Origin of the sequence: Pseudonocardia humida, assembly GCF_023898865.1 — a bacterium.
Classification (GTDB): domain Bacteria; phylum Actinomycetota; class Actinomycetes; order Mycobacteriales; family Pseudonocardiaceae; genus Pseudonocardia; species Pseudonocardia humida.
On the sequence record NZ_JAGSOV010000020.1, the window covers coordinates 1 to 55,433 of the forward strand.

General features: G+C 75.1%; 56 protein-coding genes (1 of these 56 running past the window's edge). 18 read left to right on the top strand and 38 right to left on the bottom strand.

Going from position 1 to position 55,433, the window contains the following annotated elements; translation table 11 throughout:
- Positions 1-71 precede the first annotated feature (71 nt).
- Together rlmB and cysS are read right to left on the bottom strand one after the other, a co-directional pair.
- Positions 72-1,064, bottom strand: a complete 993-nt coding sequence (gene rlmB / locus KDL28_RS09080) for a 23S rRNA (guanosine(2251)-2'-O)-methyltransferase RlmB (RefSeq protein WP_252436961.1) — start codon at positions 1,062-1,064, stop codon at positions 72-74.
- Positions 1,065-1,067: 3 nt separating this feature from the next.
- The gene (cysS, locus tag KDL28_RS09085) at positions 1,068-2,462 is read right to left on the bottom strand and encodes a cysteine--tRNA ligase (protein ID WP_252436962.1); all 1,395 of its coding nucleotides are present in this window, start codon (positions 2,460-2,462) and stop codon (positions 1,068-1,070) included.
- Between the two features lie 96 nt (positions 2,463-2,558).
- On the opposite strand from cysS, the gene KDL28_RS09090 reads away from it, so the two are divergent.
- Positions 2,559-3,005: a VOC family protein gene (locus KDL28_RS09090; RefSeq protein WP_252436963.1), complete on the top strand. Its 447-nt coding sequence runs from the start codon at positions 2,559-2,561 to the stop codon at positions 3,003-3,005.
- A 228-nt stretch (positions 3,006-3,233) separates the two neighbouring features.
- Here the strand turns inward: KDL28_RS09090 and ispF are convergent, their stop codons facing one another.
- Genes ispF through KDL28_RS09105 form a run of 3 tightly spaced genes read right to left on the bottom strand, consistent with a single transcriptional unit; the run spans position 3,234 to position 4,966 of the window.
- On the bottom strand, positions 3,234-3,698 hold the full coding sequence (gene ispF / locus KDL28_RS09095; RefSeq protein ID WP_252436964.1) for a 2-C-methyl-D-erythritol 2,4-cyclodiphosphate synthase: 465 nt from the start codon (positions 3,696-3,698) through the stop codon (positions 3,234-3,236).
- 36 nt (positions 3,699-3,734) lie between these two features.
- Positions 3,735-4,418: an IspD/TarI family cytidylyltransferase gene (locus KDL28_RS09100; protein ID WP_252436966.1), complete on the bottom strand. Its 684-nt coding sequence runs from the start codon at positions 4,416-4,418 to the stop codon at positions 3,735-3,737.
- A 56-nt stretch (positions 4,419-4,474) separates the two neighbouring features.
- The gene (locus KDL28_RS09105; protein WP_075953662.1) at positions 4,475-4,966 is read right to left on the bottom strand and encodes a CarD family transcriptional regulator; all 492 of its coding nucleotides are present in this window, start codon (positions 4,964-4,966) and stop codon (positions 4,475-4,477) included.
- Positions 4,967-5,218: 252 nt separating this feature from the next.
- On the opposite strand from KDL28_RS09105, the gene KDL28_RS09110 reads away from it, so the two are divergent.
- Together KDL28_RS09110 and radA are read left to right on the top strand one after the other, a co-directional pair.
- Positions 5,219-6,007: a copper chaperone PCu(A)C domain-containing protein gene (locus tag KDL28_RS09110; protein WP_252436967.1), complete on the top strand. Its 789-nt coding sequence runs from the start codon at positions 5,219-5,221 to the stop codon at positions 6,005-6,007.
- The gene (radA, locus tag KDL28_RS09115; RefSeq protein WP_252436968.1) at positions 6,004-7,365 is read left to right on the top strand and encodes a DNA repair protein RadA; all 1,362 of its coding nucleotides are present in this window, start codon (positions 6,004-6,006) and stop codon (positions 7,363-7,365) included. Before KDL28_RS09110 ends, radA begins: the two co-directional genes overlap by 4 nt.
- A 24-nt stretch (positions 7,366-7,389) precedes the next feature.
- On the opposite strand, the gene KDL28_RS09120 is transcribed toward radA, so the two are convergent.
- Entirely contained in the window at positions 7,390-8,292 is a 903-nt protein-coding gene (locus KDL28_RS09120; RefSeq protein WP_252436969.1) for a hypothetical protein, read from the bottom strand.
- A gap of 162 nt (positions 8,293-8,454) precedes the next feature.
- On the opposite strand from KDL28_RS09120, the gene KDL28_RS09125 reads away from it, so the two are divergent.
- On the top strand, positions 8,455-9,321 hold the full coding sequence (locus KDL28_RS09125) for an iron-sulfur binding domain-containing protein (RefSeq protein WP_372496926.1): 867 nt from the start codon (positions 8,455-8,457) through the stop codon (positions 9,319-9,321).
- Here KDL28_RS09125 and KDL28_RS09130 read toward each other — a convergent pair.
- Entirely contained in the window at positions 9,310-10,005 is a 696-nt protein-coding gene (locus KDL28_RS09130; protein ID WP_252436971.1) for an L-2-amino-thiazoline-4-carboxylic acid hydrolase, read from the bottom strand. The two genes, KDL28_RS09125 and KDL28_RS09130, sit on opposite strands and share 12 nt — an antisense overlap.
- A 184-nt stretch (positions 10,006-10,189) precedes the next feature.
- Between KDL28_RS09130 and KDL28_RS09135 the strand changes: the two genes are divergently transcribed.
- The 3 genes from KDL28_RS09135 (at position 10,190) to KDL28_RS09145 (ending at position 11,942) form a co-directional block, all read left to right on the top strand.
- Positions 10,190-10,648, top strand: coding sequence for a 2'-5' RNA ligase family protein (locus tag KDL28_RS09135; protein WP_252436972.1), 459 nt, complete (start codon positions 10,190-10,192; stop codon positions 10,646-10,648).
- Between the two features lie 146 nt (positions 10,649-10,794).
- On the top strand, positions 10,795-11,103 hold the full coding sequence (locus KDL28_RS09140) for an antibiotic biosynthesis monooxygenase family protein (protein ID WP_252436973.1): 309 nt from the start codon (positions 10,795-10,797) through the stop codon (positions 11,101-11,103).
- An 86-nt stretch (positions 11,104-11,189) separates the two neighbouring features.
- The gene (locus KDL28_RS09145; protein WP_252436974.1) at positions 11,190-11,942 is read left to right on the top strand and encodes an SIR2 family NAD-dependent protein deacylase; all 753 of its coding nucleotides are present in this window, start codon (positions 11,190-11,192) and stop codon (positions 11,940-11,942) included.
- 99 nt (positions 11,943-12,041) lie between these two features.
- On the opposite strand, the gene KDL28_RS09150 is transcribed toward KDL28_RS09145, so the two are convergent.
- The gene (locus KDL28_RS09150; RefSeq protein WP_252436975.1) at positions 12,042-12,602 is read right to left on the bottom strand and encodes a GNAT family N-acetyltransferase; all 561 of its coding nucleotides are present in this window, start codon (positions 12,600-12,602) and stop codon (positions 12,042-12,044) included.
- A 129-nt stretch (positions 12,603-12,731) separates the two neighbouring features.
- On the opposite strand from KDL28_RS09150, the gene KDL28_RS09155 reads away from it, so the two are divergent.
- Positions 12,732-13,322: a sigma-54-dependent transcriptional regulator family protein gene (locus tag KDL28_RS09155; RefSeq protein WP_252436976.1), complete on the top strand. Its 591-nt coding sequence runs from the start codon at positions 12,732-12,734 to the stop codon at positions 13,320-13,322.
- 13 nt (positions 13,323-13,335) lie between these two features.
- Here the strand turns inward: KDL28_RS09155 and KDL28_RS09160 are convergent, their stop codons facing one another.
- Complete coding sequence (locus KDL28_RS09160) at positions 13,336-14,211, bottom strand: alpha/beta fold hydrolase (protein WP_252436977.1); 876 nt, start codon at positions 14,209-14,211, stop codon at positions 13,336-13,338.
- Positions 14,212-14,275: 64 nt separating this feature from the next.
- Between KDL28_RS09160 and KDL28_RS09165 the strand changes: the two genes are divergently transcribed.
- Positions 14,276-14,971 carry a helix-turn-helix transcriptional regulator gene (locus KDL28_RS09165; RefSeq protein ID WP_252436978.1) on the top strand — a complete coding sequence of 232 codons (696 nt, stop codon included), beginning with the start codon at positions 14,276-14,278 and terminating at the stop codon, positions 14,969-14,971.
- Positions 14,972-14,983: 12 nt separating this feature from the next.
- Here KDL28_RS09165 and KDL28_RS09170 read toward each other — a convergent pair whose 3' ends face one another.
- Positions 14,984-15,667, bottom strand: a complete 684-nt coding sequence (locus KDL28_RS09170; protein WP_252436979.1) for an alpha/beta fold hydrolase — start codon at positions 15,665-15,667, stop codon at positions 14,984-14,986.
- Positions 15,668-15,714: 47 nt separating this feature from the next.
- Between KDL28_RS09170 and KDL28_RS09175 the strand changes: the two genes are divergently transcribed.
- The gene (locus KDL28_RS09175; protein ID WP_252436980.1) at positions 15,715-16,404 is read left to right on the top strand and encodes a winged helix-turn-helix transcriptional regulator; all 690 of its coding nucleotides are present in this window, start codon (positions 15,715-15,717) and stop codon (positions 16,402-16,404) included.
- Positions 16,405-16,420: 16 nt separating this feature from the next.
- On the opposite strand, the gene KDL28_RS09180 is transcribed toward KDL28_RS09175, so the two are convergent.
- The 5 genes from KDL28_RS09180 to lysS form a co-directional block, all read right to left on the bottom strand.
- Positions 16,421-17,422, bottom strand: a complete 1,002-nt coding sequence (locus tag KDL28_RS09180; RefSeq protein WP_252436981.1) for a YihY/virulence factor BrkB family protein — start codon at positions 17,420-17,422, stop codon at positions 16,421-16,423.
- A gap of 230 nt (positions 17,423-17,652) precedes the next feature.
- Positions 17,653-20,187, bottom strand: a complete 2,535-nt coding sequence (locus tag KDL28_RS09185) for an ATP-dependent Clp protease ATP-binding subunit (RefSeq protein ID WP_252436982.1) — start codon at positions 20,185-20,187, stop codon at positions 17,653-17,655.
- A 227-nt stretch (positions 20,188-20,414) separates the two neighbouring features.
- On the bottom strand, positions 20,415-21,221 hold the full coding sequence (locus KDL28_RS09190) for a siderophore-interacting protein (RefSeq protein WP_252436983.1): 807 nt from the start codon (positions 21,219-21,221) through the stop codon (positions 20,415-20,417).
- A 1,088-nt stretch (positions 21,222-22,309) separates the two neighbouring features.
- Positions 22,310-22,657 (bottom strand): histone-like nucleoid-structuring protein Lsr2, encoded by a 348-nt coding sequence (locus KDL28_RS09195; RefSeq protein ID WP_252436984.1) that lies wholly within the window; start codon positions 22,655-22,657, stop codon positions 22,310-22,312.
- Between the two features lie 111 nt (positions 22,658-22,768).
- Positions 22,769-24,223: a lysine--tRNA ligase gene (gene lysS, locus KDL28_RS09200; protein WP_252437146.1), complete on the bottom strand. Its 1,455-nt coding sequence runs from the start codon at positions 24,221-24,223 to the stop codon at positions 22,769-22,771.
- A gap of 114 nt (positions 24,224-24,337) precedes the next feature.
- Here lysS and KDL28_RS09205 point away from each other — a divergent pair, with 114 nt between their 5' ends.
- Entirely contained in the window at positions 24,338-25,096 is a 759-nt protein-coding gene (locus tag KDL28_RS09205) for a class I SAM-dependent methyltransferase (RefSeq protein ID WP_252436985.1), read from the top strand.
- On the opposite strand, the gene KDL28_RS09210 is transcribed toward KDL28_RS09205, so the two are convergent.
- The 6 genes from KDL28_RS09210 to KDL28_RS09235 all read right to left on the bottom strand — a co-directional run bounded on the left by KDL28_RS09210 (position 25,012) and on the right by KDL28_RS09235 (position 31,400).
- Positions 25,012-25,872, bottom strand: a complete 861-nt coding sequence (locus KDL28_RS09210) for a type III pantothenate kinase (protein ID WP_252436986.1) — start codon at positions 25,870-25,872, stop codon at positions 25,012-25,014. The genes KDL28_RS09205 and KDL28_RS09210 overlap by 85 nt on opposite strands.
- A gap of 7 nt (positions 25,873-25,879) precedes the next feature.
- A complete protein-coding gene (gene panC / locus KDL28_RS09215) occupies positions 25,880-26,773 on the bottom strand; it encodes a pantoate--beta-alanine ligase (RefSeq protein ID WP_372496927.1) in 894 nt (297 codons plus the stop codon).
- Positions 26,770-27,672, bottom strand: coding sequence for a Rossmann-like and DUF2520 domain-containing protein (locus KDL28_RS09220; protein ID WP_252436987.1), 903 nt, complete (start codon positions 27,670-27,672; stop codon positions 26,770-26,772). The genes panC and KDL28_RS09220 overlap by 4 nt, the downstream gene beginning before the upstream one ends.
- Positions 27,673-27,773: 101 nt before the next feature.
- Positions 27,774-28,940 (bottom strand): PrsW family intramembrane metalloprotease, encoded by a 1,167-nt coding sequence (locus KDL28_RS09225; RefSeq protein WP_252436988.1) that lies wholly within the window; start codon positions 28,938-28,940, stop codon positions 27,774-27,776.
- 223 nt (positions 28,941-29,163) lie between these two features.
- On the bottom strand, positions 29,164-30,582 hold the full coding sequence (locus tag KDL28_RS09230) for a PrsW family intramembrane metalloprotease (RefSeq protein WP_252436989.1): 1,419 nt from the start codon (positions 30,580-30,582) through the stop codon (positions 29,164-29,166).
- A 77-nt stretch (positions 30,583-30,659) separates the two neighbouring features.
- On the bottom strand, positions 30,660-31,400 hold the full coding sequence (locus KDL28_RS09235) for a TetR/AcrR family transcriptional regulator (protein ID WP_252436990.1): 741 nt from the start codon (positions 31,398-31,400) through the stop codon (positions 30,660-30,662).
- Positions 31,401-31,726: 326 nt separating this feature from the next.
- On the opposite strand from KDL28_RS09235, the gene KDL28_RS09240 reads away from it, so the two are divergent.
- On the top strand, positions 31,727-33,001 hold the full coding sequence (locus tag KDL28_RS09240; protein WP_252436991.1) for a serine hydrolase domain-containing protein: 1,275 nt from the start codon (positions 31,727-31,729) through the stop codon (positions 32,999-33,001).
- 23 nt (positions 33,002-33,024) lie between these two features.
- Here the strand turns inward: KDL28_RS09240 and KDL28_RS09245 are convergent, their stop codons facing one another.
- The 6 genes from KDL28_RS09245 to ftsH are packed head-to-tail and all read right to left on the bottom strand — an operon-like array spanning position 33,025 to position 38,241.
- On the bottom strand, positions 33,025-33,501 hold the full coding sequence (locus KDL28_RS09245; RefSeq protein WP_252436992.1) for a DUF3180 domain-containing protein: 477 nt from the start codon (positions 33,499-33,501) through the stop codon (positions 33,025-33,027).
- Positions 33,498-33,995, bottom strand: coding sequence for a 2-amino-4-hydroxy-6-hydroxymethyldihydropteridine diphosphokinase (folK, locus tag KDL28_RS09250; protein ID WP_252436993.1), 498 nt, complete (start codon positions 33,993-33,995; stop codon positions 33,498-33,500). The genes KDL28_RS09245 and folK overlap by 4 nt, the downstream gene beginning before the upstream one ends.
- The gene (gene folB / locus KDL28_RS09255; RefSeq protein WP_252436994.1) at positions 33,992-34,387 is read right to left on the bottom strand and encodes a dihydroneopterin aldolase; all 396 of its coding nucleotides are present in this window, start codon (positions 34,385-34,387) and stop codon (positions 33,992-33,994) included. Before folB ends, folK begins: the two co-directional genes overlap by 4 nt.
- Positions 34,384-35,286 (bottom strand): dihydropteroate synthase, encoded by a 903-nt coding sequence (gene folP, locus KDL28_RS09260; RefSeq protein WP_252436995.1) that lies wholly within the window; start codon positions 35,284-35,286, stop codon positions 34,384-34,386. Before folP ends, folB begins: the two co-directional genes overlap by 4 nt.
- Before the next feature lie 4 nt (positions 35,287-35,290).
- Positions 35,291-35,863, bottom strand: coding sequence for a GTP cyclohydrolase I FolE (folE, locus tag KDL28_RS09265; RefSeq protein ID WP_252436996.1), 573 nt, complete (start codon positions 35,861-35,863; stop codon positions 35,291-35,293).
- A 47-nt stretch (positions 35,864-35,910) separates the two neighbouring features.
- Positions 35,911-38,241: an ATP-dependent zinc metalloprotease FtsH gene (ftsH, locus tag KDL28_RS09270; RefSeq protein WP_252436997.1), complete on the bottom strand. Its 2,331-nt coding sequence runs from the start codon at positions 38,239-38,241 to the stop codon at positions 35,911-35,913.
- Between the two features lie 337 nt (positions 38,242-38,578).
- Between ftsH and KDL28_RS09275 the strand changes: the two genes are divergently transcribed.
- Positions 38,579-39,607 carry a serine protease gene (locus KDL28_RS09275; protein ID WP_252436998.1) on the top strand — a complete coding sequence of 343 codons (1,029 nt, stop codon included), beginning with the start codon at positions 38,579-38,581 and terminating at the stop codon, positions 39,605-39,607.
- Between the two features lie 103 nt (positions 39,608-39,710).
- On the opposite strand, the gene hpt is transcribed toward KDL28_RS09275, so the two are convergent.
- The 5 genes from hpt to dacB all read right to left on the bottom strand — a co-directional run bounded on the left by hpt (position 39,711) and on the right by dacB (position 45,850).
- On the bottom strand, positions 39,711-40,262 hold the full coding sequence (hpt, locus tag KDL28_RS09280) for a hypoxanthine phosphoribosyltransferase (RefSeq protein ID WP_252436999.1): 552 nt from the start codon (positions 40,260-40,262) through the stop codon (positions 39,711-39,713).
- Entirely contained in the window at positions 40,249-41,286 is a 1,038-nt protein-coding gene (tilS, locus tag KDL28_RS09285; protein ID WP_252437000.1) for a tRNA lysidine(34) synthetase TilS, read from the bottom strand. The genes hpt and tilS overlap by 14 nt, the downstream gene beginning before the upstream one ends.
- Before the next feature lie 28 nt (positions 41,287-41,314).
- Entirely contained in the window at positions 41,315-42,400 is a 1,086-nt protein-coding gene (locus KDL28_RS09290) for an Rv3626c family coenzyme F420 biosynthesis-associated protein (RefSeq protein ID WP_308215972.1), read from the bottom strand.
- A 102-nt stretch (positions 42,401-42,502) separates the two neighbouring features.
- Complete coding sequence (locus KDL28_RS09295; protein WP_252437001.1) at positions 42,503-43,165, bottom strand: hypothetical protein; 663 nt, start codon at positions 43,163-43,165, stop codon at positions 42,503-42,505.
- A 1,332-nt stretch (positions 43,166-44,497) separates the two neighbouring features.
- Complete coding sequence (gene dacB / locus KDL28_RS09300; RefSeq protein ID WP_252437002.1) at positions 44,498-45,850, bottom strand: D-alanyl-D-alanine carboxypeptidase/D-alanyl-D-alanine endopeptidase; 1,353 nt, start codon at positions 45,848-45,850, stop codon at positions 44,498-44,500.
- A gap of 246 nt (positions 45,851-46,096) precedes the next feature.
- Between dacB and KDL28_RS09305 the strand changes: the two genes are divergently transcribed.
- Positions 46,097-46,600, top strand: coding sequence for an inorganic diphosphatase (locus tag KDL28_RS09305; protein WP_252437003.1), 504 nt, complete (start codon positions 46,097-46,099; stop codon positions 46,598-46,600).
- Positions 46,601-46,628: 28 nt separating this feature from the next.
- Here the strand turns inward: KDL28_RS09305 and KDL28_RS09310 are convergent, their stop codons facing one another.
- The 4 genes from KDL28_RS09310 to KDL28_RS09325 all read right to left on the bottom strand — a co-directional run bounded on the left by KDL28_RS09310 (position 46,629) and on the right by KDL28_RS09325 (position 50,755).
- A complete protein-coding gene (locus KDL28_RS09310; protein WP_252437004.1) occupies positions 46,629-48,392 on the bottom strand; it encodes an MDR family MFS transporter in 1,764 nt (587 codons plus the stop codon).
- An 11-nt stretch (positions 48,393-48,403) separates the two neighbouring features.
- Entirely contained in the window at positions 48,404-48,901 is a 498-nt protein-coding gene (locus tag KDL28_RS09315; RefSeq protein WP_252437005.1) for a MarR family winged helix-turn-helix transcriptional regulator, read from the bottom strand.
- 135 nt (positions 48,902-49,036) lie between these two features.
- Positions 49,037-50,251: an acetyl-CoA C-acetyltransferase gene (locus tag KDL28_RS09320; protein WP_252437006.1), complete on the bottom strand. Its 1,215-nt coding sequence runs from the start codon at positions 50,249-50,251 to the stop codon at positions 49,037-49,039.
- A 48-nt stretch (positions 50,252-50,299) separates the two neighbouring features.
- The gene (locus KDL28_RS09325) at positions 50,300-50,755 is read right to left on the bottom strand and encodes a MaoC family dehydratase (protein ID WP_252437007.1); all 456 of its coding nucleotides are present in this window, start codon (positions 50,753-50,755) and stop codon (positions 50,300-50,302) included.
- A gap of 167 nt (positions 50,756-50,922) precedes the next feature.
- Here KDL28_RS09325 and KDL28_RS09330 point away from each other — a divergent pair, with 167 nt between their 5' ends.
- Positions 50,923-51,882, top strand: a complete 960-nt coding sequence (locus KDL28_RS09330; protein ID WP_252437008.1) for an ATP-binding protein — start codon at positions 50,923-50,925, stop codon at positions 51,880-51,882.
- A 19-nt stretch (positions 51,883-51,901) separates the two neighbouring features.
- Here KDL28_RS09330 and KDL28_RS09335 read toward each other — a convergent pair whose 3' ends face one another.
- Positions 51,902-52,924: an NADP-dependent oxidoreductase gene (locus tag KDL28_RS09335; RefSeq protein WP_252437009.1), complete on the bottom strand. Its 1,023-nt coding sequence runs from the start codon at positions 52,922-52,924 to the stop codon at positions 51,902-51,904.
- A 101-nt stretch (positions 52,925-53,025) separates the two neighbouring features.
- Between KDL28_RS09335 and KDL28_RS09340 the strand changes: the two genes are divergently transcribed.
- From KDL28_RS09340 to KDL28_RS09350, 3 genes are read left to right on the top strand one after another with little or no spacing between them, the layout of a single operon-like run.
- Positions 53,026-53,802 carry a transglutaminase-like domain-containing protein gene (locus tag KDL28_RS09340; RefSeq protein ID WP_252437010.1) on the top strand — a complete coding sequence of 259 codons (777 nt, stop codon included), beginning with the start codon at positions 53,026-53,028 and terminating at the stop codon, positions 53,800-53,802.
- A 59-nt stretch (positions 53,803-53,861) separates the two neighbouring features.
- Complete coding sequence (locus tag KDL28_RS09345; protein ID WP_252437011.1) at positions 53,862-54,551, top strand: alpha/beta hydrolase; 690 nt, start codon at positions 53,862-53,864, stop codon at positions 54,549-54,551.
- Positions 54,551-54,859 carry a lysophospholipase gene (locus KDL28_RS09350; protein WP_252437012.1) on the top strand — a complete coding sequence of 103 codons (309 nt, stop codon included), beginning with the start codon at positions 54,551-54,553 and terminating at the stop codon, positions 54,857-54,859. Before KDL28_RS09345 ends, KDL28_RS09350 begins: the two co-directional genes overlap by 1 nt.
- A gap of 41 nt (positions 54,860-54,900) precedes the next feature.
- Here the strand turns inward: KDL28_RS09350 and KDL28_RS09355 are convergent, their stop codons facing one another.
- Positions 54,901-55,433: the 3' portion of an aldose 1-epimerase family protein gene (locus tag KDL28_RS09355; protein ID WP_252437149.1), read on the bottom strand. 361 nt of this gene lie beyond the right edge of the window; the window shows 533 of its 894 coding nt (coding positions 362-894); the start codon falls outside the window, past its right edge; the stop codon is at positions 54,901-54,903.

Genomic DNA, 55,433 nt, shown 5'->3' on the forward strand with positions numbered 1-55,433 from the left:
GCCCCCGCCCCTGGCGCGGGGGGCGGCCCCCCCCCCCCCCCCCCCCCCCCCCCCCCCCCCCCACCCCCGGGTCAGCGGCGGCGGCGGGCGACCTCGGCCAGGACGACGCCGGCGGCGACCGAGGCGTTGAGCGACTCGACCGGGCCGGACATCGGGATCGAGACCGTGACGTCGCAGGTCTGGCGGACCAGCCGGGACAGGCCCTTGCCCTCCGAGCCGATCACCAGCACCAGCGGGTCGGCGGCGAGGTCGAAGTGGTCGAGGCTGACCGAGCCCTCGGCGTCGAGGCCCGCGACCATGTAGCCGGCGGTGGCGTACTCGCGCAGCGTGCGGGTGAGGTTGGTGGCGCGGGCCACCGGCACCCGGGCCGCCGTGCCCGCCGACGTGCGCCACGCGACCGCCGTCATCCCGGCGGCGCGCCGCTGCGGGACCACCACGCCGTGCCCGCCGAACGCCCCGACCGAGCGCACGATCGCACCCAGGTTGCGCGGGTCGGTGACACCGTCGAGCGCGACGATCAGCCCCGGCGAGCCGGACTCGGAGGCGATCTCCAGCAGCTCGTCGGGGTGGGCGTACTCGTAGGGCGGCACCTGCAGCGCCACGCCCTGGTGCAGCGCGCCGCCGGCGATCCGGTCGAGCTCGCCGCGCTGCAGCTCCAGGATCGAGATGCCGGACCCGGCGGCCAGGGACACCGCCTCGGCCACCCGCTCGTCGGACGTGCTGCCCACCACGACCTGCAGCGCCGTGGCCGGGACACCGGCGCGCAGGCACTCCAGCACCGGGTTGCGCCCGAGCACGGTCTCCGGGGTGTCGCCGTCGCCGGGGCGGCGGCGGTTGCCCGCGAGACCGGCCGCGCCGCGCCGGCCGCCCGCGCTGTTCTTGGCGGCCGCCTTGGCCGCCGACTTCGCCTTGCGCGCCGCCGGGTGGGCGGGGCGCATCTCCTTGGGCGGGGTCGGGCCCTTGCCCTCCAGGCCGCGGCGGCGCTGGCCGCCGGAGCCGGTGACGGCGCCCTTCTTCGTGCCGTCCTTGCGGATCGCACCCCGGCGCCGGGAGTTGCCGGCCATCGCTTACACGCCCTTCAAGGTCCAGGTGGAGCCGTCCGGGTTGTCCTCGACGATCACCCCGGCGGCGGTCAAACGGTCGCGCACCTCGTCGGCGGTGGCGAAGTCGCGGGCCTTGCGCGCGGCGGCCCGCTGCTCGAGCAGGTCGTCGACCAGCGCGGACAGCGCACCGGCCGCGGCGTCCTGGCCGCTGTCGGCGGAGACCCACTGCGGGTCGAGCGGGTCGAGCCCGAGCACCCCGGTCATCGCCCGCACCCGCTCGGCCGCGGCCACCGCGGCCGGGTGGTCGCCCGCGTCGAGGGCGCTGTTGGCCTCGCGGACGGCCGCGTGCACGGCGGCCAGCGCGGCCGGCGTGCCCAGGTCGTCGTCGAGGGCCTCGGCGAAGCGCGCGTCGATCACCTTCGCTACCTCCGGCGCCCCGGCCCGCTCACGCACGCGGTGCACCAGGGACTCGATGCGCCGGTACGCGGCCACCGACTCCTCCAGCGCCGCGTCGGTGTACTCGATGGCCGACCGGTAGTGCGGCGCGACCAGGTAGTACCGCAGCTCGACGCCGCGCACCCGCTTGAGCACAGCGGGCACCGACAGGGTGTTGCCCAGCGACTTGGACATCTTGTCGCCGCCGAGGGTGACCCAGTTGTTGTGCAGCCAGTACCGGGCGAACCCGTCGCCTGCCGAGCGCGACTGCGCCCGCTCGTTCTCGTGGTGCGGGAACACCAGGTCGAGCCCGCCGCCGTGGATGTCGAACTCGGCACCCAGGTAGAAGGTGGCCATCGCCGAGCACTCCAGGTGCCAGCCGGGACGGCCCGGGCCCCACGGCGTCGGCCAGGACGGCTCGCCGGGCTTGCCGCCCTTCCACAGGGTGAAGTCGAGCGGGTCGCGCTTGCCGCCCGCCTCGGTCTCGCCCTGGTTGAGCTCGTCGGGGCGCTGGTGGGACAGCTCGCCGTACTCCGGGTAGGAGCGCACGGCGAAGTAGACGTCGCCACCGGCCGCGTAGGCGTGCCCGCCGTCGATCAGGCGCTGCATCAGCTCGACCATCTGCGGCACGTGCCCCGTGGCCCGCGGCTCGATGGAGGCCGGCAGGCAGCCCAGCGCGTCGTAGGCCCACTGGAAGGCGCGCTCGTGCGTCGCCCCCCACTCCCACCACGGCCGACCCGACTCGTAGGCCTTCAGCAGGATCTTGTCGTCGATGTCGGTGACGTTGCGGACGAGCCGGACGTCGAGACCGCGGTAGCTGAGCCAGCGGCGCAGCACGTCGTAGTTCAGGCCGGAGCGGACGTGCCCGATGTGCGGGTGGCCCTGCACGGTGGCGCCACAGACGTAGATCGACGCAACCCCGGCCCGCACCGGGACGAAGTCCCGCTGCTCCCTGGTGGCGGTGTCGAACAATCTGAGGCTCACCCTCCCAGGGTACGGACACCGTGGCGGGGACGACCGGCCAGGTCAGTTCCGTTTCGTCCACGACGGCGGGGACCGACCGCGACGATGATCGCGGTCATGAGCCAGTCATCTGCTGCCGCCGACCTGGTGGCCCTGTACCCGCGGTTGGTCGTCGAGGGCGCGGACGCCGCGTTGGAGTTCTACGCCGCAGCCTTCAACGGCGAGGTGGTCGAGCGCTACACCGGCGCCGACGGTCGAGTGGTCCACTCGATGGTGGTGGCCGGACCCGTCCGGTTCGCCGTCAAGGACGCCGGCGACGGCGACCCGGCCCCCGGCGACGGCGGCATGCCGGTGATCATGAGCCTGGACGTGTCGGACGCCGACGCCGTGGCGGCCCGGATGCGCGCGGGCGGTGCCACCACGATCTTCGAGCTGGCCGACCACGGCTACGGCGACTACGGCGGCCGGCTGCGCGACCCGTTCGGCCACCAGTGGATGCTCAGCCAGCGGATCGAGGACCTGAGCGCGGAGCAGACCCAGGCCCGCCTCGACGCGATGTCGTGACGCCCCGGACCGTCGGTCCTAGCACACCTCGCAGCCCTGAACGTGTTCTCGCAGCGCGCCGGCACGCTGCGACGACACACCCGACGCTGCGCGACACAACTGCGTCTGCGAGGACCCGCCGGGGCCACCGTGCCCCCTCGGGCAGGCGACGAGCGGGCCGCGCGATCGGCGAGCGGACGCGACGAGCGCCGTGGCCCCGCCGGATGGGGCGGGGGCGGACCGCAGGTTTCAGCGGGGCAGCAGGAGGGCGGTGGCGACGGCGGCGAGGCCTTCGCCGCGGCCGGTGAGGCCGAGGCCGTCGGTGGTGGTGCCGGAGACCGCGACCGGTCCCCCGGCCGCCGCCGAGAGCACCTCCTGGGCCTCGGCGCGGCGGGGGCCGATCCGCGGCCGGTTCCCGATGACCTGGACCGCGGCGTTGCCCAGCACCCAGTCCCGCGCCACCAGCAGCTCGCGGACCTCCGTGAGCAACGCCACGCCGCCGGCGTCCGTCCACTCGGGACGGCCGGTGCCGAACACGGCGCCGAGGTCGCCCAGGCCAGCGGCGGAGAGCATGGCGTCGCAGAGGGCGTGCGCGGCCACGTCGCCGTCGGAGTGCCCGGCGCAGCCGTCGGCGTCGTCCCAGCGCAGCCCGGCCAGCCAGCACGCCCGCCCCGGTTCGATCGGGTGCACGTCCGTGCCGATCCCGACGCGCATCCGCTCCCCCTCCGCCGACAACGAGCGTGGCGGACGCTAATGCACGAGCAGCTCGGCCAGCCGCAGGTCCCACGCCGTCAGCACGGGGAAGGCCGCCGGGTCGCCCGGGACGTGGCGCACGTGGCCCCGCGCGGCCAGCCGCAGGATCGTGGCGAACGGGTCCTCGGCGGGGTCGAGCAGCGCCGTGCGGACCACCTGCGGGGTCTGCAGCACCCGCAGGTCGGCGCGGTCGGGGGTGGCGGTGACGATGCCGGCGGGGTCGACGAGCTTGACGGTGTCGGTGAGGGGCAGCACCGGCACGACGGCGGCGCAGCCGGTGGCCGCTTCGGCCAGTACGGCGGCGACGAGGGCGGGCGGGGCCAACGGGCGAGCCGCGTCGTGCAGGATCGTCACCGGATCGTCGTGAGGAATGTCGCGGAGACCGTCACCCGGGGAGGGGGTCGTTCGTTGACCGACGTGTGCCTCCCCACTCCGCGCGCGACCGGCCGCCACCGGCACGGTCTCGCGCACGTCGACCGGGAGGCCCGCGCACGCGCGTTCGATCGCGTCGCGCCGTCCGGCGGGGGCGACCACGATCACCCGATCGGATCTCTCCGTTGTGGACAGCCCGGCGAGCAGGGCGCGCACCGATCGGGCGATCATCGGCACCCCGCCGACCGGGGTCAGCGCGTCCACCGCGCCGGGAACACCAGAGGCCACGACCACCGCATCGACGTTCATGCGGGGATCGTGGCCCGTGGTGGAGTGCTGCGTTGCGGGGTGGTGCGGTGCCGCGCTCAGGCGGTGGCGGTGGCCAGCACCTCGTCGAGCAGGACCTCGGCCCGCTCTTCGTCGGTGCCCTCGGCCAGTGCCAGCTCGCTGACCAGGATCTGGCGCGCCTTGGCGAGCATGCGCTTCTCGCCCGCGGACAGGCCGCGGTCCTTCTCCCTGCGCCAGAGGTCGCGGACGACCTCGGCGACCTTGTTGACGTCCCCCGACGCCAACTTCTCCAGGTTCGCCTTGTACCGGCGAGACCAGTTCGTCGGCTCTTCGGTGTGCGGGGCGCGGAGCACCTCGAACACCCTGTCCAGACCTTCTTGGCCCACCACATCGCGAACGCCGACGACCTCGGCGTTCTCGGCGGGAACACGCACCGTGAGATCACCCTGCGCGACCTTGAGGACGAGGTACTTGCGCTCCTCGCCCTTGATCGTCCGAGTCTCGATGGCCTCGATGAGAGCGGCACCGTGGTGCGGGTAGACGACGGTCTCTCCGACCTTGAAAACCATGTGTCCTCTGCCCCTTTCGCTGCATCCAGGTTAACACGCCCGAACCGGCCCCTCTCGCCCGGTACCACCCGTCGTCGCAGGTCACGGGGTTGACAACACGGACGAAACGTGCCTGCGGCGGGCCTTTCGGCGGCATCTCCGGCTCCCCATTAGGCTCCACGCTGGTCCGGTCCCGCCGGCATCGCGGACGGCCCGCAGCCCCGTGGTGCCCGCGGTGCGCTGGACGCGTCGATTCAGGAGGGACCTGACCCCGTGAGCCGCAAGCCGCACGTTCGCCCGACCGGAGCAGCCGCCGTCGCCGCCGCCGTGATCGGGGCCATCACCCTCGCCGGGTGCGGTGCCGGTCAGATCACCCAGACCGCAGGCCAGGTCGCGGCGGTCGGCGGCGCGAGCGCCGACGTCGGCCAGATCGCGGTCCGCGACGTCAGCATCGCGTTCGCCGAGGACGGCGAGGGCGCCACCCGCTACCCGCCCGGCGGCGCGGCGCCGCTGCAGATGAGCATCGTCAACTTCGGCTCCGGCCCCGACCGGCTGGTGTCCGCGTCGAGCCCGGTCGCGGCCTCGGTCCAGGTCAGCGGCGAGACCGAGATCGAGGCCGGCCAGGTCCTCGTGGTCGAGGGCGAACTGCCGGCCCCCGCTCCGTCGGCACCGGCGCCGACCCCCACCGGCACGGCCGCGCCGGGTGCCACCACCGCCCCGGGCGCGCCCGGCGCCGCCGCGACACCCACGCCGATCCCCGGCCTGCCCAGCCGCACCGTGGCCCCCACCGGTGAGCCGAACGCCGTCGGCGCCGACCAGCCGACCCTGAGCGCCCAGCCCACCGCGGGCGGCTTCGACCCGGCCGGGCCGGGACAGGGCACCGTCGAGGACCCGAACGCGGTCGACGAGGGCACCCGGGTCGTGCTCACCGGGCTGCGCGAGGAGGTGCGCGCCGGCCTGACCTACCCGCTGGTGCTGCGCTTCGAGCGGGCCGGTGAGGTCCGCATCGACGTGCCGGTGGCCAACACGACCGCCACGCGCGAGGCCGAGCACGGGGAGTGACCCCCCGCACCCGGACGGTCCGCGCGGGCTACCGCTGCGCGGAGTGCGGCCACCGGACCGGCCAGTGGGTCGGGAGGTGCCCGGCCTGCCAGGCATGGGGCTCGCTGGAGGAGTCCGCGCCGGAGGCCCCCGCGCCGCGCGGGCGGGTGGTCGCGGCGGGGGCGCCGAGCGCGCCCGCCCGGCGCATCTCCGACGTCGAACTCGACTCGGCGCGCGCCCGGCCGACCGGGGTGTCCGAGCTCGACCGCGTGCTCGGTGGCGGCCTGGTCCCCGGCGCGGTCGTGCTGCTGGCCGGGGAGCCCGGCGTCGGCAAGTCGACGCTGCTGCTGGAGGTCGCGGCGCGGGCGCCGGGCCGGGTGCTCTACGTCACCGGCGAGGAGTCGGCCGGGCAGGTGCGGCTGCGGGCCGAGCGCACGAACGCCCTGCGCGACGAGCTGTACCTGGCCGCCGAGTCCGACCTGGGGTCGATCGTCGGGCACATCGACGCGCTGCGCCCCGACCTGCTGATCGTCGACTCGATCCAGACGATGTCCACCGCCACCGCGGACGGCGCGCCCGGCGGGGTCACCCAGACCCGGGCCGTCACCGTCGCGCTCACCGGGCTGGCCAAGGAGCGCGGGCTGCCGGTGGTGCTCGTCGGCCACGTCACCAAGGACGGCGGCATCGCCGGGCCGCGGGTGCTGGAGCACCTGGTCGACGTGGTGCTCTCGTTCGAGGGCGACAAGCACTCCACGCTGCGGATGGTGCGCGGGGTGAAGAACCGGTTCGGCCCGGCCGACGAGGTCGGCTGCTTCGAGCTGCGCGACTCCGGGATCGTCGGCATGCCCGACCCGTCGGGGCTGTTCCTCGACCGCTTCGACGGGCCGCCCGTGCCCGGCACCGCCGTCACGGTGGTGCTCGACGGCCGCCGCCCGCTGCCCGCCGAGCTGCAGGCCCTGGTGACCGGCAAGGACATCCCGAGCCCGCGGCGGGCGGTCAGCGGGCTGGACAACGCCCGCGTCGCGATGCTGCTCGCGGTGCTGGAGAAGCGCGCCGGGGTGCGCCTGCACGACGCCGAGGTCTACGCGGCGACGGTGGGCGGGATGCGGGTCGTCGAGCCCGCCGCCGACCTGGCACTGGCGCTGGCGATCACCTCGGCCAAGCGCGACGTCGCGCTGCCCGCCGACGTCGTGGTGCTGGGCGAGATCGGGCTGGCCGGTGAGGTGCGCCGGGTGGCGGGCGTGGACCGCCGCCTCGCCGAGGCGTTCCGGCTGGGCTTCACCCACGCGCTGGTGCCGCCGGACAGCGGCACCGGCCCGGCCGGCATGAAGATCACCGAGGTGCGCGACATCGGCGCCGTCCTCGACGCCGTGCGCTAGCGCGGACCTCGCCCACGGGTCGCCTCAGGGCGTGCGGACCACCGGGACCGGGGGGCTGATGACGTCGTCGACCCGGGTCATCACGTTGTAGGTGCCGACCGGGACCCCGGTCCGCGTGCCCTGGCAGCCCGGGGCGGACGTGCGCCCGACCCAGGTGACCGCGAACACCGCGGGCTGGCCGGGGACCAGCGTGCGCAGGTCGACACCGGCCGCGCGGGAGCAGTCGTTGCTGGACCACAGCCGGGCGCCGTCGACGCCCCACACCACGATCTCCTGGCGGGCGGCGTCCAGGTCGCGCAGGCAGGGGTGGGCCGAGACGTTGGTGACGACCAGCCGCAGCACGGGGTTCTCGGTGATCCGGTGGACCTGCGGGTCGACCTCGGTGGTCACCGCCAGCGCCGCGTCGGGGCAGGGCGCGGGGCCGGTGGAGGGCAGCGCGACCGGGGTGGACGTCGGGCCCGTGCGGCGCGGGTTGTCGTCGGGGAGCAGCTGCTCGGTGGACGCGGGCTCGATGGACCGCCCGCCGCGACCGGACGGGCCGAAGCCGTAGCGTTCGGTGGTCGTCGGGGCCTGCGCGACCGCCGGGGCCCGGGGCTGGGTGGTGGCGTTCGGGGTGACCGGCGGTGGGGCGGGAGCGGGTGGGAGCGGGGCGACGACCGCCGGGGCGGACGGCGTCGTCGGCAGCGCGGGGGCCGCTGCGGGGTTCGGCGAGGCCCCGCCCGACTCCGGGGCGGCCTGCTCGGTGGGCTGCCCGTCCGACTGGGTGGCCACGGCGAGGGCCGCCTCCAGCGGCGCCGACCGGGCCGGGGTCAGCAGCGCGGCGATCAACCAACTGACCACCACGACGGTGCCGAGCGTCGAGGCGATGGCCACGCACCGCCTGCGCCAGTAGACGCCCGCGGGGAGCGGCCCGACTGGCTCCCACATGTCACTGAGGGTACCGGGCCGATTACCACAGGGTTCGCACCGGTGTCCCGGACGGCCCGGGTGCGGCGCGGCGAACCACCCTCGGGACGGACCCCCGGACGATCATCACCCGACCCGCCCGAGGTACGACGGCGTGTCGCTGCTGTGGCACCATCTGGCGCCGTGCCGCTGCCCGACCTCCTGCTCGACTGGTACCCGCGGCACGCCCGCGACTTCCCGTGGCGCCGCGAGGGCACAACCGCGTGGGGCGTGCTGGTCAGCGAGTTCATGCTCCAGCAGACGCCGGTGGCGCGCGTCGAGCCGATCTGGACCGAGTGGATGGCCCGCTGGCCCACCCCCTCCGCGCTGGCCGCCGCACCCCGGGCCGACGTGCTGCGCGCCTGGGGCAAGCTCGGCTACCCGCGCCGCGCCCTGCGCCTGCACGAGGCGGCCGCGGTGATCGCCGAGCGGCACGGCGACGTCGTGCCGTCCGACGTGGACGCCCTGGAGGCGCTGCCCGGCGTCGGCTCGTACACGGCGCGCGCCGTCGCCGCGTTCGGCTACGGCCTGCGGTGCCCGGTCGTCGACACCAACGTCCGGCGGGTGGTGGCCAGGGCCGTGCACGGCGCGGGCGACGCCGGGCCCGCCCGCGTCCGCGCCGACCTCGCCGACGTCGACGCGCTGCTGCCGGCCGCCGACGCCGACGCCGCGGTCGTCTCGATCGGGTTGATGGAGCTCGGCGCCGTGGTCTGCACGGCCCGCGCGCCCCGCTGCGGGATCTGCCCCGTCCGCGAGGAGTGCGCCTGGGTGGCCGCGGGGTCGCCGCAGTACACCGGGCCGCGGCGGCCCGTGCAGGCCTTCGCCGGCACCGACCGCCAGGTGCGCGGCCGGCTGCTCGACGTGCTGCGCGGCGCGCACGCGCCGGTCGAGCGGGCCGCGCTGGACGCCGCGTGGTCCGACGCCGCCCAGCGCGACCGCTGCCTCGACTCGCTGCTCGTCGACGGGCTCGCCGAGCAGCTCGACGACGGCCGCTTCGCGCTACCCGTCTGACCGCTCCCCGGCCCGACCCGTGCGCCGGAAGTGGAACGGGCAGTGCGTCCCGCCCAGCCCGATCGTGGTGGCGCGGGTGAAGGCGAACCCGTGGCGCTCCGGGTCGATGGCCCGGATCCAGCTGGTGTCGAAGGCGCACAGCACCGGGGTCAGCCCCGGTTCCCCGAGCCGGGTGAGGTGCTCGTGGTAGCCGCAGCGGTGCACGTCGGCGTGGAAGCGGCCGTCGTCGTCGTGCGGGTGCGCGAAGCGGAACTCGGCGCCGAAGTCCGTGCTCTCCCGCTCCCGGGCGACCGCGACCATCGCGGCGAACGGGTCGGGCGCGGCGTCCAGCATCGCTCGCGTGCCCGCGGTGACGGCACCGGCGAGCGGTTCGACGAACGCGCTGGTCAGCCAGTCGAGGAGGGTGTCGGCGGGGTGGTCCTCGCGCAGCACCCGGTGTGCGGCGACGACGGCGGCGACGTAGCGCAGGTTGGAGCGGGCGGCGTCGTCGGGCAGCTCGGTCGGGGCCGCGACCAGCTCGGCGTAGCCGGCCCGGATCCGCTCGACCACCGCCCGTCGCACGGGCGCCGGGGTGCCGCCCGCGGCCAGGTCGTGGTCGAGGCGGTCGAAGAAGAGCGCGACGACGGCGCGGCTGTCGCGGTCGTGGTCGCGCGCGGTCGGGTCGCTGATAGCGGGGTCGCTCACGGTGGAGTCCTTCCGGTCGGGACGACCGGGCGGACCGGAGCGCTCGTCGGAGCGCGCCACTGGCCGCCCGGACGTCCGGGTTGACCAGCGCGCTCCACCCCCTACCGGCGCTGAGATGTGTGCGCGGGCAGTGAATACGATCCGCCCGGCGCCGTCAACCGGCGCCGCGACCGGCGGGGGGCTGATGGCGCAGGGCGTGCGGTTCCGGCTCGACGACGCGGCGGTCGCCGCGATCGACGCCCTTCGGGACCGGGTGGGCGGGCTCGGGATCGCCGTTCCCGGCGATCAGCCGACGGTGACCGTCGCCGCCGCCGGGTCGGTGCCCGCGCCGGCCCGCGCGGCCCTCGACGCCGAGCTGCGCCTGCTCGCGCTGCCCTCGATATGGCTCGCCACCCTCGGCACGGTGGCCGGTCGACCCGACGAGCTGGTGCTCGCGGCCGTGGTCGACGCCGAACTGCTGGCCGTGCACGCCGCCGTGCACGACGCGCTGGCCGGGCGGGTCCGCGGCCCGGTCGCGGCGTACCTGCCGGGCACCTGGCTGCCGCACTGCGTGCTGGCCGTCGAACGGCCGGCGGAGGCCTTCGCCGCGCTGCACCCCGTCACGCCCGTCCGCGCCCGGGTGACCGGCGTCGAGATCAGCTGACGCCCCGCCGGGTTCAGGAAGGCCACCTTCATGGCGCCCGGGGTTCAGGAAGGTGGCCTTCCTGAACTTCGGGAGCCGCGGGGTGGCTCGGGGGCGAGCCGTCGGGCGTCCACGCGGCGCGCCGCACCCGCACTACCCTGGGGCCCATGGCCGTCGTGAAGATCAATGCAATCGAGGTGCCCGAGGGCGCGGGTCCGGAGCTGGAGAAGCGGTTCGCCAACCGGCTGCACGCGGTCGACGGCCAGCCCGGGTTCCTGTCGTTCGAGCTGCTGCGCCCGGTCAAGGGCGAGGACCGGTACTTCGTCGTCACCCACTGGGACACCGAGGAGTCGTTCCAGGCGTGGCTGCAGGGGCCGGCGATGACCGCGCACTCCGGCGAGCGCGCCCGCCCGGTCGCGTCGGGGTCGTCGCTGCTGGAGTTCGAGGTCGTCCAGCAGTCCGTGGCGTCGTCCTGAGCGCGGCGGCCCCGGCCGCCGACCTCGACCGGGCCGCCGAGCTCCTGGCCGGCGCCGACGCGCTGCTCGTCTGCGCGGGCGCCGGCATGGGCGTCGACTCCGGGCTGCCCGACTTCCGCGGCCCGGAGGGCTTCTGGCGGGCCTACCCGCCGTACCGGGCCCTCGGGCTGCGGTTCACCGAGATCGCCGACCCCTCCCACTTCACCACCGACCCCGAGCTGGCCTGGGGCTTCTACGGCCACCGGCTGGGCCTGTACCGGACGACCGCGCCGCACCCCGGGTTCGGGGTGCTGGCCCGCTGGGCCCGGCGGCGCCCGACGCGGGTGTTCACGTCCAACGTCGACGGGCAGTTCCAGCGGGCCGGGCTGCCCGGCGTGGCCGAGTGCCACGGGTCGATCCACTTCCTGCAGTGCCTGGTCGACTGCGGACAGCCCGTCTGGTCGGCCGACGACGTCGTCGTCGCCGTCGACCCGGCGACCATGCGGGCGACGCCGCCCCTGCCCGCCTGCCCCGCGTGCGGCGCGCTCGCCCGCCCCAACATCCTGATGTTCGGCGACACCGAGTGGGTCGCCGACCGGTCCGCCGAGCAGGTCGGCGAGCACACGGCGTGGCTGCGCGGGCTCCGGAACGCCGGTGCGCGGCTCGCCGTCGTCGAGATCGGGGCGGGGACGGCGGTCCCCACCGTCCGCCGCGAGGCCGAGGTGGCCAGCGCGGCGTCCGGGGCGCTGGTCCGGATCAACCCGGCCGAGCCCGGGGTGCGCCACGGCCGTGGCGTCGGCCTCGCCGCCCCCGCCGCCGCCACCCTCCAGGCCCTCGACGAACGCCTCACCTGGCACTGATCCCGCGCCCCACCCCGTCCCGTCCCGTCCCGTCCCGTCCCGTCCCGTGTCAGGAAAGCCACCATCAGGACACCAGACGTCCTGATGGTGGCTTTCCTGTCATCGGGGGGACGGGGATCGGGGGGACGGGGTGGCCACGGTGGCCGGGTCGGGCCAGTGGCAGCGCAGGATCGGGGCCGAGTCCTCGGCCGGGGTGGTCGAGATCGTCCGCTCGACCTCGACGGCCCCGGCCCGCCGGTAGAAGCCGCGGGCGTTCTCGTTCCGCTCCATCACCCACAACCACATCCCGGCGCCCGGCCGCTCCCGCAGCGTCCACTCCGCGGCCCGCCGCAGCAGCGCCAGCCCGAGCCCGCGGCCGCGCTGGTCGACGCGGACGTGCAGGTTGTCGACGTAGGCGCCCCAGGTGGGGTCGCCGTCGCCGAACAGGCAGGCGAACCCGAGCAGGCCGCTGCCGTCGACGGCCACCCAGACGCGCTGGTCGGGGCGCGGGTCGGCGAACCGCCCGCGCCAGACACCGCGGCGCTCGCCGTCGAGGTCGCCGTCGAGGTAGGAGTCGAGCATCATGCCGCGGTAGGTGCGCCGCCAGCTGTCGGCGTGCAGCGCGGCGATCGCGTCGGCGTCGGCCGCGGTCGCCACCCGGATGTCCTCACCGGTCGTCATCCGACCAGCCTCGTCGATCACCGGCCGCGGGAGAAGTCGCGGATGGTGGCGGTCGGTTACCTGTCCGTCGGGACGTGCCGGGGCCCGTCGCGCTTGCCCGGCCCGCGATGCGCCACCGATCCTCGACGGGTGGAGGTTCTGGACGCCGGGGTGGGGGTGGGGTGCGAGCCCGCGCCCGACCCGCTGGCGACGGCTATCCCGCTGCTGCGCGACACCCTGGTCCGGATCGCCGACGAGGCGCGGCACACGATGGTCGTCACCGACGCCGACGGGCGGGTCCTGTGGCGCGACGCCCGCCGCGACCCCGGCCGGCGCACCCGGCACCGCTGGACGTCCTCCGCGTGCCCCGTGCACGACCCGGACGCCGGCGCGGTGATCGGGGCCGTGGACGTGACCGGCCCGGTGCGGTCGCTGCACCCGACGACCCCCGCGCTGGTGGCCGCGGCCGCGATGCTCACCGAGAGCCTGCTGGTCGCGCAGCAGGCGGTCCGCGACGAGCTGCTGCTGGCCCGCCACCTGCCGCTGCTCGACCGGACGCGCGGCGAGCCCGCCGCGCTGCTGGCGCTGAGCGGCCGGGTGCTGCTGTGCAACCCGGAGGGCTGGCTCCCGGAGCGGGTGGCGGTCGACGACGGCGGTCGGGTCGCCGTCGTCGGCGGCGAGGCGGTGCTCGACCCGATCCTGGGCGGCTGGTTGCTGCGCCTGCGCCGCCGCCCCGCCTAGCGGTCCGTCGGGCTCAGCCCGTGAGGTGGGAGAGCGTGCGGTCCCAGGTGGGCACGACCAGCAGGTGCCCCAGGCCGTCGTGCTCCTCGAGGCGGGCGGCCGGCAGCCGGGAGGCCCACCAGCGGCCGTGCTCGGGACCGATGGCGTCGGCGGCGCCGTAGGCCAGCAGCACCGGCGCGCGGACGTCGGCCGGGTCGAAGCCCCACGGCCGCAGCGTGTAGCCGACCAGGTCGGCCACCAGCCCGACCGAACCCTGCGCGACCGCGCTGTCGAGCATCGTCCCCAGCCGGTCGGCGACCCCGTCGCCCGCGAGCACCGGGGCGTCGACGTCCGCGGCGCCGACGAGGCCGAGGCGGTCCGCGCCGGACGCGCCGACCAGCATCGGCTCGAACACCGGGGTCAGCGCGGCCTGCGCGACGGGCGCGGGCTGCCCGCGCAGCGCGTCGAGGCCGGCCATGTGCTCGGCGGGGATCCAGGACACCTCCTCGTCCGGGGCGGGCGTGCCGATCACCGCGACCCGGGACACCAGCTCCGGGCGGCGGGCGGCCAGGGCCAGCGCCACCCGGCCGCCCGCCGACCAGCCCGCCACGCCGGCGCGCGCGCCGGGGGCGAGCACCGCGTCCAGCAGCGCGGCGGCGTCGTCGGCCGCCGAGTCGACGGTGGCGAAGTCGTCGGTCGGGTCGGAGCCGCCGTAGCCGGGGCGGTCGAGCGAGAGCAGCCGCACGCCGTGGGCGGCGGTGGCCTTCGGGTCGGGGTCGAAGTCGCCCGCACCCGGCGCGGCGTGGCTGAGCAGGACGACCGGGGCCTCGTCCGGGGCGCCCGGGGTGAGGTCGTGCACGGCCACCCGACGGCCACCGGGACGGTCCAGGAACTGGGGAGTCTGTGCCATGGATCGAGGATCGCGCGGGGTCGGTGACACCGTGATGTCACCGTTTTCTGCGATCCTCGACGGCGTGAACCGGACCGAGCGCCTGTACGCCATCGCCGAGGAGCTGCGCGCGGCCGGGCGCTCCGGGCGCACCAGCGCCTGGCTGGCCCGGCGGCTGGAGGTGTCGACGCGGACGGTCAAGCGCGACATCGACGCGCTGCTGCAGGCCGGGCTGCCGCTGTGGGCGCAGGCCGGGCCGGGCGGCGGCTACGTGCTCGACAGCGCCGGGATGCCCCCGCTGAGCATCACCGCGGCCGAGGCGGCCGCCATCGCCGTCGCTTTGGCCGCGCTGCCTGACCTGCCCTTCGCCGTCGACGGGCGCAGCGCCCTGTCCAAGGTGCTGGCCGCGATGCCGGCGGCCGAGCGGGAGCGGGCCGAGTCGATCGCGACGCGGCTGTGGCTGCGCACGCCGGAGGAGGTGCCGCGGCCCGCGGTCGCCCGGGTGATCGACGAGGCCCTGCGCCGGCAGCGGGTGCTGGTCATCGGCTTCCGCGACCGCGACGGCGGGCAGACCGAGCGCGCCGTCGAGCCGGTCGCGCTGGCCGCGACGGGCGGCCACTGGCACCTGCTGGCCTGGTGCCGGCTGCGCGAGGGACCGCGCTGGTTCCGCACCGACCGGATCACCGCCGCGCACCTGACGAACGAGCCGGCGCCCGAGCACGATCCGGCGACGCTGTTCGGCACGCCCCCGCCCGACGCCCACCCGGTCCGCCTCCGCTGACCCCCACCCCCGTCAGGTCAGGTAGGCGACGAGCCGGTCGGCCAGCTCGACCGGGCGGGAGAGGGCCACCAGGTGGCCGCCGGGCATCTCGTCGAGCTCGACGCCGAGGCGGTCGCGGGCGAGCCGGCGCTGGAACTCCAGCGGGAAGAACCGGTCGTCGCGACCCTGCAGGAAGCGCACCGGCAGGCCGGGCGCGAAGACCGGGTCGGGGCCGGGCCACGGCGCGGCGAACGGCGTGTCGCTCTGGTCGGGGGCGTCGCCGGCCATCGCCTCGGCCCGGACCGGCGCCGGCACGTCGTGGAAGAGCAGCTCCAGGAAGTCGTCGGTGCCCCAGCCGCCCTTCCGCGCGCACTCCTCGACGGCGGCCGCCTGCCCGGTGACCTCCCACCACTCGCCGCCCGATTCGCCCGGGCGGGGTGTCATCGCGTTGAGCATGACCACCATCCGCGTCGGCACCCGGCGCGCCACCAGCGGCGCCGTCAGCCCTCCCATCGACTGCGCCACCAGGACGACGTCGGTGCGGTCGCCGACCGCGGCCACGACGGTGTCGGTGTACTCGGCGAGGCCCGCGGCGGGGTCGGCGGCCGGCAGGTCGACCGCGACCGCCTCGTGGCCGCGGGCCCGCAGCTCGGGCAGCACGCGGTGCCAGTACCAGGCCGCACCGCCGGCCCCGGGGATCAGCACGAACGACGTCATGCTCCTAAACTAGGAGTAGATACTCCTGATGTGCAACACTCGATGCCGTGCGCAGCTACGACGACCCCTGCGGCATCGCCCGCGCCCTGGACGTCGTCGGCGAGCGCTGGGCCCTGCTCGTCGTGCGGGAGCTGGTGCTCGGCCCCAAGCGCTTCACCGACCTCGCCGCCGGCCTGCCCGGGCTGAGCCAGAACGTGCTGTCCCAGCGGCTGCGCGAGCTGGAGGACGCCGGGGTCGTGCGCCGCGCCCGACTCGGCCCGCCGGCCGGCAGCCGCGTATACCGCCTCACCGAGCGGGGCGCCGACCTGGAGCCGGTGCTGCTCGCGCTGGCCCGTTGGGGCGCGCGCCGCCCCGTGCCCGACACCGGCGCCGATCTCAGCGTCGACGCGCTCGCCTTCGCGCTGCGCACGACGTTCGACCCGGCGGTGGCCGGCGACCTGTGCCTGCGCGCCACGGTCCGCCTCGACGACGACGTGCTGCGCCTGGACGTCCGCGACGGCCGGCTCGACCTGGCTCGCGGCGAGGCCGACACCCCCGACTGCGTCCTGACCACCGACCCCGCGACCCTGCGCGCGCTCGCGTTCGGCGGGCGTCCCGTCGCCGAGGCCGAGGCCTCGGGCGCCCTGCGCATCGACGGCGACCGCCCCGCGGCCCTGCGGCTGCTGCGCTGCTTCCCCCGCCCCACCCCCGTCGAGAACGAACCTGGTGCCGTTCGGACCGGTGCAGAACGGCGCTGAGTTCGTTCTCGACGGGTCAGCGGGACGGGGACTCGGGGTGCTCGTCGAGGGCGTCGGGGATGCCGTCGTCGTCGCTGTCGGGCAGCAGCGGGTCGGGGATCTGGGCCCGCACCGCCTCCAGCTGCGCGGCCAGCGCGAACCCGAACAGCAGGGCCATCCCGGTGAGGTTGGCCCACAGCAGCAGCGCCATCACCGCGGTCAGCGGCCCGTAGGTGTCGCCGAAGCCCGGGGCGACGCCCACGTAGAGCGCGAGCAGCCCGGACACCACCAGCCACACCAGCACCGTCACCGACGCGCCGAGCGCGAGCCAGGTGGGGCCGGGCTGGCGCCGGCGCGGGGCGAAGCGGAACAGCAGCGTGACCGCGACGAGCAGCGCCGCCAGGCCCAGCGGCCAGCGGGCGACGTCCCACACCGTCTCCACCGGGTCGCCCCAGCTGTAGGCGTCCTCCAGCGCGTCCCCGAACGGCTCGCCGGCCACGATGAGCAGCAGGCCCACCGCCATCGCGACCCCCGCCGTCGCGGTGAGCAGCGCCGCCCGCAGGTACTTGCGCAGGGCGGGTCGGTCGCGCTTGGTGCCGTAGATCCGGTTCGCCCCCCGCTCCAGCTGGGCGAACGCCGACGTCGCCGCGGCGAACGCGGTCGCCAGCCCGAGCGCCACCACCACCTCGGCCCGCTCGCTGCCCTCCTCCGAGCCGCCCTGCACGGCGTCCGCGACCAGGGCGTCGTTGTTCCCCGGCGAGACCACCACGACGGTGCGCGCCACGACCTCGGCGAACGACTCCGCGCCCAGCGCATTGGCCAGCCCCGCCCCTGCGATGATCAGCGGCACCGTGGCCAGGGCGAGCTGCATCGCGAACGCCCGCGCGTGGCTGAACCCGTCGCCGTAGCGGAAGCGGACGAACGCACCCCGGACCAGGTGCCCCATGCCGTGGTGGCGCGCGGCGTGCCACGCGTCGTCGGCGGAGAGCTCGTCGGACGAGACCAGCTCGGTCTCCGGGACGGCGCGCACCGAGCTCACCCGGAAGAACCTAGCCGCAACCGACCGGGCGGGCCTCAGTCGAGGGGCGCCCCCGGGCGCCGTCCCGCGCCAGCGCCTCCGGCAGCGCGTACAGCCGTGGGCTCGGCCTGCCTCCGATCACGGACCTGACCGTTGGGCGGCCGCGGACGCCGAACGGCCCGCCCGGAGGGGGTGCTCCAGGCGGGCCGTTCGGTAGTCCTGCGCCGAGGCGTGGGGCTGGGCCTACATCGTCACTCGTCCGACTTGGCCATGTCCACCGGCGGCGCGTCGGGGACCGTGACCGGCTTCGGCTCGCCGCGGAAGACGAACTTGGCCTTGTCGTCGGCGGCCTTGCCGCCGTCCGGGTCGTAGCCCTCGACGTCGACGACGACGATCTGACCGGCTTCCACCTCGCCGAAGAGGATCTTCTCGGAGAGCTGGTCCTCGATCTCGCGCTGGATGGTCCGGCGCAGCGGCCGGGCGCCCAGCACCGGGTCGAAGCCGCGGCGGGCCAGCAGGCCCTTGGCGGCCGGGGTCAGCTCGATGGCCATGTCCTTGTTGGCCAGCTGCTGCTCGACCCGCCCGATCATCAGGTCGACCATCGTGATGATCTGCTGCTCGGTGAGCTGGTGGAACACCACGATGTCGTCGATGCGGTTGAGGAACTCCGGGCGGAAGTGCTTCTTCAGCTCGTCGTTGACCTTGTTCTTCATCCGCTCGTAGTTCGACTGCTCGTCGTTGCCCTGGGCGAAGCCCAGGCCGACGGCCTTCGAGATGTCCTGGGTGCCCAGGTTCGAGGTGAAGATGATCACGGTGTTCTTGAAGTCCACCGTGCGGCCCTGACCGTCGGTCAGCCGGCCGTCCTCCAGGACCTGCAGGAGCGTGTTGTAGATCTCCTGGTGGGCCTTCTCGATCTCGTCGAACAGCACGACCGAGAACGGCTTGCGGCGCACCTTCTCGGTGAGCTGGCCGCCCTCCTCGTAGCCGACGTACCCGGGAGGGGCACCGAACAGCCGCGAGGCGGTGTAGCGGTCGTGGAACTCGCCCATGTCGATCTGGATGAGGGCGTCGTCCTCGCCGAACAGGAAGTTCGCCAGCGCCTTGGACAGCTCGGTCTTACCGACGCCGGACGGGCCGGCGAAGATGAACGAGCCGGACGGGCGCTTCGGGTCCTTCAGGCCGGCCCGGGTGCGTCGGATGGCCTGCGAGACCGACTTGACGGCCTCCTCCTGCCCGATGATCCGCTTGTGCAGCTCCTCCTCCATGCGGAGCAGGCGCGTGGTCTCCTCCTCGGTGAGCTTGAACACCGGGATGCCGGTCCAGTTGGCCAGCACCTCGGCGATCTGCTCGTCGTCGACCTCCGCGACGACGTCGAGGTCGCCGGACTTCCACTGCTTCTCGCGCTCGCCCTTCTGCGCCAGCAGCTGCTTCTCCGAGTCGCGCAGGTGCGCGGCCCGCTCGAAGTCCTGCGCGTCGATCGCCGACTCCTTGTCCCGGCGGACGTTCGCGATCTTCTCGTCGAACTCGCGCAGGTCCGGCGGAGCGGTCATCCGGCGGATGCGCATCCGGGCGCCGGCCTCGTCGATCAGGTCGATCGCCTTGTCGGGGAGGAACCGGTCGGAGATGTAGCGATCGGCCAGCGTGGCCGCGGCCACCAGGGCGTTGTCGCTGATCGTGATCCGGTGGTGGGCCTCGTAGCGGTCGCGCAGGCCCTTGAGGATCTCGATGGTGTGGCTGACGCTCGGCTCGCCGACCTGGATCGGCTGGAACCGGCGCTCCAGCGCGGCGTCCTTCTCGACGTACTTGCGGTACTCGTCGAGCGTGGTGGCGCCGATCGTCTGCAGCTCACCGCGGGCCAGCATCGGCTTGAGGATGCTGGCCGCGTCGATCGCGCCCTCGGCGGCACCCGCGCCGACGAGCGTGTGCAGCTCGTCGATGAACAGGATGATGTCGCCGCGGGTGCGGATCTCCTTGAGCACCTTCTTCAGGCGCTCCTCGAAGTCACCGCGGTACCGGGAACCGGCGACCAGTGACCCCAGGTCGAGCGTGTAGAGCTGCTTGTCCTTCAGGGTCTCCGGGACCTCGCCGCGGACGATGCCCTGGGCCAGCCCCTCGACGACGGCCGTCTTGCCGACGCCCGGCTCGCCGATCAGCACCGGGTTGTTCTTGGTCCTCCGGGAGAGGACCTGCATGACCCGCTCGATCTCCTTCTCCCGGCCGATGACCGGGTCCAGCTTGCCCTCGCGGGCGGACTGGGTGAGGTTGCGACCGAACTGGTCGAGCACCAGCGACGAGGACGGGGCACCCTCGCCGCGACCGCCGGAGGCACCCTCCGCCGGCTCCTTGCCCTGGTAGCCCGACAGCAGCTGGAGCACCTGCTGGCGGACCCGGTTCAGGTCGGCACCCAGCTTGACCAGGACCTGCGCGGCGACGCCCTCGCCCTCGCGGATCAGGCCGAGCAGGATGTGCTCGGTGCCGATGTAGTTGTGGCCGAGCTGCAGGGCCTCGCGCAGCGAGAGCTCCAGCACCTTCTTGGCCCGCGGGGTGAACGGGATGTGCCCGCTCGGCGCCTGCTGGCCCTGGCCGATGATCTCTTCAACCTGCTGGCGGACGCCCTCCAGGGCGATCCCGAGGGACTCCAGGGCCTTGGCGGCCACTCCCTCGCCCTCGTGGATGAGGCCGAGGAGGATGTGCTCGGTGCCGATGTAGTTGTGGTTGAGCATCCTGGCCTCTTCTTGGGCCAGAACGACAACACGCCTCGCTCGGTCGGTGAACCTCTCGAACATCTAGTACTCCTCGCCTACTGCGCCGTGCAACGCCGCGCTGGGTCGTGCCGCGACTGACGCCGTCAACATGGGCGGCGCGCGCTGCGCCGCGTACGCCCCGACTCCCACTGTATCGGCCCGGGGCCCCGCGGTGCCCGCGGTCCGCTCACCTGCTATGGGCCAACACCCGGTCGGCCACCGGGATTCCCGGACGGCACCCGGGCCCGACCGGAGGGTGACGACGCAGGTCAGCCCGGGATCGCGGCCTGTTCGGCCGCGCGCTCCGCGGCCTTGTCGGCCTGCCACCCGTCCTCGTCACGGCCGATGCGCCAGTAGCCGGAAACGGACAGATCTGCGCGCGGCACGCCCCGATCGTCGAGCAGGTGGCGGCGCAGGGCGCGCACCGCCCCGGCCTCGCCGTGCACGAACGCGTGCACCCGCCCGACCGGGAACTCCAGCGCCCGGACGGCCTCGACGAGCCCGTCGGGCCCGGCGGTGTCGCGGTGGACCCAGTGCTGCTCGACGCCGGCCGGCAGCTCCTGCTGCTCCCGCGGCCCGCCCACCTCCAGCACGGCCACGGCCCGCGCACCGGCGGGCAGCCGCTCGCAGGCGGCCCCGATCGCCGGCAGCGCGCTCTCGTCGCCCGCGAAGAGGTGCCAGTCGGCCTCCGGGTCGGGTGCGTAGGCGCCGCCGGGGCCCTGCAGGCGCAGCACGTCGCCGGGGCGGGCCGCGGCGGCCCACGGCCCGGCCAGGCCGCGGTCGCCGTGGACCACGAAGTCGATGGTCATCTCGCCGGCGGCGTGGTCGAGCGCGCGGACCGTGTACGTCCGCATGGCGGGCCACTGGTCGCGGGGCAGCTCGGCCCGGATCGTCTCCATGTCGAACGGCTCGGGGTACGACACCCCCGGCCGCGGGAAGACGAGCTTGACGTAGCGATCGGTGTAGGGCGTGTCGGGGAAATCGGCGATGTCGCCGCCGCCGGCGACGACGCGGATCATCCCCGGGGTGAGCCGCTCGGTGCGGCGGACCTCGAGCGTGGTCGTCCGTCGGGGCATCGGACCTCCTCGGTCGGATTCGTGGCCGTGCTTAGGTCAGCCTAAGCACATTCCAGAGGCGGTGCACCCGGCCAAGCTGATCACGTCGGCGCGCCGACCGGAAGCGCCACCCACCACGCACTCCGTCCGGCACCGCGCGCCCCCCCCCCCCCCCCCCCCCCCCAAACCCACAGTTGAGGGGGGGGGCAAAGAGGCAGCCGGGGGCCCCGCCCCCCCCCCCCCCTACCCCCGTGGGGCGGGGGGTACCCCCGGGCCGGCGGGTGCCCCGGACCCCCGCCGACCCTCCCCCGCCGGACCCCCGGAGAAGTGCCCCTGCTCGAGCCGAGGCCCGCCGGAGGCGCACTTCCCCTCCCTCCGACAAGTCCGACAAGCTCCTCTCCCCGGAGCGGACGCGCGCGGACGCCCTCAGTAGGCAGGAACGTTGCCGGGTGGCGTGCCCAGCCTCGTGAGTACCGGTGGGGCGAAGGCGGGGTGAAGGAGCGCCTCCGGCGGCGCCTCCGCGGCGGGCGACCTCGGATCGAGCAGGGGTTCGGCCCCTGCCGTCCCGTCGTCACGCTCAGCGAAGCACGTCCGCCGCGGCCCCCGCACGGTTGGCATCCATGGGCTGCGGTTGGGAGGGGAGGGTGCGGGGGTCGCGTCGGACGCGCTCTGCCGAGCGCGCCGACGTGACGGCAGGGGCCTCGGGAGGGGAGTGGCGCTGCGCGCCGCTTCGCCTGGGCTCGCCTCGCGGCGCTGCGCGCCGCCTTACCGGAGCGAGAGTGGCTTTCGTCCCGCTGCGCCGGACGAGAGCGACTCTGGTTGCGTCTGGCGCGACGAGAGTCGCTCTCGTACGGCTCCGCCGGTGCGCGTCGCCCCGGTGGGCACCGCGCACACCGTGTGGTGTGCACGCACAGCGTCCGGCGTGTGCGTCGTGGCCGGTGGGTGTGCGTGGACACGGGCGGGGCCTCGCGGCGAGCGCCGTCGTCGGCGCCGCGGTGGTCGCGGTGGGGGTGCTCGTCGTGCGCGTGAAGATCGAGCCGTGCTGATCGCCCGGTGCTGATCCGGGGCGGCGGGCCGCCGGTGGCCGCGGCCCGCCGCGCCGTCGATCGTCAGTTCTCCTGGTGGTAGGCCTCCAGGACCTCGGCCGGGATGCGACCCCGGTCGGAAACCTTCATTCCACGCTTGCGCGCCCACTCGCGAATCGCCTGGTTCTGCTCGCGGTCGATCGAGGGGCGGCGCGGCGGGGTCGCGGCGGCGGTGGCGGTGGAACGGCGCCGGCCACCGCCCGCCTTGCGCGCGGCCGCCACGAACTCGGCGAGCACATCGCGCAGTCGCCCCGCATTGCCCTTGGACAGGTCGATCTCGAACGCCTTGCCGTCGAGACCGAACTCGACGGTCTCGTCGGCCGCCTCTCCGTCCAGGTCGTCGATCAATCTCACTTCACGGATCTGCGCCACCGGGACCTCCACACTCGCCGTACTGGGATCTGCGACAACGCCGCAGCCCACCGCACGATATAGCGATTCGATCGTCGGCGTCGAGTCACCCCTCCGGGGAGGGGCGATCCGTTACTCAGAACGCACGAGCGGATACAGAATGGTTTCCCTGATTCCGAGCCCGGTCAGCGTCATGAGGAGGCGGTCGACGCCCATTCCCATGCCGCCTGTCGGCGGCATTCCGTACTCCATCGCACGCAGGAAGTCCTCGTCGAGCCGCATGGCCTCGGCGTCGCCCGCGGCGGCCAGCAGGGACTGCTCCTGCAGCCTGCGCCGCTGCTCGACGGGGTCGACCAGCTCGGAGTAGGCGGTGGCCAGCTCGTGCCCGAAGACGACGAGGTCCCAGGCCTCGGTGAGCCGCGGGTCGTCGCGGTGCTGCCGGGTGAGCGGGCGCACCTCGACCGGGTAGTCGCGCACGAAGGTGGGTTCGCGGAGGGTGTGCTCGACCAGCTTCTCGAACAGTTCGAGGACGATCTCACCGGCCGACAGCGAATCCTTCAGGGCGACGTCGTGCGCGGCCGCCAGCTTCCGCAGATCCTCGACCGAGGTGTCCGGTGTGACCTCCACCCCGACCGCGGAGGAAACTGCACCATGCAACGTCACGGAGCGCCATGCACCCCCCAGATCGTGTTCCGACCCGTCCGCATGACGCACGACCGTGGATCCGAACACGGCGCGTGCGCAGGCCTGCACCAACTCCCGGGTCAGATCCGCCATCACGTCGTAGGTGGCGTAGGCCTGGTAGGTCTCCAGCATCGCGAACTCCGGCGAGTGCGTGGAGTCGATGCCCTCGTTCCGGAAGTTGCGATTGATCTCGAAGACCCGCTCGATGCCGCCGACAATGCACCGCTTCAGGAACAGTTCCGGCGCGATCCGCAGGTAGAGGTCGGTGTCCAGGGCGTTGGCGTGGGTGACGAACGGGCGCGCCGTCGCCCCGCCGTGCACCAGTTGCAGCATGGGCGTCTCGACCTCGGTGAATCCGCGGTCGTGCATCTGGGAGCGCAGCGTCCGCATCACCTCGGCCCGGGCCCGCACCATCTCCCTGGCCTGGGGCCGGACGATGAGGTCGACGTAGCGCTGGCGGACGCGGGTCTCCTCGGAGAGCTCGTGGTGGGCCACCGGGAGCGGGCGAACGGCCTTCGAGGTGAGCTCCCAGCGGTCGGCCATCACCGACAGCTCCCCGCGCCGGGAGGTGATCACCTCGCCGTGCACGTGGACGTGGTCGCCGAGGTCGACGGTGGCCTTCCAGCGGCCCAGCTCCTCCTCACCGACCAGGGCCAGGCTCAGCATCGCCTGCAGCTCGGTGCCGTCGCCCTCGCGCAGCGTGGCGAAGCACAGCTTGCCGGTGTTCCGCAGGAAGATCACCCGCCCGGTGACGTCGACGGTCTCGCCCGTGGCGGTGTCCGGCGGCAGGTCGGGGTGGGCGTCGCGGACCTGGCGCAGCGTGTGGCTGCGCTCGACGACGACGGGGTAGGGATCGCGCCCCTCGGCCAGTACCTGCGCGCGCTTGGCCAGCCGGACCCGCATCTGCTCGGGGAGTTCCTGGTCCTGGTCCGGGGCTGCGTGCTCTGTGCTCACGGGACAAGGTTAGTGACGGCGACGCGGCCGTCCCCCGTCGGTGCGCCCCGTACCGTCCGCGACGTGGACATCGACCGCGCACGGGCGCGCTCCTTCGGACCGGCCGCCGCTGCCTACGCCGCGTTCCGGCCGGGCTACCCGCGAGCCGCCGTGGAGTGGGCGCTGCAGCCGGTGCTCGGGGCGAGCGAGCCGCCCCGGCTGCTCGACCTCGGGGCGGGCACCGGCAAGCTCACCGCCACCCTGCTGGAGTTCGGTCCGGTGACGGCCGTCGAGCCGGACGAGGGCATGCTCGCCCAGCTGCGGGCCAGGCTCCCGGAGGTCCAGGCCCGCTCCGGGACCGCCGAGGAGGTGCCGGCCGAGGACTCGTCGGTGGACGCGGTGCTGGTCGGGCAGGCCTGGCACTGGTTCGACCACGACCGCGCGCTGGCCGAGGCGGCCCGTGTGCTGCGCCCGGGCGGGGTGCTCGCGGCGCTGTGGAACAGCGACGACCTCGCGGTCGAGTGGGTGCGCGGCTACCGCGAGGCGCTCTACTCCCAGCGCAGCGTCCCGCCCGCGGAGGGCACGGACAACGTGCCTGCGCTGCCCGGGCACCCGGCGTTCGCGCACAGCCGGCACAGCCGCCACCCCAACCCCGTGCGCACGACCGCGGAGGGCCTGGTCGCCAGCATGGGCACGCACTCGTGGCTGCTGGTCAGCGAGCCCGACGTGCGGGAGCGGGCGCTGGGCGGGCTGCGCGACTACCTGGCCGGGCGCCCGGAGACCTCGGCGGGCGAGTTCGAGCTGCCGCTGGTCACCGAGGTGCTCCGGACGTTGCGCAAGTAGGTCAGCCGCAGCCCCAGCAGGGTCAGGTCGGGCACGTACTCGGCGATCGTCTCCGACACCCCGGCCATCAGCGGGGCCAGCCCGCCGGTGCCCAGCACGGTCACCGGGCCCGCCTTCGGGCCGAGCTCTGCGACGATCCGGCCCACCAGCCCGTCGACCTGGCCGGCGAAGCCGTACAGCACCCCGGACTGCAGGCACTCCACCGTGTTGCGGCCGATCACCGAGCGGGGCCGCACCAGCTCCACGGAGCGCAGCGCGGCGGCCCTGCTGGCCAGCGCCTCCAACGAGATCTCGATGCCGGGGGCGAGCGCGCCGCCGAGGAACTCGCCGCGGCTCGACACGACGTCGATGTTGGTCGAGGTGCCGAAGTCGACGACCACGCAGGCGGTGCCGTACAGCCGGTGCGCGGCCAGGGTGTTCATCACGCGGTCGGCGCCGACCTCGCGCGGGTTGTCGACCAGCAGCGGCACCCCCGTGCGCACCCCCGGCCCGACGATCACGTGCGGGTCGTCGCGGCGCTCGATGAGCAGCCGCAGCTCGCGCAGCAGGCTGGGCACGGTGGACAGCGCGGCGATGCCGCTGACCTCGTCGGTGTAGCGGCCCAGCAGCCCGCGGAAGGCGACCTCCAGCTCGTCGGCCGTCATCCGCGGGTCGGTGCGCATCCGCCAGTCGCGCACCAGCGGCGGGCGCACCTCGGGGTCCGGCTCCCCGGCAAGCGCCTCCTCGTAGAGGCCGAGCGCGATCTGGGTGTTGCCGGCGTCCACGCAGAGCAGCATCGACGGCCTACAGCTGCACGTGCACGTTGTCGATCAGCCGGGTGGTCCCCAGCCGGGCCGCCACCAGCAGCCGGGCGGTGCCGCCGGGCTGCGGGTCGGGGCGCAGGTCGGCGTCGCACAGCTCCAGGTAGTCGACGGCGAGCGCCGGTTCCTCCCGCAGCACCGCCCAGGCCGCGTCCAGCACGGCCCGCGGCCCCCCGGCAGAGACGCCCGCCCCGGCGCGCAGGGCCCGGTGCAGCACGGCCGCGCGCGGCCGGTCGGCCGCGGACAGGTAGGCGTTGCGGCTGGACAGGGCCAGCCCGTCGGGCTCGCGCACGGTGGGCACGCCGACGACCGAGACCGGGAAGTCCAGGTCGCGCACCATCCGGCGGAGCAGCACCAGCTGCTGGTAGTCCTTCTCGCCGAAGAACGCCACGTCCGGCCCGACGATGTGGAACAGCTTGGCCACGACGGTGAGCACCCCGGCGAAGTGCCCGGGCCGCACCGCGCCCTCCAGCTGCTCGCCGAGCACGCCGGGCGAGATCGTGGTGTCGGCGCCTTCGGGGTACATGTCGGCGGCGGACGGCGCGAAGACCAGCTCGGCGCCCTCCTCGCGGCAGGCCCGCACGTCCTCGGCCAGCGGGCGCGGGTAGCGCTCGAGGTCCTCGCCCGCGCCGAACTGCAGCGGGTTGACGAAGATCGAGACGACGGTGACGGTCGACCCGGGCAGCCTGCGGGCGTGCCGGATCAGCTCGCGGTGCCCCTCGTGCAGGGCGCCCATCGTCGGCACCAGCACGATCCGCCGCCCGGCTCCGCGCAGCGCCCGCGTCGTCGCGGCCAGCTCCGTCGGCGAGACGTGCGGGGTCAGCTCGCCCGCCACGTAGGGCTTGCGGGCGGCGCCTCGGCCGGTCTCGGTGGTCACGGTCCCTCCCGGAGGGTGCTCAGCACGTCGTCGACGGCGTGGTCGGGCAGCAGGCCGGCGGCGGCCGCCCGGCGCGCGGTGCGCCCCGCCAGCACGCGGTAGGTCTCGGCCAGGTCGGGGTCGGCGGCGGTCAGCTCGGCCAGGTGCTTGCGCACGGTGCCGACGTCGCCGCGGGCCACCGGGCCGGTGAGGGCGCGGTCGCCGTGGCGCAGGGCGTTGTCCAGCGCGGCGGACAGCAGCGGGGCCACCAGCCGCTCGGCCGGCCGGATGCCGGCCCGCTCCAGGGTCTCCACGCAGTCGCGGACCAGCGTGACCAGGTGGTTGGCGCCGTGCGCCAGCGCGGCGTGGTAGAGCGGCCGGACGGCCTCGGCCACCCGCACCGGCTCCGCCCCCATCTCCACGACCAGCGCGGCACCGACGTTGAACCCGACGTCCACGCCCGTCTCGTCGTCCTCGGCGGCGGTGACGCCGACGCTGCACCCGGCGAGCCGGGCCACGTCCTCCTGGCGGCCGGTGAACGTCATGACCGGGTGCAGGGCCAGCGGCAGCACCCCGTGCTCGACGGCGGGCGCCAGCACGCCGACGCCGTGCGCGCCGGAGGTGTGCACCACGATCTGCCCGGCGCGGAAGCTCCCGGCCGCGGCCAGCCCGCGCACCAGGCCCGGCAGCACGTCGTCGGGCACCGCGAGCAGGGCCAGGTCGGCCCCGGCGACCACGGTGTCCGGGGCCAGCAGCGGGACGCCGGGCAGCAGCGCGGCGGCCCGGTCGACGGAGGCCTTGGAGACCCCGGACGTGGCCACGACGCGGTGCCCTGCCGCGGCCCACGCGGCGCCGACGACGGCGCCGACGCGACCCGCCGACACCACCCCGACCGCGAGCCGGGCCGGACGGGCGCTCATCGCCGTTCCCCGATTCGCTCGTGCATCCTGCCCCACCCCGTTCCCGCCGTGCCGGGTCGTCGGGGGACCGCGGCACCGCCCAGGCTAGTGGCCCGCGCCGATCACCGTGCGGCCTCGTCGGCCCGGCCCACGGCCCGGCGGCGGGCCTGGTGGACCTCGGTGAGCGCCTGGCGGCGCCACTGGTCGGCGTCGGGGCCCGCGGTGCCGCGCACGATCCTGGCCTGCAGGAAGGCCAGCTCGGTGACCGCGGCCTGGTACTCGGCGACCGCCCTGGCCGCCGCCCGCCCCGAGCGGGCCCGCACCTTGCGCCGCCACTCGCGCCGCCCGGCCATGCTGGCCATCAGCCGCACCTCGCTCGGCGCCACCCAGCCCTGCCGGGCGAACTCCGGGAGGTACTGGGCGATCGTGTCCTGCTCGCGCCTGCGCTGCCAGACGACCAGGCCGATCAGGGCGAGGAAGACCGGCACCATCACGTACCCGTAGACGCCGAAGAAGGCCACCCCGCCGAACAGCGTGGCCGCGCCGTTCCACAGCGCGTGCAGCGCCACCGCGACCAGGTAGCCCACGAGCACGGCGGCCACCCGGAACCCCGTGCTGCGGCTGCCCGCGGCCAGCCCCGCCCCGATCCCGATCATCGCGGTGTAGAGCGGGTGGGCGAACGGCGCGAACACGCCGCGGAGCAGGAACGTGACCAGCACCCCGCCGCTCGCGCCGCCCAGCCCCTCGGTGACGAAGGCCTGCCCGAAGTAGAGGATGTTCTCGGTGAACGCGAAGCCGGCGGCCACGATCCCGGCGTAGACGACGCCGTCGACCACGCCGTCGAACTCGCGCCCGTGCAGCACCAGCAGCCCGACCAGGAACGCCCCCTTCACCGCCTCCTCGACGACCGGCCCGACGAGCGCCGGCCCGGCCAGCGCCCCGGTCTCCTGCCCGAGCGTCTGCTCCAGCACCGAGATCGCGCTCGTGTTGATCAGCAGGGCGGTCAGCGCGGCGACGCAGGCGCCCCAGCCGAACGCGAACAGCAGCAGCCGCGGCGGTTCCGGCTCCCACCGGTCGACCCAGAGGAAGGCGGCCACGACCGGCCCGACCGGCAGCAGCGCGCACACGGCGCCGACCAGCACCCCGGCCGTCCCGATGCTGCCGGCGACCACGCCGAGCACGGTGAGGCCGCAGATGCCCAGCACCACCAGGACGACGACCGGGAGGAGCACCCGGTTGCGGCGCTGCCGGGAGGTGGGCAGCGAGCCGGGCGGGGGCGGCGGTGACACCCGGTCAGCCTAGGTCGTGTCCGGTAAGCCCTGGTCGTCGAGCTCCGTGATCCAGATCGTTCCCGGCGAGGCGCCGGTCCGGCCGTCGTACTGGTTGTACCCGGCCGGGCCGGCAACGCTGCCGGGGACGATCTGGGCGCGGAGATCGGCGGCGGGGTGTGCAGGACACGACCTTCGGTAGCCGGGCAGGCCACGATCGAGCACGGCGCGCCCGGGACGGGCTTCAGCGGACCGGTGGCTGGCGCGGCGGCCCGCTCTGCGGCGGCCGCGGCGGCGGGAAGGCCTGCCCGGGACCGCGGGCCGGGACGGCGGGGCCGCTGCCGGAGCGCTGCACCGGGGGCACGGCGCTGGGCGACGGGCCCGACGGGGCGACGGCCGGGGTGGCGGATGGGGCGCTCGCGGAGGTGATCGGCGGGGTGATCGACGGGCCGCGGGAGCTGCGCGACGGCCCCCCGTGCCGCAGCGCGACGGTGAGCGCCTGCGGGTGCCCCACGGCCTGCAGGCGGGCCCGGTAGAGCGCGGCGACGGCCTGCTCGTGCCACAGCGGCCCGGACACCTGCACGGCGCCCCGGGACATCTTGGCCCGCAGGAACGCCAGCTCGGTGACCGCGGCCTGGTACTCCACGACTGCCTTGGCCACCGCCTTGCCCGAGCGCGCCCGCACCGCCCGCTGCCAGCCGCGCCGCCCGGCCAGGCTGGACAGCAGCGCCACCTCGCTCGGGGCGATCCAGCCGGCCTTGGCGAACTCCGGCAGCTGCTCGGCGACGATGCGCTGCTCGCGGCGGCGCTGCCAGAGCACCAGCCCGATCTGGGCGAAGAACAGCGGCACCATGACCGAGCCGTAGATGCTGTACCACTGGTCGTTGCCCAGCGAGGCCGCGCCGTTCCACAGCATGTGCAGGCCCACCGCGGCCACGTAGCCGACGGCCACCACCGCCACCCGCAGCGTGCCGTTGCGGTTCTGCGCGGCGATGCCGCAGGCGATGCCCAGCATCGCGGTGAACAGCGGGTGGGCGAAGGGCCCGAGCAGCCCACGCAGGAAGAACGTCGACCACAGGGTGCTGCTGGCCCCGCTCATCGCGTCCTCCACGAAGGCGGCGCCGAAGTAGAGGATGTTCTCGGTGAAGGCGAACCCCGCGGCCACCAGCCCCGCGTAGACGACGCCGTCGACCATGCCGTCGAACTCGCGGCGGTTGAACACCAGCAGCCCGACCAGGAACACGCCCTTGACCGCCTCCTCGGCGATCGGGGCGACGATCACGGTGGCCACCACGTCGGCCCCGCCCGCGCCGATCAGCTGCGCGGCGATCAGCTCGCCGCCGGTGTTGACCAGCAGGGCGGTCAGCGTGGCCACCCCGGCGCCCCAGGCGAACGCCAGCAGCAGCAGCCGCGGGGGCTCGGGCTCCCAGCGGTCGAGCCACAGGAACGTGGCGACGACCGGACCGACCGGCAGCAGCGCGCACAGCGCGCCGACGACGACCCCGCCGACACCGAGCCCGGAGCCGCCGAGCCCGACCGCGAGCAGGCCGCAGATGCCCAGCGCCATGGCGCCGAGCACCGGCGCCAGCACTCCGCGACGCTGGCGCTGCGGGGTGGGCAGCGGCCCCTGCCAGGTGGCCTGGGCCCCCGAGGGGGCGGACATGGACCAAGACTACTGACCGCCACCGACAACGCCCCGCGGCACTCGACGGGTGTCCCCGATCGGGAAGACCAGCCCGCTCAGCCGGCGGGTTCGGTGGCCACCAGCACGTAGGACGTCAGCAGGGTGAGGTCGATCTCGGCGCCGGTGAGCCAGGCCAACTCGGCGGACTGCCGGTGCAGCGCCACCAGCGTGCGGACCACGACGATCGGCTCGGCGCGCAGCCGCAGGCTGCCCATCGCCTCCACCGACCCGACGACGCCCAGCACGCGCGACTCGACGTGCTCGTTCATCCGCAGCACCAGCGCGCGGGCCCGCGGGTCGTCCTGGGCCAGCCGGCGCAGCTCGGCCTCGATCCGCACCCCGCGCGGGTCCTCCGGGCCGAGGAAGTGCGCGACGAGCGCGTCGATCTGCGCGGCGTGGTCGGCCCCCGGGTCGAGCACCAGCCGGTCGGCGGCCTCCTCGATGCGCTGCAGGGACACCTGCAGCACGTGCTCGGCCGCGGCCAGCAGCAGCTCCTCCTTGGTGGCGAAGTTCGAGTAGAACGCGCCGCGGGTGAAGCCGGCCCGCTCGCAGATCAGCTCGACGGTGGCGCCCTCGACGCCGCGCTCGGCGAACACGTCGACGGCGGCGTCGAGCAGGCGGGCGCGGGTGCGGCCGCGGCGCCCCGACGCGCGGGCGGGATCGTGATCGTCGCCGACGGCCGGGGTCGCCTTCGCGGCGGTCGTGCAGGGGCTGGTCGCGGCCTTGCGCGGCACCGGGCGCTTCGCGGCGGTCGTGGTGGCCGTCGTGACGCCGGCGACCGGCGTCGTCTCGACCACTCCCGCCGCGCTCGACGGCCTGGCGGGCCTGTTCCCGACCGCGCAGGCCGTCGACGGGCTGCGCGGCATCGTCACCGGCGGTGGCGGCGGCTGGAGCGCGGCCGTCGGGCTGCTGGTGTGGGCCGCCGCCGCCTCGCCGTCACGACCTGGGCCGTCGCCCGCAGCCGCGCGGTCCGCATGGCCCAGCTGTCCCCGACTCCCGCCTGAGCCCCGGACGGCGGGGCGCTCGCGTATCGCGGGCCTATCGGAATCCGGATACGCCACGGCAACCCCGCTGCTTGTTCGGTGGGGGCATGGGCGACAGCGCATCGAACCCCGGACGTGGCGTGAACCGGCGGCGGCTGCTCGGGTGGAGCGGGCTGGCGGCCGGTGCGGTGGCGGTCGGCGTGCCGCTGGTGGGCGCCGGGATCGGCAACGCCGCCCCGACCGGTTCCGGCGCACCCGCCCCGCCAGGCGACGACGCGGTCCCGCCGGACACCCTGCCCGGCGGGGCCTACGACCGGTACGTGGCCGAGCTGGCCGCGGCGGACGAGTTCTCCGGCGTGGTGGTGCTGTCGCACCGGGGCCGGACCGTGCTGTCGCGCAGCTACGGCCTGGCCGACCAGGAGAAGGGCATCGCCAACGACGAGGGCGTCGCGTTCAACCTGGGCTCGGCGGTCCAGCCGTTCGCCTCGGTGGCCATCCTGCAGCTGGCGCAGCAGGGGAAGGTGCGGCTGGCCGACCTGGTGGGCACCCACCTGGACGGCTTCGCCACCGACGTCGCCGAGCGGGTGCGGATCCACCACCTGCTCACCAACCCCGGGCTGAAGCAGCGCGGGGGTGGTGACCTGCAACGGGTGTTCGAGAGCCGGGAGGAGGTGCACGCGTTCTACGAGGAGTGGACCCGGCAGTCGGAGCTGGTGGCCCCTCCCGGCTCCGAAGGCGGCACCGCCCAGGGAGCCGTGCCGATCATCGCGCAGATCGTGGAGGCGGTGACCGGCACGACGTACTGGGACTACGTGCACGAGCACGTCTTCGGGCGCTGCGGCATGACCGGCTCGGCGTTCTACACCAGGCCGGAGTGGCTCAGCGACGAGCACATCGCGCACTCCTACATGCGGCAGGCCGACGGCAGCCGGGTCGACGCCGTCCGCAACCTGGACAAGGGCAGCGTGAACGAGTTCATCCTGGGCAAGAACCCGGGCCGCAACTTCATCGACGGCGCCGCGGACGGCGGCTTCGCGACCGCGGCCGACCTCGTCCGGTTCGGGCAGGCGCTGGGCGACGGCACGCTGCTGGACCGGCCGTACGCCGACATGCTCCTCGGCGCCAAGTTCCCGCAGTACCAGGGCAAGGCGGGCCAGCCGCCCCCGCCACCCGGCGCCCCGGAGGGTTTCGGGACGTACGGGCCACCGGGGAGGGTCCTGGACGGCCAGTGGGTGGTCGCGCGCGCCGGTGGCAACGCCGGCAGCGGCGCCAACTGGACCATCTACCGGGACACCGGCTGGGTCGGCGTCATCCTCAGCAACTACGACGACTTCCCGCTGATCGAGATGATCCAGCAGGAGAACGAGGCCGTCACCGGCTTCGCCGAGCCGCCCGGCGGCGGTGGCGGCGGCTGACGCGAGCCCGCCGGCCCGCCGCCTCAGCCGGAGGTCGTGCGGCCCGCTCCGGTGTCCTGCTCGGGGTCGTCGGGGGTGCGGCAGCAGTGCTCCAGCCAGAGCGCGCCGCCGACCAGCAGCAGCGCGCAGGCCAGTCCGACCCAGCCGGCCACCGAGTCGGCGGACGCCGCGGAGACCTCCCCGGCCAGCGGCAGCACGTGCACCAGCAGGCCGAGCCAGGCCCCGGCCATGATCGCGCCGGCCACCGCGGACGCCTTGGCCAGCAGCACGGCGCGGGCCGCGACCAGCGGCTGCACCGGGCGGGTGCCGGGGCGATGGCGGATGCGGGCCCGCAGCGCGCTGCCGGCGATCGCCTCGGCGACGCCGAGCACGCCCAGCGTCGCCCCGCCCAGCGCCGGGAACGCGGGCAGCGAGCCGTACGCGATACGGACCAGGATCGCCGCCACGACCGCGGCGACCAGGCCGGCGCCGAACAGCTCGCGCGGGCGGGTCGGGGTCACGGCGCGAGCACCAGGTCGTCGCGGCGGCGCATGCCCTCCTCGGCGCCGGGACCGAGCGCGGCGAGCAGGTCGGCGACCGGGCCGCGGCCGGGCAGCACGGCCGACGGGTCGACGTCGAGCCAGGGGCGCAGCACGGTGGCCCGGTCGGGGGTACCGGGGTGCGGCAGCCGCAGCTCGGGGTCGTCGCTGGTCACGCCGTCCACGGTGACCACGTCGACGTCCAGGGTCCGCGGGCCCCAGCGCACCTCGCGGACCCGCCCGGCGGCCCGCTCGAGCGCCTGCCCGCGGCGCAGCCAGCCCCAGTGGTCGCAGCCGTCGTCGTCGACGACGAGCACGGCGTTGAGGAAGTCGTCCTGCTCGACGCCGCCCCACGCGGCCGTCTCGTAGACCGGGGACGCGGCCACCAGCGCGCCGGTGAACCCCCGCACGGCCGAGCGCAGGTGGGCGAAGCGGTCGCCCACGTTGGAGCCGAGCGACAGCACCGCGCGCGTCATGCCGGGATGACCGAGGACCGACCACCCGGGCGGGACCGGGAGACGACCACGGCGACGTCGGCGAAGTCCAGCGGGATCGGGGCGCCGGGCTTGTGCAGCGTGACCTCCACCTGCTGCACCCGCTGATCGGTGAGCACGTCGTCGGCGATCCGCCCGGCCACCGCCTCGATCAGGTCGAACGGCTCGCCGGCCACGATCGCCGCCGCCCGCTCGGCCAGCTGGCCGTAGTGCAGGGTGTCGGCGAGGTCGTCGGACGCGGCCGCCGCGGACAGGTCGAGCCACGCGGTGATGTCGACGACGAACTCCTGGCCGTCGCGGCGCTCGTGCTCGAACACCCCGTGCCGCCCGCGGACCCGCAGCCCGCGCAGCTCGATGCGGTCGCCGCCGGTCATCCGTGCTCCCCCGTCCGCGGACCGGTGCGCGCCCGGGACGCCCCCAGGCCCCACGCCGTCGTCACCGCGATCGCGTCCATGGTGGACCCCACGTCGTGCACCCGCACCCCCCACGCCCCGGAGTGCGCGGCCAGCGCGCTGATCGCGGCGGTGGCGCCGTCGCGACCGGCGGGCGGGCGCAGCGCGCCGTCCGCGCCGGCCAGCAGCTCGCCCAGGAACCGCTTGCGCGAGGCCCCGACCAGCACCGGGAAGCCCAGCGCGGTGAGCACGTCCAGCCGCCGCAGCAGCGCCCAGTTGTGGGCGGCGGTCTTGGCGAAGCCGATCCCCGGGTCGAGCACGAGCAGCGACGGGTCGACGCCGGCCAGCACGGCCGCGTCCACCCGGGCCACCAGCTCGGCGCGCACCTCGCCGAGCACGTCCTCGTAGCCGGCCAGCCGGTTCATCGTGGCGCTCGGGCCGCGCCAGTGCATCAGGACCCACGGCACCCTGGCCTGCGCCACCACGGCCGCCATCCGCGGGTCGGCCAGCCCGCCGGACACGTCGTTGACGACCGCGGCACCGGCCGCCACGGCCCGCTCGGCGACCGCGGCGCGGGTGGTGTCGATGCTGACCCGCACGCCCTCGGCCACCAGTTCGCGCACCACCGGCAGCACCCGGTCCGCCTCCACGTCGGGCTCCACCCGCCCGGCGCCGGGTCGGGTGGACTCGCCGCCCACGTCGACCAGGTCGGCGCCGGCGTCGCGCATCGCCACGCCGTGCGCGACGGCGGCGTCGCGGTCGTCGAAGCGGCCGCCGTCGGAGAAGGAGTCCGGGGTGACGTTGAGGACGCCCACCACCACGCACCGACCGGGGCGCGGCAGTCCGGGCGGGCGGGCCGGCGTGCTCGCGCGCTCGCTCACGGGCTCATCGGCCCCGGATGAGCGCCATGGCCTCGGCCCGCGACGTCGGCGACGACTGGAACATCCCGCGCACGGCCGAGGTGACGGTGGACGAGCCCGGCTTGCGGATGCCGCGCATCCCCATGCACAGGTGCTCGGCCTCGACGACCACGATCACCCCGCGCGGCTCCAGCTTGCGCACCAGCGCGTCGGCGACCTGACCGGTCAGCCGCTCCTGCACCTGCGGGCGGCGGGCGTACAGGTCGACCACCCTGGCCAGCTTGCTCAGCCCGGTGACGCGGCCGTCGCGCGAGGGGATGTACCCGACGTGGGCGACCCCGTGGAACGGCACCAGGTGGTGCTCGCACACGCTGAACATCGGGATGTCCTTGACCAGGATCAGCTCCTGGTGGTGCTCGTCGAACGTCCTGTCGAGGACCAGGTCGGGGTCGGTGTAGAGGCCCGCGAAGATCTCCTCGTAGGCCCGCGCCACCCGGGCGGGCGTGTCGCGCAGGCCCTCCCGGTCGGGGTCCTCGCCGACGGCGATGAGCAGCTCCCGGACGGCGGCCTCGGCACGGGCCCGGTCGATCGGCGGCATGCCGCCGACGGCGGCCGGCCCGCCGACCGGGCCCGGGACCCCGACGCTCAGCGGGGCCCGTCCTCGCGCGGACCGGAACCGTTCCCCGAGGCTCCGCCGTCGGGCGGGGCCGGGACGTCGGCGTGGCCGTTGGCCCCCGGCTCGCCCGGACGGTCGGCACCGGGCTGCTGCCAGCTCTGGCCCGGCGGCGGCCACTCCTGGCCCTGCGGCGTGGTGGCGGGGCGCCAGTCCGGCGGGGCGCCGTAGTTGTGCGGCACGGCGTTCACCGGCGAACCGCCCCAGGACGGGCCGTCGCCGTTCGGGAACGAGGGACCGCCGGGCGGGGTCGGGTTGGGCACCGGGCCGCCGTTCGGGCCGGGCGCGGGCACGCCGTGGCCGCCACCACCCGGGTAGGAGCCGACGGGCGTCGGCTCGCGGTCGGGCTCGACGTCGGGCGGCCACGGCTCGCCGCGCTCCTTGGCCAGCTCGGCCGGGGTGCGGATGGGCGGCTTGTCCGACGGCGTGCGGCCGCCGAAGTCGTTGAACGCGGTGATCCGCGGGCGCTTCTCCACGCTGCCGAAGATGCGCTCCAGGTCCTTGCGGGTGAGCGTCTCCTTCTCCAGCAGCTCGAAGACCAGCTCGTCGAGGACGTCGCGGTAGGTGTTGAGGATCTCCCACGCCTCGGTGTGCGCGGCCTCGATGAGCTTGCGCACCTCCTCGTCGATCTCGTGGGCGACCTCGAGCGAGTAGTCGGCCTGGTTGCCCATCGAGCGGCCGAGGAACGGGTCGCCCTGCTCGCGGCCGTAGCGGACCGCACCCAGCCGGGCGCTCATCCCGTACTCGGTGACCATCGCGCGGGCGATCTTGGTGGCCTGGTCGATGTCGGAGGAGGCGCCGGTGGTGGGCTCGTGGAAGACGAGCTCCTCGGCCGAGCGGCCGCCCATCGCGAAGACCAGCCGCCCGATCATCTCCGAGCGGGTCATCAGGCCCTTGTCGTCCTCGGGGACGACGAGCGCGTGCCCGCCGGTGCGCCCGCGGGGCAGGATCGTCAGCTTGTAGACCGGCTCCAGGTCGGGCATGGCCCACGCGGCGAGCGCGTGCCCGCCCTCGTGGTAGGCGGTGATCTTCCGCTCCTGCTCGGAGATGATCTTCGACTTGCGGCGCGGACCGCCGATGACGCGGTCGACCGACTCCTCGAGGGCGGCACCGGTGATCAGCGTGCCGTTCTCCCGGGCGGTCAGCAGCGCGGCCTCGTTGATGACGTTGGCCAGGTCGGCGCCGGACATCCCGACGGTGCGCTTGGCCAGCGACTCGAAGTCGACGTCGTGCGCGAACGGCTTGCCCTTGGAGTGCACGGCCAGGATCGCGCGACGGCCGGCCAGGTCGGGCGCGCCCACCGGGATCTGGCGGTCGAACCGGCCCGGGCGCAGCAGCGCCGGGTCGAGGATGTCGGGCCGGTTGGTGGCCGCGATCAGGATGATGCCGCCGCGGGCGTCGAAGCCGTCCATCTCGACCAGCAGCTGGTTCAGCGTCTGCTCGCGCTCGTCGTGGCCGCCGCCGAGGCCGGCGCCGCGCTGGCGGCCGACCGCGTCGATCTCGTCGACGAAGATGATGCACGGGGAGTTCTGCTTGGCCTGCTCGAACAGGTCGCGCACGCGGGAGGCGCCGACACCGACGAACATCTCCACGAAGTCCGAGCCGGAGATCGTGTAGAACGGCACGCCCGCCTCGCCCGCGACCGCGCGGGCCAGCAGCGTCTTGCCGGTGCCGGGCGGGCCGTACAGCAGCACGCCCTTCGGGATCTTGGCGCCGAGTGCCTGGTAGCGGGCCGGGTTCTGCAGGAAGTCCTTGATCTCGTGCAGCTCCTCGACGGCCTCGTCGGCCCCCGCGACGTCGCCGAAGGTGGTCTTCGGCATGTCCTTGTTGAGCTGCTTGGCCTTGGACTTGCCGAACGACATCACCCGGTTGCCGCCGCCCTGGGCGTTGTTCATCATCCAGAACAGGATGAGCAGCACCAGGCCGAGCGGGATCAGGTAGATCAGCATCGTGGTCAGGAAGGACTCCTGGCGCACGGTGGTGTCGAAGGCCGGGCGGTTGCCGGCGGCCTGCAGCTTCTCGGTGATCTGCAGGCTGGTGCCGACCGGGTACTGGGTGATGATCTGGGTGGCGCTCTGCCCGTCGGCCTCGACGGGCTGGGCCAGCGTCAGCCGCAGCCGCTGTTCGCGGTCCTCCACCAGGGCTTCGGTGACGTTGCCCGAGTCGATCTGGGCCAGCGCGACCGATGTGTCGACCTTGGTGTAACCCCGGGTGTCGTCGAAGAGCACGCTGAAGGTGAAGTAGACCAGGATCGCGGCGAGGATCCAGATCAATGGGTTGCGGAGCAGGCGCTTGCGGTCCATGCAGCTACGGCCTGAGCGGCCTTCACCCTCCCTGGCGAGATTCTCCGGCGGAGACCCGGCGCGGCATGACCGGCCCTGGATACGCCAGGATAGCGGTCCGGTGTCCGGCACGCGTCCAGACGCCGCCGGTGGGTGCCGACCGGGCACCTGGCCGCTCAACGACCGAGCGACCAGGGGTGTTCCCCGGGACCATTGTGCGCTGTCGCGCACCGCGGTGGCGGCGACGGCGCGGATGTCGGTCCGGTGGCGCCGGACCGCACCTGCGCACGATGGCAGGGGTCTCCCCGGGGTGGGCACGCGCGTCGGGTGGTGGACGGCGGAAGACGGAGGGCTGAGCGTGGTCGGGCTGCGGACAACGGCGACGGGCGTCGCGGCGGCGGTCGCGGTGGTGGCCGCGCTCGTCGCGGCCGCCGCCCCCGGACCGGCCGCGACGGCCGCGGGCACGGTCGCCGCGGGCGCCGTCCCGGCCCCCGTGCCCGCGGCCGTCACGGCGCCCGCCCGATCCGGTCCGCCCGCACCCTCCGCCCCGACCCCCGGCCCGCAGTGGGCGCCGGTCGCCGACGCCGCCATCCGGCCCGGCGTGCTCACCGAGACCGCCGGCGGCGGCCTGTGCACCAGCAACTTCGTCTTCGCCGGCGGTGGGCGCACCTACCTCGGGCAGGCCGCGCACTGCGCGGGCACCGGCGCCGACACCGAGATCGACGGCTGCACCGCCGCCACCCTCCCGCTCGGCACCCGGGTGACGATCCGGGCCGCCGACGGCACCCGCCGCGCCGGCACCCTGGCCTACAGCTCGTGGGTCGCGATGCAGGCAGGCGGCGAGACCGACCCCGCCGCCTGCGCGGGCAACGACTTCGCCCTGGTCGAACTGGCCCCGGCCGACGTCGCCGACGTCAACCCGAGCGCGCCGTTCTTCGGCGGCCCCACCGGCCTGCACACCGGCGGCCTGGCCGCCGGGGCCGAGGTGTTCGGCTACGGCAGCCCCCGCGCCCGCATCGGCTCCGGCGCCTCGGCGCCGCTGCGCCCCAAGGTCGGCGCCGCCGCCGGGCCCGCCCCCCCCCCCCCCCCCCCCCCCCGCGCCCCCCCCGGCCCCCCCCCCGCCCCCCGCGGGGTCGGCGACTCCGGCGCCGGCTACCTCGACGCCGACGGGCGGGCCGTCGGCCTGCTGTCCACGCTCACCCTGAACAGCGCCGAAGGCGTCAGCGACGGGCTCACCGACCTCGCCGCCGCGCTGGGCTACGCCGCGGCCAACGGCGGGCTCGGCGGCGTGGAGCTGGTGCTGGGCACCGAGCCGTTCACCGCGACCCCGCCCGGGGTCCCGCTCACCGCGATCGCCCCGCCCGCGGGCCCCGGCGTCGGCGGCTGACCCGCCCCGTCCCCAGAGTTCAGGAAAGCCACGATGCCGCCCTCCGCGGACCGCATCGTGGCTTTCCTGAACCCGGGACCGGCCGGTCGGCCGGGCGCGAGCGTCAGGCGTAGACGGCGGGGTCGAGCGTGCCGATGAAGGGCAGGTCGCGGTAGCGCTCGGCGTAGTCGAGGCCGTAGCCGACGACGAACTCGTTGGGGATGTCGAAGCCGACGTACTGGACCGGCACGTCGACCTTCACCGCGTCCGGCTTGCGCAGCAGCGTGCACACCGCCAGCGACGCCGGGCCGCGCGACTCCAGGTTCTTGAGCAGCCAGGACAGCGTCAGCCCCGAGTCGATGATGTCCTCGACGATCAGCACGTGCCGGTCGGCGATGTCGCGGTCGAGGTCCTTGAGGATCCGCACCACGCCCGACGAGGACGTCGCCGACCCGTAGGAGCTGACCGCCATGAACTCCAGCTGGACCGGCAGCGGCAGCGCCCTGGCCAGGTCGGTCATGAACATCACCGCGCCCTTGAGCACCCCGACCAGCAGCAGGTCGGACGTGGCGCAGCGCTCGGCGTAGTCGTCGGCGATGCGGACCGCGAGCTCGGCGGTCTTGGCGCGGATGTCGTCCTCGGTGACCAGCGTCGAGGCGATGTCACCGTCGTACACGGTGGGAGCCCTCCCGGGGGTGTGGTGGCGGCCGATCGGCCGACCATCCGGCCGTCTGGAGGGAGAGCGTGCCACGCCCGCGCACCAGCTCCAACCCGCCGGGCAGCGCCACACCACCACGATCGGGACCCCGACCTGCGAGGACGTCGGCGGCCCCGAGGTGGACGGCGGTGAGCCCGGTCACCCCGCGGCCCGCCAACCAGGTCCGCAGGACGCGCCGGCGCACCGCGGGGTGCAGGTCGCCCAGCGGGGCCAGCGGCAGCGTGTCGGGCTCCGGCGTGTCGACGACGAGGCTGGTCAGGGCGGTCGCGGCGACCGCGTCGAGCGCGTCGGCGTCCTCGCGGAGCTGCTCGGCGGTGCGGGCCAGGGCGCCCGCCACCCCGCCGGAGAGCACCTCCTCCAGCAGCGGCAGCACCTCGTGGCGCAGCCGGACCCGGGTGAAGCGCGGGTCGGCGTTGTGCGGGTCGTCCCAGACGGGCAGGCCGAGCGCGGCGCAGGCGGCCCGGGTGGTGGCCCGCCGCACGTCGAGCAGGGGGCGCAGCCAGGGCGGGTCCCAGGTGCGCATGCCGGCCAGCGACCGGGCGCCCGAGCCACGGCCCAGGCCGAGCAGCACGGTCTCGGCCTGGTCGTCGAGGGTGTGGCCGAGCAGGACGGGCGAGTCGGGGTGCGGCCGGGCCGCCCGCAGCGCCGCGTAGCGTGCCCGGCGGGCCGCCGCCTCCACCCCGCCCGCGCCGACGACGTCGACCCGGTGCACCGCGGTCGCGATCCCGAGCCCGGCCAGCCGCTCAGCTGCCTCGGCGGCGCGCGCGTCCGACCCGTCCTGCAGGGCGTGGTCGACCACCGCGGCGTGCACCGGCCGGCGGCCGGCGACCGCGGCGACCGCGGCGGCCAGCGCCGTCGAGTCGGCCCCGCCCGAGCAGGCGACCAGCAGCGGCACCCCGGCGTCGACGGGCGTCGCGCGCAGCGCCGTGCGCACCGCCCGGCGCACGCGCGCCACCGCCGCGTCGGTGGGTCCTCCGGTCACGCCGTCACGGTCGCACGGGCCGCGCGACTCAGCCGTGGACCCGGCGGATCCAGGCCCCCGCATCGGTCAGCTCGGCGCGGGTGGGCAGCGTCTCGGGGTTCTCCCACACCCGGTTGAACCCGTCCATGCCGGTGGCCAGCACCACGTGCGAGGTGAACGCGGAGCCGACCGCGTACTGGCGGACCTTGGCCTCCACCCCGAGCAGCGCCCGCAGCAGCCGGTCGACCAGGCCACCGCCGCGGCGGCGGACGGTGAACCGGTGGCGGATGGTGGCGACGCTGGGGACGACGTCGGGGCCGACGGCGTCCATGACGTGGTCGGCGTGGCCCTCCAGCAGGGTGGTCAGGGCGAGGAGCCGGTCCAGCACGGCGCGCTGCTCCGGGCCCTGCAGCAGCTCCACGATGGCCAGCGAATCGCCCTTGGACGTGCGCACGGCCCGCACCAGCTCGGGCAGCTTGTCGATCGAGGGGCGCTCGCCGTCGCCGGTCCAGCCCCGGCCCAACGAGAGGAACCGGCCGATCTCGCCGGAGAAGTAGTCGCGCAGCCAGGGCACCGCGGTGAACTGCAGCCGGTGGGTGGCCTCGTGCAGGCAGACCCAGAGCCCGAAGTCGGCGGCCGGGACGTCGAGGGCGCGCTGCGCGGCGTGGACGTTCGGCGCCACCAGCAGCAATCGCCCGGCCTGGTCGGGCCCGCCGAACGGGTCGTACTGGCCGAGCACGCGCCCGCCCAGGTAGGCGACCAGCCCGCCGAGCTGCAGGCCCGCCGTGCGGGCGGTGAACGCCCTGGCCACCCGGGACACCGCGGGCAGCTCGGCGCCCGCGGTCAGCTCGGCCATCCCGTGCAGCGCGGCCTCGGCCCACCCGGGCCGGTCGACCACGTCCGCGGGCAGCAGGGCCAGCCCGTGCCCGAGCCCGGTGACCTCCCGGACGTGGCCCTCCGCGACGCGGGCGTCGGCGCGCAACCGGCCGACGAGCTCCACCGCCTCCTCGCGGGTGGCCTCCGGGCCGGAGTTCATCAGCCGCGACGCGGTGCGCACGGCCAGGTCCCAGTCGACCGGCAGGCCCAGCTCGGTGGGGCCGGGGTCCGGACGGGTCTCGTCGATCGCGCGCGTCACCCCTCCACGCTACGCACCGCCTGCGGGTCCGCGCAGAGCCGAGAGCGCCCCGACGGCGGGAAAGCGCGCCCGGGAACCCCCAGTCGGGACGATCCGGTCGGATCAGGGCGCGGGCTCCTCCCCGGTGCGCCGGACCATCGGCAGCACGGTCGCCCGTGCGCCGCGCTCCACGGGCCGCGGGTGCGCCACCCACGGCCCCGGCAGCAGCAGGCCGTCGCCGAGGCGCAGCAGCGCCCCGACCGTCCCGCGACCGGTCGCCCCGATCAGCGGCTCGTCGTCCAGCGCGAGCACGGCGTCGGCGGTGAGGTGCCCCGCCTGCACGTCCACCAGCAGCCCGCCCCGCACCACCGCCACGACCCGCCGCAGCCGCAGCGTGATCACCAGCTCGAAGCGCAGCGCGGTGATCGGGGAGCCGCCGGCGAGCACGTCGACGGTGGGGTGGTGGGTGGAGGTGATCCGGTGGTCGCCCAGCCGCACCTCCTCCGCGGCCCGCCCCACCCGCGTGCGCAGGACCGCGTCGGCCAGCTCCATCCGCTCGGCCCACCCGTCCACCACCAGCTCGCCGATGTCGATGTCGAGCAGCCGGTGCAGCACCTCGCCGACCCGCTCGTCGAGCACCCGCCCGGCGTCCGACGGCAGCTGCGGCGTCCCCACCAGGACCCGCTCGGCAACCCCCGCGCGGTGCAGCGCCCCGGAGAGCACCTCGCTGTGGTGCGCGCCCAGCAGGGACGCCACCGTCGTCGGCATCGCCAGCAGCGCCGTCACGCCCCCACCCGCCCGATCCCCCGCTCGCCGTTCCGCGGACCACCCGCAGACCCGGGCGGTTCCGCCCACCCCCAGCGAGCCGCACCACCCGGGCCGCCTCCGACCCGTCCCCCGAGCCGAAGAGTCCCCGCACCCCCACCCTGATACAGGCCCTCCCACGATCCAGGACGCGACACCACCGCGCGCACCCCTCGCCTGATGTGCAGGCCCCAGACGATGTGCGCGGCCACCACAAGCACGCTCGCCCCCATCCCCGAGCCCGCCGCGCCCACGCGCACACCCAGCCGCCACCGCGCGCACCTACTCGCCACCGCGCACACGTCCGAACATGTGCGCGGTGGCCACACGGTGCGCGCGGTGCCCGGGCCCTCCGCCGAAGCCGCCGATCTCCCCGGCAACCCCCGCCGGTCCCCCCGGAGAAGTGCCCCCTGCCGTCGCGTCGGCACGCGCAGCGTGCATGGTCGGCACGACCCCCGCACCCCCAATGCCAACCGCACCCGTGGATGCCAGGCGTGCGGGGGTCGGGACGGCCATGCCAACCTTCGTGGGACGACGCGACGGCAGGGGGCACTTCGACCCCCTGCTCGAGCCAAGGCCCCCGCCGGAGGCGCCGCCGGAGGCGCTCTTCACCCTCCCTCCGCCGAGCCCTTCTCCCGGAGCGGACGCCCGCGGACGCCCTCAGTAAGCAGGAACGTTGCCGGGCGGCGTGCCCAGCCTCGTGAGAACCGGTGGGGCGAAGGCGGGGTGAAGAGCGCCTGCGGCGGCGCCTCCGCGGCGGGCGACCTCGGATCGAGCAGGGTCCGGCCCCTGCCGTCCCGTCGTCACGCCCAGCGAAGCACGTCCGCCGCAACCCCCGCACGGTTGGGAGCGTCGGCCAGCCGGTTGGGAGCGGGGGGTGCGGGGGTTGCGTCGGCCGCGCTCTGCTGAGCGCGCCGACGTGACGGCAGGGGCCTCGGGGAGGGGAGTGGCGCTGCGCGCCGCCTCACCGGGGCCCGCCTCGCGGCGCTGCGCGCCGCATCGGCCGAGCGAGAGGGCATTCGCCCAACGAGGTTGGGCGAGAGTCACTCTCGTCCCACCTGGGTGAGCGAGTGGCGCGCTCGGCCAACCACGTTGGGCGAGAGTCCCTTCGCCCAGCCGGGCGAGCGGTGGAGCGGGCCAGCTCGGCCGGGCGAGCTGTGGGGCACCCGGTCAGCGGGACGAGAGTGGCTCTCGTCCCGCTCAGCCGGACGAAGGCGACTCTCGTTGCGCCAGATCGAGCGAGAGTGACCCTCGTCGCGCTGGGAGGCAGCACCGGCTCGGCACGTCGCGGACGAGAGGCCGCGCCCGGCGGGGTCAGCGGCAGCCGCAGGCGGAGAGCGCGGCGGCTATGGCGTCCAGCTTCGGGCGCACCACCGAGGCGCTGTCGCCGTTCGACATCAGGGCGAACACCAGGAGCCTGCCGTCGGAGTCGGTCACCACCCCGGCCAGGCTGCTCACCCCGGTCAAGGTGCCCGTCTTGGCGCGGACGACGCCGCGGCCGGCGGCGGCCGGGCCGCCGGGGGTGAAGCGGTCGTCGAGGGTGCCGAAGCCGCCCGCCACGGGGAGTCCGGTGAGCACCGGGCGGAGGAACTCGACGTCGCCGTTGCCGGTGGCGGGGGCGGCTGCGGCGGCGAGCACCGAGCCGAGGAGGCGGGGGGTGACGCGGTTGGCGGTGGACAGGCCGCTGCCGTCGACCAGGACGGTGCCCGCGGGGTCGAAGCCGGCCTGGCCGAGTGCGGCGAGGACGGCGGCGCCGCCGTCGGTGAACGTCGAGCCGCTCTTGCGCGACAGCGCGACCTGGCGGGCCAGCACCTCGGCGAGCACGTTGTCGGAGGTGCGCAGGGTGTGCTCGACGAGCTCGGACATCGAGGCGGAGGTGACGCTGCCCAGGCGCTGGGCGCCGGGGGCCGCGGTGGTGGTGTCGACGTCGTCGGGGTCGGCGCCGAGCAGGCCGGCCAGGGCCCGGCCGGCGGCGAGCGCGGGGTCGGTGATGCGGGGGCCGTCCTGCAGGGCGGGGTCGATGCGGCCGCCGTCGAGCATGAGCGGCTCGATGGGGGCCACGTAGCCGGCGGGGATGTCCGCGGGCAGCCAGCCCTCGGCGAGGGTGGGGCCGGAGTAGAGCGAGGTGTCGACGAGGACGCGGCGGACCGGTGCGGTCATCGCCTTCTCGACCTGGTCGGCCAGCTCGGTGAGCCGCGACGGGTCGGGGTAGACGGTCGCCTCGCCCGGCGGGAGGGCGGTGAGCGTCGGGTCGCCGCCGCCGATGAGGACGACGGTGCCGGGGTCGGGGCCGAGGACGACCCGGGTGGCCAGGGTGTCGGTCGGGTTGAGGGTGAGCAGCGCCGCGGCCGCGGTGAGGAGCTTGCCGGTGGAGCCGGGGACCAGCTGGCTCTCGGGGTCGCGCTCCCAGAGGGTCTGGCCGGTGGCCGGGTCGACGACGACGCCGCCGAAGCGGCCGGGCACGGCGTCGGCCGGGCCGTCGAGCCGCGCGGCCAGGCCGGAGCCGCTGGGGGTGGGGGCGTCCGCGGCCAGCGGGCCCAGCACCGGGGTCGGCACCGGGAGCGCGGGCACCGCGGGCGGGCGCGGCGTGCCGAGGCCGGGCACGAGGCCCGGCGCGGTCAGCGCCAGCGCGGCGGCCGAGCTGCACAGCAGGCCGACGACCACCACCGCGACCAGGACCCACCGTGCCCGGCCCGCTCGTGTCCGACCTGGGGCCCGTCGACCTGACACCACTCCCGGCCTCCACCGTCCACTGCGACGTCCGCGCCCGCCACCGTGTCGGGCGACGAGAGGGTCGGCCGGTCACCACACCGCCGATCCGGTCCCCGACAATAGAGCCGGCGCCGGGGCCGGTCGGGTCCGACCGGCCCCGACGTCTGCTCGCCAGCACCCTCCGACACCGCAGGAGCGACAGTGGACTTCGACGTGACCATCGAGATCCCCAAGGGTGGGCGCAACAAGTACGAGGTGGACCACGAGACGGGGCGCATCCGCCTCGACCGCACCCTGTTCACCGCCACCCAGTACCCGGCCGACTACGGCTTCATCGAGGACAGCCTCGGCCAGGACGGCGACCCGCTCGACGCGCTGGTCCTCGTGCAGGAGCCGACGTTCCCGGGCTGCCTGATCCGGGCCCGGGCGATCGGGATGTTCCGGATGAAGGACGAGAAGGGCCCCGACGACAAGGTCCTCTGCGTGCCCAGCGACGACCCCCGCCAGGAGCACCTGCGCGACATCCACCACCTGCCGGAGTTCGACCGGGCCGAGATCCAGCACTTCTTCGAGATCTACAAGACCCTGGAGCCGGGCAAGAGCGTCGAGGGCGCCACCTGGGTGGGCCGCGCCGACGCCGAGCGGGAGATCACGGCCAGCTGGCAGCGGGCCAAGGACGCCGCGGCCGAGCACGGCGGCCACTGACGGCGGGCCGCCCGCCCGCGCCGCCGGTTCAGGAAAGCCACGATGCCGCCCTGTGCGGGCAGCATCGGGGCGGTCCAGAACCCGGGGGGGGGGGGTGGGGGCACGGGGGCGGGGCGGGAGCTGGTGGGGCCGCGGCGGCGGCCTCGGCGTCGCGGGCCTCGACGCCCGACTGGGTGCGCAGCGGCACCTCCTTCATCATCGACACCGCGATCAGGCCGAGCACGAGGATCCCGCCCGCGGTCAGGAACACCGCGCTCATCGAGTCGGCGAAGCCCTCGAGGATCGGCCGGGCCAGCACCGGGTCGGCGTCGGCCAGGAACGAGGAGTCGTCCAGCGACAGCCCACCGCCGCCGCCGTCCTGCAGACCGGCCAGGATCGGGGCGTTGGCCGGGTTGGCCGCCGTCGCCGGGTCGGCGAGCGCGGCCTGGAACCGCGGGTTCGTCGCGGCCTCGCGGAAGTCCTCGGCGATGTGCCCGCCCAGCGAGCTGAACAGCACCGACAGGAACACCGCTGTGCCCAGCGTGCCGCCCATCTGCCGGAAGAAGGTCGACGACGCGGTGGCCACGCCCATGTCGCGCGGCGACATCGCGTTCTGCACCGCCAGCGTGATCGGCTGCATGTTGGCACCGAGGCCCCAGCCGAGCAGCAGCATGATCAGCGCGACCTGCCAGTAGGGCGTGTCGACGCCGATGAACGACAGCACGACCGCGCCGACGATCATCAGCGACAGCCCGATGATCGGCCAGACCTTGTACCGGCCGGTGCGCGAGATCAGCTGCCCGGACAGCACCGACATCGACATGATGCCCAGCATCAGCGGCAGGGTCTGCAGGCCGGCCTCGGTGGGCGTGGAGCCCTTGACGATCTGCAGGTACAGCGGGAGCAGGGCGATGATCCCGAACATCCCCATGCCGGCGACCAGCGCGGCGATCGAGCCCCAGCTGAACACCCCGTTGCGGAACATCCGCAGCGGGATCAGCGCGTCGTCGCCGATCCGCCGCTCCGCCCAGACGAACGCGGCGATGCCGAGGGCGCCGATGGCGTAGCAGGCCAGTGCGGCGGGCGAACCCCAGCCCCACACCCGGCCCTGCTCGGCCACGATCAGCAGCGGCACCAGGCCGACGGTGATCGCGAGCGCGCCGGGCCAGTCGATGCGGTGGTCGCGGCGGGTGTGCGGGATGTTGAGGACCTTGACCACCACGGCCAGCGCGATGATGCCCAGCGGCACGTTGATCAGGAACACCCAGCGCCAGCCGGTGACGCCGAGGATCTGGTCCTGGCCGGCCAGGAAGCCGCCCAGCACCGGACCGAGCACGCTGGAGGTGCCGAACACCGCCACGAAGTAGCCCTGGTACTTGGACCGCTCGCGGGCCGAGACGATGTCGGCGATGATCGTCAGGGCCAGCGAGAACAGCCCGCCCGCGCCCAGGCCCTGCAGGGCCCTGGCCGCGGCCAGCTCGTACATCGAGCCCACGAACGCGCAGGCCACCGAGCCGACGACGAAGATCGAGATCGCGGTGAGGAACAGCGGCTTGCGGCCGTACAGGTCCGACAGCTTGCCGTACAGCGGCGTCGAGATCGTCGCGGTGATCAGGTAGCCGGTGGTCGCCCAGGCCTGCAGGCTCAGCCCCCCGAGGTCGTCGGCGATGGTGCGGATCGACGTGGCCACGATGGTCTGGTCGAGCGCGGCGAGGAACATGCCGATCATCAGCCCGGCGAAGATCGTCAGGATCTGCCGGTGGGTCAGCCGGCCGGCCGCCTGCGGGGCGGCGGCCGCGCTGGACTCGGACATGGGTCTTCTCCTCAGGACCGGGCCGCCGATGACGGGGCGCCGGCGGGCTCGGGGCTGGTCTGGTCGCCGAGGAAGTCGGCGGCGAAGCGGGTGAGCAGCTCGGCGAGGGCTTCCCGGTCGGGCTCGGACCAACCGGCGAGCACGCCCGCCACGTGCTCGTTGCGCCGCCTGCGGTTCTCCTCGAACACCCGGCGGCCCTCGGCGGTGGCCGCGAGCAGGGTGGCCCGGCCGTCGTCGGGGTCGGCGGTGCGCTCGACGTAGCCCAGCTTGACCAGCTGCGCGATCTGCCTGCTGATCGTGGAGGGGTCGGAGTGAACCTCCTCGGCCAGCACGACGGCCCGGCGCGGTCCGCCGTTCACCAGGTGCACCAGCAGGTGGTAGGTGGCGCGCTCGACGGCATCGGGGTGGTCGGCCTCCCGCTGCGCCTTCTTGCGCTCGATCAGCCGGATGAGCCGGATGAGCGCGGTGCCGACGCGGTCGGCGACGGCGATGTCCTCCTCGGACGGCATGTGCGACGACCTTCTCCCCGAGCCCGATCCCCAATGCGTGTGCCACGCAACAAGTTGTCGGCTACAAGCATGAGGGTTGCCGGGGCGAACCGGCAACCCGACCCGGGTGTGACCTGCGCGGTGCGCTCCGCCCGATCAGGCGACCCGCTCGAACACCGCGGCCAGCCCCTGTCCGCCGCCGATGCACATCGTCTCCAGCCCGTAGCGGGCGTCGCGGCGCTGCATCTCCCGGGTCAGCGTGGCCAGGATCCGCCCGCCCGTGGCGCCCACCGGGTGGCCCAGCGAGATGCCCGAGCCGTTGACGTTGACCCGCTCGAAGTCGGCGTCGGTGAACTTCCACTCCCGCGTGCAGGCCAGCACCTGGGCCGCGAACGCCTCGTTCAGCTCGATGAGGTCGATGTCGGGCAGCGACAGCTCCGCGGCGCCCAGCGCCTTCGCCACCGCGGGCACCGGACCGATGCCCATGGTGGCCGGCGGCACGCCGCCCACGCCCCAGGACACCAGCCGGACCAGCGGGCGCAGGCCCAGCTCCTCGGCCCGGGCCGGGTGCGTGACGACGCAGATGGCCGCCCCGTCGTTCTGGCCGCTGGCGTTGCCCGCGGTGACCGTGGCCTCCGGGTCGTCGCGGCCGAGCACCGGGCGCAGCCCGGCCAGCTTCTCCACCGACGAGTCGGCCCGGATGTGCTCGTCGGCGTCGACGACCGTGTCGCCCTTGCGGCCCTTCACCGTCACCGGGACGATCTCCTCGGCGAACCGGCCCCCGTCGCGCGCCGCCGCGGCCCGCTGGTGCGAGCGCACCGCGTACTCGTCCTGCTCGGCGCGCGGGATCGAGTACTCGCGGCGGAGGTTCTCCGCGGTCTCCAGCATGCCGCCGGGCACGGGGAAGTTGACACCGCCCGCGGTGACCCGGCCCCGCGCCAGCGCGTCGTGCAGCATGACGCCGGGCCCGCCCTTGGCGCCCCAACGCATGGCCGTCGAGTAGAACGGCGCGTTCGACATCGACTCGGCCCCGCCGGCCAGCACCACGTCCGACGCGCCCGCGCTCACCTGCATGGCCGCGTACAGCACCGCCTGCAGGCCCGATCCGCAGCGGCGGTCGAGCTGCAGGCCGTTGACGGTGACGGGCAGGCCGGCGTCCAGCGCCGCGACCCGGCCGATCGCCGGGGCGTCCATCGTGGGGTAGCAGTGGCCCAGGACGACGTCGTCGACGGCGTCGCCGGACAGCCCGGTGCGGTCGAGCAGCCCCCGGATCACCGTCGCCGCCAGGACGTGGGCGGGCACGTCGCGCAGCGCCCCCCCGAAGCCGCCGACCGGCGTGCGCACCGGCTCGCAGATGACCGCGTCCCGCATCAGATGCCTCCCTACCCGGGCGCCCCTGCGCGCCCGCCCGACCTGCCCCTAGAAGTACTGCCGGGTCAGCCACTCCGCGACGACCGCGGGTCGCTCCGAGCCCTCGATCTCGACGGTCACCTTGAGCGTCACCTGCAGCGCGCCGCCGCTGACCTCGCTGACGTCGGCGAGGTCGATGTTCGCCCGGACCTTGCTGCCCACGGGCACCGGCGAGGTGAACCTCACCTTGTTCAGCCCGTAGTTGATGCCCATCTTGACGCCGTCGACCCGGTAGACCTGCGAGGCCAGCGGCACGATCAGCGACAGCGACAGGAAGCCGTGCGCGATGGTGGTGCCGAACGGTCCGGCGGCCGCCTTCTCCTGGTCGACGTGGATCCACTGGTGGTCGTCGGTGGCGTCGGCGAACGTGTCGATGCGGGCCTGGTCGACGGTGAGCCAGTCGCTCGCACCGACGTTCGTGCCCGCCGCCGCCTTCAGCTCGTCCGGCCCGTTGAAGATCCGCATCCTGGCTCCCGGTTCGTGCAGCTCGTCGTCGCGCTGATCTGGTACCCCGGATCACCCTGCCACATCCGCGACCCCGCCAGGACCTGCTCGCCATGGCGCAGGCCACTATGGTCGGGCGTCGAACGGGGAGGCGGGTCGGACGGCATGACGGCGCAGCGGGAGCACCGGTGGTAGCGCCGCCTGCCCGTCCCGCAGGCGGGTGGCACGAGGCCGTCGCGTTCGACGGCCCGGTCGACCTGGCCACGCGGATCGCGCCGCGGATCACCGCCGCCACCGTGCTCGGCGACCCCGTCCTGGCCGTGCTGGCCCACGAGGAGCGCGGAGCGCTGCGCGCCGTGCTCGGCGACACCGCCGACCACGTGCGCTTCCTCGACCCGGCCGACGTGCACACCGTGCCGCCGTTCACCGTCGCCGTGGGGTGGGCCCGGACCAACCGGTGGATCACCGAGCCCGGCGGGCGGGCCCTGGTCGTCGGGCAGCACCTGGAGGAGCTGCCCGGCTGCGGACCCGAGTACTGGGCCCGCCTCGACATCGCCCTCGACGTGGCCACCGCGGACCTGCCGGTCACGGTGCTGTGCCCGTTCCCGACCGCGGCCCCGCAGACCCTGGTCCACGCCACCCACCCGCACGTCGGCACGGACGAGGGGGTGACCGGGGGCCTGGGCTACCGGCCCCCGCACGAGGCGGTCATCGACTTCCCGCCGCCGCCCCCGCCCGACCTCGGCCGCCCCGTCGCGCACCGGCCGTTCGACCTGGACACCCTGGCCGAAGTACGGGGCACGGTCACCACCGTCGCCTGCGCGTCCGGGCTCGCCCCGGAGGACGTCGCCGACCTGGTGCTGGCGGTCAACGAACTGGCCTCCAACAGCATCGAGCACGGTCCCGGCGCGGGCGTGCTGCGGATGTGGGACCTCGACGGCGACGTCGTCGCCGAGGTCTTCGACGGCGGCCACGTCCACATGCCCTTCCCGGGCCTGACGCTGCCCCCGCCCGAGGGCGAGCGCGGCCGCGGCCTGTGGCTGGCCTCCGAGCTGTGCGACGTGCTGCAGGTGTGGAGCGAGCCCGGCGACGGCACCACCATGCGCCTCACCATGAACCGTGAACGGGTGTCACGGCCCGCGCCGTGACCCCGCCCAGCCACCCTGATCAGGCGATCTGCAGCACGAGCTTGCCGGTGTTGTCGCCGCGGAACAGCCGCAGCAGCGTGTCGCCGAAGTCGGTCACCGCGCCCGACACGACGTCCTCCTGGCTGCGCAGCCGCCCGTCGCGCAGCCAGCCGGCCATCTCCGCGGCGGCCTCGCCGTAGCGGTCGGCGTAGTCGAAGACCACGTAGCCCTCCATCCGGGCCCGGTTGACCAGCAGGCTCATGTAGTTCGCCGGGCCGACCGGCCTGCCCCCGGCGTTGTACTGGGAGATCGCCCCGCACAGCACGACCCGGGCGCCGCGGCGCAGCCGGGTGAGCGCGGCGTCCAGGATCTCGCCGCCGACGTTGTCGAAGTAGACGTCGACGCCGTCCGGGGCGGCGGCCCGGATCCCCTTGCGGACGTCCTCGGCCTTGTAGTCGATCGCCGCGTCGAAGCCCAGCTCCTCGACCAGGAACCGGCACTTCTCCGCGCCACCGGCGATGCCGACCACCCGACCGCCCTTGATCCTGGCCAGCTGCCCGACCACGCTGCCGACCGCGCCCGCCGCCCCGGACACCAGCACCGTCTCGCCCTCGGCCATCGCGCCGACGTCGAAGAGCCCGAAGTAGGCGGTCATCCCGGTCATCCCGAGCACCGCGAGGTGGGTGGCCATCGGGGCCGCGCCGACGTCGACCTTCTGCACGCCCGAGCCGTCGGACTCGGCATACTCCTGGGCGCCGAACTGGCCGGTCACGTGGTCGCCCACGGCGAAGTCCGGGTGCCGGGAAGCGACGACCTCGCCCCCCGCGAGCGCCCGGAAGACCTCCCCGATCCCCACCGGCGGCACGTACGAGCGGACGTCGTTCATCCAACCGCGCATCGCCGGGTCGAGCGAGATGTGCGTCACCCTGACCACGAACCGCCCCTCGCCCGGCTCGCCGACCGGCTCCTCGGTGTGCTCCCAGACCTCCGGGCCGGGCAGCCCCGACGGTCGCGCGGCCAGCCTGACCTGGTGGTTGACGGTTCCTGCGGCGAGATCGCTCATGGCCAATGCCTACCCGCCGCGCGCCGGTACCGACAGCGGGCGCGCCACGGCCGCGCATCCGGCCGTCGACGCGCCGGCCGTGCACCGGCGACGATGGGCCCATGGACGCGGTGGCGCGGTTCGCCGACCTCGTCGAGCGGCCCGACCCGCCGCTCGACCGGGCCGCCCTCGCCATCGCCGCGGGCGCCGACCCCACGCTCGACCCCGGGCCGTGGCTGGCCGAGCTCGACCGCCTCGCCGCCGGCGTCCGCGACCTGGACGACCTGCTGCGCAGGCTGTTCGTCGAACGCCGCTTCGCCGGCAACACCCGCGACTACACCGACCCGCGCAACTCCCTGCTCGACCACGTCCTGCGCCGCAGGCTGGGCATCCCGATCACGCTGGCCGTGGTCGCGATCGAGGTCGGGCGGCGGGCGGGGGTGGCGCTGGAGGGCGTCGGCATGCCGGGCCACTTCCTCGTCCGCCCCACCGGCTCCCCCCGCCACCTCGACGTCTTCGCCGGCGGCGCCGAGCTGAGCATGGCCGAGTGCGAGCGGCTGTTCCGGGCGTCCTCCGGCGCGGGCCGCCGCACGCCCTTCGGCCCGCACCTGCTCGCCGCCGCCCCCACCACCGCCATCCTCACCCGGATGCTGCTCAACCTGCGCGGTGTCTACCGCGCCCGCCGCCAACCCCACGACCTGGAGTGGGTGCTGCGGATGCGGCTGGCCCTGCCCGGCGCCGACCTGACCGACCTGCTGGAGCTGGCCGAGACCCTCGGCGACCAGGGCCGATGGGTGGAGGGGGCGCGGCTGCTGGAGGAACGGGCCGAGACGGTGACCCCGGCGCGCGCGATGCCGCTGCGCACCGCGGCGCGCGCCCTGCGCGCCCACCTGAACTGACCCTCGCCGCAGTGGGAGATCCGGTGCCCGACCCCACGACCCGACACGGGAGCAACGACATGGCCGATCCGCCCGCACCCCCGAGTGGGGCCCGCCTGTCCGACGACGAGATCGACGGGCTCCTCCAGGGCATCGCCGACGGCTTCCGGTCGCAGCTGCGCGCGCCGGTCCTGCACACGCCCGACGAGGTGGGCCTGGACTTCGAGGACGTCACCTTCCCGTCCGCCGACGGGGTTCCGCTGGAGGGCTGGTTCATCCCCGCCCCCGGAGCGGACCGCGTGGTCGTGGCCAACCACCCGAGCGGGTTCAGCCGGTCCGGTCTGCCGAGCCACCTGGAGCCGTGGCGGTCGCGGTGGGCGTCCAGCGGCAACGCGATCGAAGTGGACTTCGTGCCGGACTACCGGATCCTGCACGACGCCGGCTACCACGTGCTGGCCTACGACCTGCGCAACCACGGTCTCAGCGGCGCGGCCAACGGGGGCATCGGGACCAGCGGGCTGTTCGAGGCGCGCGACGTCGTCGGATCCCTGCGGTACGTCCGGTCCCGGCCGGACATCCGGGAGCTGCGGATCGGCCTGCTCAGCCGCTGCCTCGGCGCCAACGCCACCTTCGCGGCGATGACGCAGTCCCCCGACGCCTTCTCGACGGTGCGGGGTGTGGTCGCCGTGCAGCCGCTGACGACGCGGGTGATCCTCGAGCGCCAGCTCGCCCTGGCCGGGGTCCCCACCAGCGCATCGACGACCGGTTGATGGCCGACCTGAGCAGGCGCCTCGTCCTCACCACCGGCATCGGTCTCCCGCGGCGCGCCCCGATCGAGTGGGCGCGCAACGTCACCGTGCCGGTGTTCCTCCTCCAGGTGCACGACGACGTCCTCACCGACCCGAGCGACGTCCGGGCGATGTTCGACGCCGTTCCCGGCGACCGCAAGAGGCTGCACTGGGTCCCCGGGACCACGCGCCGCTGGGACGGCTACCTGGAGTTCCAGCGCCGGCCCGAGCCCGTCCTGGACTGGCTGGGCACCACGATGGTCGCGGCGGCCGACCCCGTCGCGCGGTGACCGGCGTCCCGCCTCAGCTCGAGCAGGGGGCCGACAGGGACTCAGGAGAGGGGGCGGATGCCCCAGCTGCCCGTCCACTCCTCGCCCGCGGCCAGCTCGATCAGGCCCACGCCCGTGTTGAGGGCGTCCGGCGGGCAGGTCATCGGCTCGACCGCCACCGCGCGCCCGCGGTCGGGGTGGTCGTCGGGGGTGAAGACCTGGACCCAGCCGAACACCGGCTCGGCCCACATCTCGACCTCCCCGGCGGGCCCGGCGAGGCGGTGGCGGACCAGGCCGTCGGTGGGGGTGCAGTCGCCGAAGGCGTGGTCGAGCTCGCGGCCCCGCAGCGGTCGGCCCGCGCGGAAGTCGAGGTCGCCGGAGACCGGGACGGTGGGGCCTGCGGGCAGGCCGCCGTCGAGCGGGAGCGACGTCCCGGCTGACAGGGTGAGCACGGAGTCGTCGGTCTCGGAGTCGCCCGCCCGCAGGTACGGGTGGGCGCCCACGCCGAACGGCACCGGGGCGCCGCCGATGTTGCGGACGGTGTGGGTGACGGTCAGGCCGTCCTCGCCGACCGCGTAGCGGATGTCGGTGTCCA

Coding starts and splice junctions, on each gene's coding strand:
- rlmB (WP_252436961.1), bottom strand. CDS start 1,064: ATGGCCGGCAACTCCCGGCGCCGGGGTGCGATCCGCAAGGACGGCACG.
- KDL28_RS09090 (WP_252436963.1), top strand. CDS start 2,559: ATGAGCCAGTCATCTGCTGCCGCCGACCTGGTGGCCCTGTACCCGCGG.
- ispF (WP_252436964.1), bottom strand. CDS start 3,698: ATGCGCGTCGGGATCGGCACGGACGTGCACCCGATCGAACCGGGGCGG.
- KDL28_RS09100 (WP_252436966.1), bottom strand. CDS start 4,418: ATGAACGTCGATGCGGTGGTCGTGGCCTCTGGTGTTCCCGGCGCGGTG.
- KDL28_RS09105 (WP_075953662.1), bottom strand. CDS start 4,966: ATGGTTTTCAAGGTCGGAGAGACCGTCGTCTACCCGCACCACGGTGCC.
- KDL28_RS09120 (WP_252436969.1), bottom strand. CDS start 8,292: ATGTGGGAGCCAGTCGGGCCGCTCCCCGCGGGCGTCTACTGGCGCAGG.
- KDL28_RS09135 (WP_252436972.1), top strand. CDS start 10,190: ATGGCGCAGGGCGTGCGGTTCCGGCTCGACGACGCGGCGGTCGCCGCG.
- KDL28_RS09140 (WP_252436973.1), top strand. CDS start 10,795: ATGGCCGTCGTGAAGATCAATGCAATCGAGGTGCCCGAGGGCGCGGGT.
- KDL28_RS09145 (WP_252436974.1), top strand. CDS start 11,190: ATGGGCGTCGACTCCGGGCTGCCCGACTTCCGCGGCCCGGAGGGCTTC.
- KDL28_RS09150 (WP_252436975.1), bottom strand. CDS start 12,602: ATGACGACCGGTGAGGACATCCGGGTGGCGACCGCGGCCGACGCCGAC.
- KDL28_RS09160 (WP_252436977.1), bottom strand. CDS start 14,211: ATGGCACAGACTCCCCAGTTCCTGGACCGTCCCGGTGGCCGTCGGGTG.
- KDL28_RS09170 (WP_252436979.1), bottom strand. CDS start 15,667: ATGACGTCGTTCGTGCTGATCCCCGGGGCCGGCGGTGCGGCCTGGTAC.
- KDL28_RS09185 (WP_252436982.1), bottom strand. CDS start 20,187: ATGTTCGAGAGGTTCACCGACCGAGCGAGGCGTGTTGTCGTTCTGGCC.
- KDL28_RS09190 (WP_252436983.1), bottom strand. CDS start 21,221: ATGCCCCGACGGACGACCACGCTCGAGGTCCGCCGCACCGAGCGGCTC.
- lysS (WP_252437146.1), bottom strand. CDS start 24,223: ATGCGGGTCCGGCTGGCCAAGCGCGCGCAGGTACTGGCCGAGGGGCGC.
- KDL28_RS09210 (WP_252436986.1), bottom strand. CDS start 25,872: ATGCTGCTCTGCGTGGACGCCGGCAACACCCAGATCGCGCTCGGCCTC.
- KDL28_RS09220 (WP_252436987.1), bottom strand. CDS start 27,672: ATGAGCGCCCGTCCGGCCCGGCTCGCGGTCGGGGTGGTGTCGGCGGGT.
- KDL28_RS09230 (WP_252436989.1), bottom strand. CDS start 30,582: ATGTCCGCCCCCTCGGGGGCCCAGGCCACCTGGCAGGGGCCGCTGCCC.
- folK (WP_252436993.1), bottom strand. CDS start 33,995: ATGACGCGCGCGGTGCTGTCGCTCGGCTCCAACGTGGGCGACCGCTTC.
- folB (WP_252436994.1), bottom strand. CDS start 34,387: ATGACCGGCGGCGACCGCATCGAGCTGCGCGGGCTGCGGGTCCGCGGG.
- folE (WP_252436996.1), bottom strand. CDS start 35,863: ATGCCGCCGATCGACCGGGCCCGTGCCGAGGCCGCCGTCCGGGAGCTG.
- ftsH (WP_252436997.1), bottom strand. CDS start 38,241: ATGGACCGCAAGCGCCTGCTCCGCAACCCATTGATCTGGATCCTCGCC.
- KDL28_RS09310 (WP_252437004.1), bottom strand. CDS start 48,392: ATGTCCGAGTCCAGCGCGGCCGCCGCCCCGCAGGCGGCCGGCCGGCTG.
- KDL28_RS09315 (WP_252437005.1), bottom strand. CDS start 48,901: ATGCCGTCCGAGGAGGACATCGCCGTCGCCGACCGCGTCGGCACCGCG.
- KDL28_RS09320 (WP_252437006.1), bottom strand. CDS start 50,251: ATGCGGGACGCGGTCATCTGCGAGCCGGTGCGCACGCCGGTCGGCGGC.
- KDL28_RS09325 (WP_252437007.1), bottom strand. CDS start 50,755: ATGCGGATCTTCAACGGGCCGGACGAGCTGAAGGCGGCGGCGGGCACG.
- KDL28_RS09335 (WP_252437009.1), bottom strand. CDS start 52,924: ATGAGCGATCTCGCCGCAGGAACCGTCAACCACCAGGTCAGGCTGGCC.
- KDL28_RS09340 (WP_252437010.1), top strand. CDS start 53,026: ATGGACGCGGTGGCGCGGTTCGCCGACCTCGTCGAGCGGCCCGACCCG.
- KDL28_RS09345 (WP_252437011.1), top strand. CDS start 53,862: ATGGCCGATCCGCCCGCACCCCCGAGTGGGGCCCGCCTGTCCGACGAC.
- KDL28_RS09350 (WP_252437012.1), top strand. CDS start 54,551: ATGGCCGACCTGAGCAGGCGCCTCGTCCTCACCACCGGCATCGGTCTC.